51 protein-coding genes, 1 tRNA gene and 1 pseudogene (2 of these 53 running past the window's edge) are annotated in these 57,477 nt (G+C 54.7%); 27 read left to right on the top strand and 26 right to left on the bottom strand.

All coding sequences use genetic code 11. From position 1 onward, the window contains the following. The 8 genes in view from ACR0EV_RS20725 to ACR0EV_RS20690 are tightly spaced (at most 49 nt apart) and all read left to right on the top strand, a layout consistent with a single transcriptional unit that may run on beyond the window. A protein-coding gene (locus ACR0EV_RS20725; protein ID WP_480801830.1) for an ABC transporter substrate-binding protein crosses the window boundary here: on the top strand, positions 1-1,227 show its 3' portion. 48 nt of this gene lie to the left of the window's left edge; the window shows 1,227 of its 1,275 coding nt (coding positions 49-1,275); its start codon lies beyond the left edge, outside the window; it ends in the stop codon at positions 1,225-1,227. 49 nt (positions 1,228-1,276) lie between these two features. Continuing rightward, positions 1,277-1,996 (top strand): ABC transporter ATP-binding protein, encoded by a 720-nt coding sequence (locus ACR0EV_RS20720; RefSeq protein WP_480801829.1) that lies wholly within the window; start codon positions 1,277-1,279, stop codon positions 1,994-1,996. Continuing rightward, a complete protein-coding gene (locus ACR0EV_RS20715) occupies positions 1,996-2,706 on the top strand; it encodes an ABC transporter ATP-binding protein (protein ID WP_480801828.1) in 711 nt (236 codons plus the stop codon). The genes ACR0EV_RS20720 and ACR0EV_RS20715 overlap by 1 nt, the downstream gene beginning before the upstream one ends. Beyond that, positions 2,703-3,566, top strand: a complete 864-nt coding sequence (locus tag ACR0EV_RS20710) for a branched-chain amino acid ABC transporter permease (protein WP_480801827.1) — start codon at positions 2,703-2,705, stop codon at positions 3,564-3,566. Before ACR0EV_RS20715 ends, ACR0EV_RS20710 begins: the two co-directional genes overlap by 4 nt. Continuing rightward, complete coding sequence (locus tag ACR0EV_RS20705; protein WP_480801826.1) at positions 3,566-4,663, top strand: branched-chain amino acid ABC transporter permease; 1,098 nt, start codon at positions 3,566-3,568, stop codon at positions 4,661-4,663. The genes ACR0EV_RS20710 and ACR0EV_RS20705 overlap by 1 nt, the downstream gene beginning before the upstream one ends. A 1-nt stretch (position 4,664) precedes the next feature. After that, on the top strand, positions 4,665-6,422 hold the full coding sequence (locus ACR0EV_RS20700) for an FAD-dependent oxidoreductase (protein ID WP_480801825.1): 1,758 nt from the start codon (positions 4,665-4,667) through the stop codon (positions 6,420-6,422). Between the two features lie 39 nt (positions 6,423-6,461). Continuing rightward, complete coding sequence (locus tag ACR0EV_RS20695) at positions 6,462-7,346, top strand: intradiol ring-cleavage dioxygenase (protein ID WP_480801824.1); 885 nt, start codon at positions 6,462-6,464, stop codon at positions 7,344-7,346. 1 nt (position 7,347) lies between these two features. Further along, entirely contained in the window at positions 7,348-8,169 is an 822-nt protein-coding gene (locus ACR0EV_RS20690) for a 3-oxoadipate:acetyl-CoA acetyltransferase (RefSeq protein ID WP_480801823.1), read from the top strand. A gap of 57 nt (positions 8,170-8,226) precedes the next feature. Here ACR0EV_RS20690 and ACR0EV_RS20685 read toward each other — a convergent pair whose 3' ends face one another. The 9 genes from ACR0EV_RS20685 to ACR0EV_RS20645 all read right to left on the bottom strand — a co-directional run bounded on the left by ACR0EV_RS20685 (position 8,227) and on the right by ACR0EV_RS20645 (position 17,652). After that, a complete protein-coding gene (locus ACR0EV_RS20685) occupies positions 8,227-9,192 on the bottom strand; it encodes a pirin family protein (protein ID WP_480801822.1) in 966 nt (321 codons plus the stop codon). An 81-nt stretch (positions 9,193-9,273) separates the two neighbouring features. Further along, positions 9,274-11,454: a xanthine dehydrogenase family protein molybdopterin-binding subunit gene (locus ACR0EV_RS20680; RefSeq protein ID WP_480801821.1), complete on the bottom strand. Its 2,181-nt coding sequence runs from the start codon at positions 11,452-11,454 to the stop codon at positions 9,274-9,276. A 1-nt stretch (position 11,455) separates the two neighbouring features. Continuing rightward, a complete protein-coding gene (locus ACR0EV_RS20675) occupies positions 11,456-11,908 on the bottom strand; it encodes a (2Fe-2S)-binding protein (RefSeq protein ID WP_480801820.1) in 453 nt (150 codons plus the stop codon). A gap of 55 nt (positions 11,909-11,963) precedes the next feature. Beyond that, positions 11,964-12,866, bottom strand: a complete 903-nt coding sequence (locus ACR0EV_RS20670) for an efflux RND transporter periplasmic adaptor subunit (protein ID WP_480801819.1) — start codon at positions 12,864-12,866, stop codon at positions 11,964-11,966. Further along, a complete protein-coding gene (locus ACR0EV_RS20665; RefSeq protein ID WP_480801818.1) occupies positions 12,863-14,473 on the bottom strand; it encodes an MFS transporter in 1,611 nt (536 codons plus the stop codon). The genes ACR0EV_RS20670 and ACR0EV_RS20665 overlap by 4 nt, the downstream gene beginning before the upstream one ends. Next, a complete protein-coding gene (locus ACR0EV_RS20660; protein WP_480801817.1) occupies positions 14,457-14,765 on the bottom strand; it encodes a GNAT family N-acetyltransferase in 309 nt (102 codons plus the stop codon). The genes ACR0EV_RS20665 and ACR0EV_RS20660 overlap by 17 nt, the downstream gene beginning before the upstream one ends. 32 nt (positions 14,766-14,797) lie before the next feature. Further along, positions 14,798-16,531 (bottom strand): amidohydrolase, encoded by a 1,734-nt coding sequence (locus tag ACR0EV_RS20655; RefSeq protein WP_480801816.1) that lies wholly within the window; start codon positions 16,529-16,531, stop codon positions 14,798-14,800. Between the two features lie 131 nt (positions 16,532-16,662). Then, the gene (locus ACR0EV_RS20650) at positions 16,663-17,367 is read right to left on the bottom strand and encodes a hydrolase (RefSeq protein WP_480801815.1); all 705 of its coding nucleotides are present in this window, start codon (positions 17,365-17,367) and stop codon (positions 16,663-16,665) included. A gap of 30 nt (positions 17,368-17,397) precedes the next feature. Beyond that, positions 17,398-17,652, bottom strand: a complete 255-nt coding sequence (locus tag ACR0EV_RS20645; protein WP_480801814.1) for a DUF1427 family protein — start codon at positions 17,650-17,652, stop codon at positions 17,398-17,400. Positions 17,653-17,935: 283 nt separating this feature from the next. Here ACR0EV_RS20645 and ACR0EV_RS20640 point away from each other — a divergent pair, with 283 nt between their 5' ends. Then, positions 17,936-18,910, top strand: coding sequence for a LysR family transcriptional regulator (locus tag ACR0EV_RS20640; protein ID WP_480801813.1), 975 nt, complete (start codon positions 17,936-17,938; stop codon positions 18,908-18,910). Here the strand turns inward: ACR0EV_RS20640 and ACR0EV_RS20635 are convergent. Beyond that, positions 18,872-19,492: an alpha/beta hydrolase gene (locus ACR0EV_RS20635; RefSeq protein ID WP_480801812.1), complete on the bottom strand. Its 621-nt coding sequence runs from the start codon at positions 19,490-19,492 to the stop codon at positions 18,872-18,874. The genes ACR0EV_RS20640 and ACR0EV_RS20635 overlap by 39 nt on opposite strands. A 14-nt stretch (positions 19,493-19,506) precedes the next feature. After that, positions 19,507-20,442, bottom strand: coding sequence for a VOC family protein (locus ACR0EV_RS20630; protein WP_480801811.1), 936 nt, complete (start codon positions 20,440-20,442; stop codon positions 19,507-19,509). 113 nt (positions 20,443-20,555) lie between these two features. On the opposite strand from ACR0EV_RS20630, the gene ACR0EV_RS20625 reads away from it, so the two are divergent. The 4 genes from ACR0EV_RS20625 to ACR0EV_RS20610 all read left to right on the top strand — a co-directional run bounded on the left by ACR0EV_RS20625 (position 20,556) and on the right by ACR0EV_RS20610 (position 23,504). Continuing rightward, positions 20,556-21,467 (top strand): LysR family transcriptional regulator, encoded by a 912-nt coding sequence (locus ACR0EV_RS20625; protein ID WP_480801810.1) that lies wholly within the window; start codon positions 20,556-20,558, stop codon positions 21,465-21,467. Positions 21,468-21,791: 324 nt separating this feature from the next. After that, a complete protein-coding gene (locus ACR0EV_RS20620) occupies positions 21,792-22,112 on the top strand; it encodes a hypothetical protein (protein WP_480801809.1) in 321 nt (106 codons plus the stop codon). 50 nt (positions 22,113-22,162) lie between these two features. After that, positions 22,163-22,879 (top strand): HupE/UreJ family protein, encoded by a 717-nt coding sequence (locus ACR0EV_RS20615; RefSeq protein ID WP_480801808.1) that lies wholly within the window; start codon positions 22,163-22,165, stop codon positions 22,877-22,879. Between the two features lie 13 nt (positions 22,880-22,892). Further along, a complete protein-coding gene (locus ACR0EV_RS20610; RefSeq protein ID WP_480801807.1) occupies positions 22,893-23,504 on the top strand; it encodes a transmembrane anchor protein in 612 nt (203 codons plus the stop codon). Positions 23,505-23,597: 93 nt separating this feature from the next. On the opposite strand, the pseudogene ACR0EV_RS20605 reads toward ACR0EV_RS20610, so the two are convergent. The 10 genes and pseudogenes from ACR0EV_RS20605 to ACR0EV_RS20560 all read right to left on the bottom strand — a co-directional run. Continuing rightward, positions 23,598-23,780, bottom strand: a pseudogene (locus ACR0EV_RS20605) (FCD domain-containing protein); the annotation flags it as partial. Positions 23,781-23,794: 14 nt separating this feature from the next. Then, positions 23,795-24,247 carry an SRPBCC family protein gene (locus tag ACR0EV_RS20600; protein WP_480801806.1) on the bottom strand — a complete coding sequence of 151 codons (453 nt, stop codon included), beginning with the start codon at positions 24,245-24,247 and terminating at the stop codon, positions 23,795-23,797. 103 nt (positions 24,248-24,350) lie between these two features. Next, positions 24,351-25,136 (bottom strand): XdhC family protein, encoded by a 786-nt coding sequence (locus ACR0EV_RS20595; protein WP_480801805.1) that lies wholly within the window; start codon positions 25,134-25,136, stop codon positions 24,351-24,353. Then, positions 25,133-26,320 carry a vWA domain-containing protein gene (locus ACR0EV_RS20590; protein ID WP_480801804.1) on the bottom strand — a complete coding sequence of 396 codons (1,188 nt, stop codon included), beginning with the start codon at positions 26,318-26,320 and terminating at the stop codon, positions 25,133-25,135. The genes ACR0EV_RS20595 and ACR0EV_RS20590 overlap by 4 nt, the downstream gene beginning before the upstream one ends. Beyond that, positions 26,317-27,192 (bottom strand): AAA family ATPase, encoded by an 876-nt coding sequence (locus ACR0EV_RS20585; protein WP_480801803.1) that lies wholly within the window; start codon positions 27,190-27,192, stop codon positions 26,317-26,319. Before ACR0EV_RS20585 ends, ACR0EV_RS20590 begins: the two co-directional genes overlap by 4 nt. Before the next feature lie 59 nt (positions 27,193-27,251). Next, a complete protein-coding gene (locus ACR0EV_RS20580; protein ID WP_480801802.1) occupies positions 27,252-29,678 on the bottom strand; it encodes an aerobic carbon-monoxide dehydrogenase large subunit in 2,427 nt (808 codons plus the stop codon). After that, positions 29,675-30,169 (bottom strand): (2Fe-2S)-binding protein, encoded by a 495-nt coding sequence (locus ACR0EV_RS20575; RefSeq protein ID WP_152457016.1) that lies wholly within the window; start codon positions 30,167-30,169, stop codon positions 29,675-29,677. The genes ACR0EV_RS20580 and ACR0EV_RS20575 overlap by 4 nt, the downstream gene beginning before the upstream one ends. A gap of 11 nt (positions 30,170-30,180) precedes the next feature. Beyond that, positions 30,181-31,035: an FAD binding domain-containing protein gene (locus ACR0EV_RS20570; protein WP_480801801.1), complete on the bottom strand. Its 855-nt coding sequence runs from the start codon at positions 31,033-31,035 to the stop codon at positions 30,181-30,183. 148 nt (positions 31,036-31,183) lie between these two features. Further along, positions 31,184-32,287 (bottom strand): MHYT domain-containing protein, encoded by a 1,104-nt coding sequence (locus ACR0EV_RS20565; protein WP_480801800.1) that lies wholly within the window; start codon positions 32,285-32,287, stop codon positions 31,184-31,186. 638 nt (positions 32,288-32,925) lie between these two features. Further along, on the bottom strand, positions 32,926-35,103 hold the full coding sequence (locus tag ACR0EV_RS20560) for a hypothetical protein (RefSeq protein ID WP_480801799.1): 2,178 nt from the start codon (positions 35,101-35,103) through the stop codon (positions 32,926-32,928). 152 nt (positions 35,104-35,255) lie between these two features. On the opposite strand from ACR0EV_RS20560, the gene ACR0EV_RS20555 reads away from it, so the two are divergent. The 8 genes from ACR0EV_RS20555 (at position 35,256) to ACR0EV_RS20520 (ending at position 47,521) form a co-directional block, all read left to right on the top strand. Then, positions 35,256-41,741, top strand: a complete 6,486-nt coding sequence (locus ACR0EV_RS20555) for an SIR2 family protein (protein WP_480801798.1) — start codon at positions 35,256-35,258, stop codon at positions 41,739-41,741. Positions 41,742-42,413: 672 nt separating this feature from the next. After that, positions 42,414-43,733: a tyrosine-type recombinase/integrase gene (locus ACR0EV_RS20550; RefSeq protein WP_480801797.1), complete on the top strand. Its 1,320-nt coding sequence runs from the start codon at positions 42,414-42,416 to the stop codon at positions 43,731-43,733. Further along, the gene (locus ACR0EV_RS20545) at positions 43,730-44,377 is read left to right on the top strand and encodes a hypothetical protein (RefSeq protein WP_480801796.1); all 648 of its coding nucleotides are present in this window, start codon (positions 43,730-43,732) and stop codon (positions 44,375-44,377) included. Before ACR0EV_RS20550 ends, ACR0EV_RS20545 begins: the two co-directional genes overlap by 4 nt. A 61-nt stretch (positions 44,378-44,438) precedes the next feature. Further along, positions 44,439-44,639 (top strand): helix-turn-helix transcriptional regulator, encoded by a 201-nt coding sequence (locus tag ACR0EV_RS20540; RefSeq protein ID WP_170397617.1) that lies wholly within the window; start codon positions 44,439-44,441, stop codon positions 44,637-44,639. Positions 44,640-44,918: 279 nt separating this feature from the next. Next, a complete protein-coding gene (locus ACR0EV_RS20535; protein WP_480801795.1) occupies positions 44,919-45,164 on the top strand; it encodes a hypothetical protein in 246 nt (81 codons plus the stop codon). A 477-nt stretch (positions 45,165-45,641) separates the two neighbouring features. After that, positions 45,642-46,172 carry a hypothetical protein gene (locus ACR0EV_RS20530; RefSeq protein ID WP_480801794.1) on the top strand — a complete coding sequence of 177 codons (531 nt, stop codon included), beginning with the start codon at positions 45,642-45,644 and terminating at the stop codon, positions 46,170-46,172. Between the two features lie 288 nt (positions 46,173-46,460). Beyond that, positions 46,461-46,706 (top strand): hypothetical protein, encoded by a 246-nt coding sequence (locus ACR0EV_RS20525; RefSeq protein ID WP_480801793.1) that lies wholly within the window; start codon positions 46,461-46,463, stop codon positions 46,704-46,706. A gap of 74 nt (positions 46,707-46,780) precedes the next feature. Continuing rightward, the gene (locus ACR0EV_RS20520) at positions 46,781-47,521 is read left to right on the top strand and encodes a hypothetical protein (protein ID WP_480801792.1); all 741 of its coding nucleotides are present in this window, start codon (positions 46,781-46,783) and stop codon (positions 47,519-47,521) included. Here ACR0EV_RS20520 and ACR0EV_RS20515 read toward each other — a convergent pair. Then, positions 47,496-48,233, bottom strand: coding sequence for a hypothetical protein (locus tag ACR0EV_RS20515; RefSeq protein ID WP_480801791.1), 738 nt, complete (start codon positions 48,231-48,233; stop codon positions 47,496-47,498). The two genes, ACR0EV_RS20520 and ACR0EV_RS20515, sit on opposite strands and share 26 nt — an antisense overlap. Positions 48,234-48,582: 349 nt before the next feature. Then, on the bottom strand, positions 48,583-49,398 hold the full coding sequence (locus tag ACR0EV_RS20510) for an HNH endonuclease (protein WP_480801790.1): 816 nt from the start codon (positions 49,396-49,398) through the stop codon (positions 48,583-48,585). A gap of 173 nt (positions 49,399-49,571) precedes the next feature. On the opposite strand from ACR0EV_RS20510, the gene radC reads away from it, so the two are divergent. The 3 genes from radC (at position 49,572) to ACR0EV_RS20495 (ending at position 52,081) form a co-directional block, all read left to right on the top strand. Then, positions 49,572-50,501, top strand: coding sequence for a RadC family protein (gene radC, locus ACR0EV_RS20505; protein ID WP_480801789.1), 930 nt, complete (start codon positions 49,572-49,574; stop codon positions 50,499-50,501). Between the two features lie 53 nt (positions 50,502-50,554). Then, a complete protein-coding gene (locus ACR0EV_RS20500; RefSeq protein ID WP_480801788.1) occupies positions 50,555-50,956 on the top strand; it encodes a thermonuclease family protein in 402 nt (133 codons plus the stop codon). A gap of 78 nt (positions 50,957-51,034) precedes the next feature. Next, a complete protein-coding gene (locus ACR0EV_RS20495) occupies positions 51,035-52,081 on the top strand; it encodes a hypothetical protein (RefSeq protein ID WP_480801787.1) in 1,047 nt (348 codons plus the stop codon). Positions 52,082-52,281: 200 nt separating this feature from the next. Here ACR0EV_RS20495 and ACR0EV_RS20490 read toward each other — a convergent pair whose 3' ends face one another. Then, positions 52,282-53,340, bottom strand: a complete 1,059-nt coding sequence (locus tag ACR0EV_RS20490; RefSeq protein WP_480801786.1) for a hypothetical protein — start codon at positions 53,338-53,340, stop codon at positions 52,282-52,284. A 281-nt stretch (positions 53,341-53,621) separates the two neighbouring features. Between ACR0EV_RS20490 and ACR0EV_RS20485 the strand changes: the two genes are divergently transcribed. From ACR0EV_RS20485 to ACR0EV_RS20475, 3 genes are read left to right on the top strand one after another with little or no spacing between them, the layout of a single operon-like run. Beyond that, on the top strand, positions 53,622-54,413 hold the full coding sequence (locus ACR0EV_RS20485; protein WP_480801785.1) for a helix-turn-helix domain-containing protein: 792 nt from the start codon (positions 53,622-53,624) through the stop codon (positions 54,411-54,413). After that, complete coding sequence (locus tag ACR0EV_RS20480; RefSeq protein ID WP_480801784.1) at positions 54,388-55,926, top strand: GNAT family N-acetyltransferase; 1,539 nt, start codon at positions 54,388-54,390, stop codon at positions 55,924-55,926. Before ACR0EV_RS20485 ends, ACR0EV_RS20480 begins: the two co-directional genes overlap by 26 nt. Next, positions 55,923-56,468, top strand: a complete 546-nt coding sequence (locus ACR0EV_RS20475; protein WP_480801783.1) for an ATP-binding protein — start codon at positions 55,923-55,925, stop codon at positions 56,466-56,468. Before ACR0EV_RS20480 ends, ACR0EV_RS20475 begins: the two co-directional genes overlap by 4 nt. 451 nt (positions 56,469-56,919) lie before the next feature. Here ACR0EV_RS20475 and ACR0EV_RS20470 read toward each other — a convergent pair. Continuing rightward, a tRNA-Arg gene (locus tag ACR0EV_RS20470) sits at positions 56,920-56,996 on the bottom strand. Positions 56,997-57,060: 64 nt separating this feature from the next. Further along, on the bottom strand, positions 57,061-57,477 hold the 3' end of the coding sequence (locus tag ACR0EV_RS20465; protein ID WP_480801893.1) for a sensor histidine kinase. 969 nt of this gene lie beyond the right edge of the window; the window shows 417 of its 1,386 coding nt (coding positions 970-1,386); the start codon falls outside the window, past its right edge; its stop codon occupies positions 57,061-57,063.

Here is a 57,477-nt window from a genome sequence, read left to right as displayed (position 1 = left end):
GGGCTGGCCGCCGGTGCGCTCGCTGCACCTGCTATCGCGCAGGGCGCAAAAATCAAACTGGGCTATGTCAGCCCGCAATCAGGGCCTTTGGCTGCGTTTTCCGAGGCGGACAAGTACATTTTGGACAATTTCGCCGCGTCCGAGGCGGGAGCGAATTTTGAGGTCATCGTCAAAGACAGCCAATCGAACCCGAACCGTGCAGCAGATGTGGCAGGCGAATTGATTGTGGATGATGAGATCGACCTGATGTTGGTTGCCTCGACACCCGAAACCACCAACCCGGTTGCCTCGACCTGTGAGGCCGAGGAAGTGCCGTGTATTTCCACTGTTGCCCCGTGGCAGCCATGGTTCATCGGCCAGCAGGGCAATCCCGGTGATCCAGCCAGTTGGGAGCCGTTCTATTACGCTTATCACTTCTTCTGGGGCCTTGAGGACGTGATCTCGGTCTTCACGGCTATGTGGAGCCAGTTGGAGACCAACAAACAGGTCGGTGCTCTGTTCCCAAATGACGGTGATGGCAATGCCTGGGGCGACCCGAATGTAGGTTTCCCACCTGTTCTCTCAGAGTTGGGCTACTCACTGACGGATCCCGGGCGATACCAGAACCTGACTGATGATTTCTCAGCCCAGATCAACGCGTTCCGGCAGGCCAATGTTGAAATCGTGACCGGAGTTCCGATCCCGCCTGACTTCACGACGTTCTGGAGCCAGGCCAAGCAACAAGGCTTCACCCCGAAAGCCGCGAGTATTGGTAAAGCCATTCTATTCCCGCAAGCGGTCGAGGCATTGGGCGACGCGGGCAACAACCTGAGTTCCGAAGTCTGGTGGTCCCCCACCCATCCGTTCTCGTCATCGCTCACCGGCGCAAGCTCGGCTGAACTGGCGCAAGGGTACATGGCCGCCACCAGCCGTCAGTGGACCCAGCCCATCGGCTTTGTGCACGCATTGTTCGAAATGGCAGCCAACGTCATGGGCCGCGTTGATGACGCGGGTGATGGCGATGCGGTCGCCGAGGCTATCGCTGCCACGCAGTTGGATTCAATTGTTGGCCGGATCGCCTTTGATGGCGCGGGCCTGCCCCCCTTCGCCGCTCAGAACGTTGCGAAAACGCCGTTGGTAGGTGGGCAATGGAGGCTGCTCGACAATGGCAGCTATGACCTCGTGATCGTTGACAATTCCTCGGCACCCGAAATCCCGACCGCAGGTGTGATGGAAGAAATCTCTTGATTGCAACGCAACAAACACCCCGGATCATCTCCGGGGCAGGAACACTGGTATGACCATTCTTTCGCTCAAAAACGTCTCCAAAAGCTTTGGTGCGCTCACCGTTACTGACGATGTCAGTTTTGATGTCTCGCAGGGGCAGGCCCTCGGGATCATTGGCCCGAATGGGGCGGGCAAGTCGACGCTGTTCAACCTGATAACGGGCAATCTGACCTCTGATACGGGATCAATCCATTTTGACGGGACGGACGTGACCCGCGTGCCGCCCATGCAACGCTGCCTGTCAGGTATAGGGCGCTCGTTCCAGATCCCTCAGCCGTTTGATCATCTGACAGTGTTCGAAAACCTGTTGGTGGCCGCGACCCATGGGCAGAGCAAGTCAGAACATGAGGTCGAACAGGCCTGCGCCCGTATTCTTGAGCAAACGGAATTGCTGGATGTGGCCAATGACCCCGCCGGTGGTTTGCGTCTGCTGCAACGCAAGCGACTGGAATTGGCCCGCGCAATGGCAACAAACCCCAAGCTTTTGTTGCTGGATGAAATCGCCGGGGGGCTGACCGACGCGGAATGCACCGCGCTGATCAACACCATCAAGGGACTGCACAACAGCGGAGTGACGATCATCTGGATCGAACATGTCCTGCATGCGCTCACCTCGGTCGTCGAACGGCTGCTGGTTCTGGATTTCGGCAAGGTGATCGGTCTGGGCGACCCAGACGAGATCATGAACAGCCGGGAAGTCAAAGAAATCTATCTGGGGATCGAAGTCTGATGAGCCTGTTGGAGACCCACGCGTTGACCGCCCATTACGGCGACTTCCAAGCCCTGTTCGGTGTGGACGTCCACCTGAACGAAGGTGAAACCGTTGCCATCATCGGCGCAAACGGGGCCGGGAAATCGACCCTCATGCGCTCGATTTCGGGGGTTCTGACCAACGGGTCTGATCAGGTGCGTTTTGATGGCCAACCCATCGGCGATCTGACCTCAGATGAGATCATGGCACGCGGGGTGGCAATGGTGCCCGAGGGGCGCCGGCTGTTTCCTTCCCTAAGTGTCGAGGAAAACCTGCTGATAGGCACCTATGGCCGAAAGGTATCGGGCCATTGGTCCCTGCAAACAATCTACGACCTGTTCCCGATCCTGAAAGAGCGCCGGAACCATCCCGGTACTGCCCTGTCTGGCGGACAACAGCAGATGGTGGCCATAGGCCGCGCCCTGATGAGCAACCCACGCGTTCTGCTGTGTGACGAGATCAGTCTCGGCCTGGCACCCGTGGTCATCAAAGACATCTATGACGCCGTGCCTCGCATTCAGGAGGCCGGAGCCAGCCTGATCGTGGTGGAGCAGGACATAGGACAAGCGATGAAAGTTGCCGACCGCGTCTATTGCATGATGGAGGGTCGCGTCACGTTGGAAGGCACCGCAGACACGCTCAGCCGCGAGGCCATACACGACGCCTATTTCGGAGGAGCTGCCGCATGATCTGGATCGATACCATCATTCAGGGCGTTCTGTTGGGCGGGCTCTACGCGCTGTTCGCCGCAGGGCTGAGCCTCGTGTTCGGGATCATGCGTCTGGTCAATCTGGCCCATGGCGATCTGATCGTCTTTGCCGCCTATCTGATACTTCTGCTGGTCTCGTTGCTTGGGCTGCCTCCGTTTCTGGCAGCAATCATTGCCGCGCCGATCATGTTTGGCGTGGGTTGGGCTTTGCAGAAACATGTGCTGAACCGCGTGCTGGGGCCTGATATCCTGCCGCCTTTGCTCGTAACGTTCGGTCTGTCGGTCGTTTTGCAGAACGCTCTGCTCGAAGGCTTCTCGGCGGATAGCCAGCGTCTGCCTGCGGGCGAAATCGCAACGGCATCCGTTCAGATGGGCGGGCTGAACCTCGGCGTTCTACCGCTGCTGACCTTTGCCTCTGCGATCCTTGTGATTGTCGGTCTGAACCAGCTTTTCTATCGGACGGAACTGGGCCGTGCTTTCCGCGCGACCTCGGATGATGCGGTGACAGCGGGTCTGATGGGTATCCGGCCAGAACGTATCTTCGCCACAGCAACTGCCATCGCAATGCTCGTTGTGACCTTGGCCGCGCTGTATCTGGGAATGCGGGCGAACTTTGACCCCAATATCGGCCCCGCGCGCCTAATCTATGCCTTCGAGGCCGTGATCATTGGTGGCCTCGGCAGCCTTTGGGGCACGCTGATCGGAGGCATCATTATCGGTGTCGCGCAGACCGTTGGCGCGGCGATCAATCCCGAATGGCAAATCCTGGCCGGTCATCTGGCCTTTCTCATCGTGCTTCTGATCAAACCCAGAGGCCTGTTTCCAAGGGCGGTGGACTGATGACTGATACTGCAATGTACCGCGTCCAGACACAGACCCGCGCGTCTTACAGCGCCGGAGCCGTCTGTATCGCCCTGATCATCCTGTTCATCCTGCTGCCAACTTTTGCCAGCCGGGGATTGATCCAGGACCTATTCTTTATCTTCACCATGTTGGTTCTGGCGCAATTCTGGAACCTGCTCGCAGGATATGGCGGGCTGGTGTCCGTCGGGCAGCAAGCGTTCGTAGGCATGGGAGCCTATGCCATGTTCGGCGGTGTCATCCTGTGGGGCATGGACCCGGTTCCGGCCATCCTTTTGGGAGGTATAGCAGCCCTGATTGTCGCCATCCCCACGGCCTTTTTCGCCTTCCGGCTGCAAGGGGCTTACTTCGCCATCGGCACATGGGTCATCGCCGAGGTCATGCGCCTGCTGGTGGCCCAGTGGAAGGTTCTGGGCGGCGGCACCGGAACCTCTCTGCCCCGCACAGCAACGCGTGAGATGTGGGCGACCGAGTGGATCCAGACCACATTTGACGTTCGAGGCGCGGCAGCGCGGGACATCCTGACCTATTGGCTGGCCTTGGCACTGGTGATCGCAACGATCGCAGGCATCTACTGGCTGCTCAGAACCAAACGCGGGCTGGCGCTGGCCGCGGTACGGGACAATGTCGAAGCGGCTAAGTCTGTTGGCGTTGATGCGGTGCGGATGAAATGGCTGGTCTATCTGGTCTCAGCCGCTGGAACCGGGCTGACCGGCGCGTTGATCTATGTGCAAAAGCTGCGGATTTCACCGGATGCTGCGTTCTCGGTCACCGACTGGACGGCTTACGTGATCTTTATTGTCGTGATCGGAGGCATCGGCACCATCGAAGGCCCGATCCTGGGTGTGCTGATCTTCTTCATCCTACAAAGCCTGCTGGCTGACTACGGCTCCTGGTACCTCATGGTGCTTGGGTTGATCGGGATCGCCGTCATGCTCTTCGCTCCGCGCGGTCTGTGGGGGCTGATCTCAGAAAAGACTGGGCTGCAGATTTTCCCTGTGCGCCGTCGCCTTGTGCTGACGAACCCAAAGGACGGCCTCAACTCAATTCAATCTGACAAACAGAGGGAGGCGTAACATGGCCACCATAACAACGGATGTCCTCATCATCGGGACCGGACCTGCGGGGTCTGCAACGGCGGCTTTGCTGTCGAGCTATGGCGTCGAGAACATGGTCATCAACCGCTATCGCTGGCTGGCCAATACGCCACGCGCGCATATCACCAACCAACGCACGATGGAGGTGCTGCGCGACCTTGGTCACGAGGTCGAGGCCGAAGCCTATATGCACGCTGCGCATCAGGACTTGATGGGTGAAAATGTGTTCTGCGAAAGCCTCGCAGGCGAGGAAATCGGGCGCATGAAAAGCTGGGGCAATCACCCGCTTTCCAAGGCAGAACACCTGCTGTCCAGCCCGACCGTGATGAACGATCTGCCACAGACGTTCATGGAACCCATTCTGTTCGGCACGGCCTGCCGCCGTGGGACTCAAGCGCGCATGAGCACTGAATATTTGCACCATGAACAGGATGCAGACGGTGTAACGACAACTTGCCTGGATCGTCTGTCGGGCGAAGAAATCACGATCCGGTCAAAATATCTGGTCGGCGCAGACGGGGGCAATTCACTGGTCGCCGAACATGCAGGTCTACCGTTCGAAGGTCAGATGGGTGTCGGCGGGTCCATGAACATCCTGTTCCGCGCAGATCTCAGCAAATACGTCGCGCATCGGCCGTCGGTCCTCTATTGGGTGATGCAGCCGGGTGCGAATGTCGGTGGCATAGGCATGGGTCTGGTCCGCATGGTTCGCCCATGGAACGAATGGCTCATTGTCTGGGGCTATGACATCAACCAACCAGCGCCCGAAGTTGACGAGGCCATGGCCACGCAGGTAGCGCGCCAGCTTGTTGGCGACCCCGAGCTTGAGATCGAACTGATCAGCGCCAACACCTGGACCGTCAACAACATGTACGCGACCCATATGCAGAAGGACCGCGTGTTCATCATGGGTGACGCGGCGCACCGTCATCCGCCGTCAAATGGTTTGGGATCGAATACCTCGATACAGGACAGCTTCAACCTCGCCTGGAAACTGGCGGCTGTCCTGAAAGGCCATGCCGGAGAGAGTTTGCTCGACAGCTACAGCGAAGAACGCGCACCGGTTGCAAAGCAGATTGTTACGCGAGCCAATCAATCCATTGGCGAATTCGGACCGATCTTTGAGTCACTCGGAATGGCCGAAGGTGTCGACCCTGAGGTCATGCAAAGCAACCTTGAGGCACGCTCGGGATCAACGCCTGAAGCTGCGGCACAAAGACAGGCCATTCGCGAGTCGATTGCTTTCAAGAAATATGAGTTTGATGCGCATGGTGTGGAAATGAACCAGCGCTACGACTCCTGTGCGATTGAAACGGATGGTCAACCCAATCCCGGTTTTGATCAGGATGCTGAGCTGCACTACCAGCCGACGACATGGCCCGGTGCGCGCATTCCGCATGTCTGGGTGTTCGATCATGATACAGGAAACAAGCATTCAACGCTGGATCTGTGCGGTCGTGGAGAATTCACCGTGTTGACCGGAATTGGTGGCGAGGCTTGGGTAACTGCGGCCGAGGCCGTTTCGAAAGAGCTGGGCATGCCCATTCGATGTCACATCATCGGCCCGCGCCAGACCTATGTTGACCACACCGGGGATTGGGCGCGCGCATCCGAGATTTCAGATACGGGCTGTTTGTTGGTCCGTCCTGATCAACATGTGGCATGGCGCTCAGCCAATATGGCTTCGGATGCCGAAGCCGAACTGCACCGCGCTTTGACCACGGTGCTTTCGCGATGAGCCAATCTGGAGCAAACTTACACAAGTCAGGAGGCCAAAATGGACTCGCATGAGATGGGATACTTCACCGAGGAAAACTCGGCCGAGGTCGTCACGGCACGGAACAAAAACGCAGAAAGCGAACGGCTGAAGCAGGTGATGGAGGTCATCACCCGTAAGCTTCATGAAGCGGTAAAGGAAATCGAACCAACGCAGCAGGAATGGTTCGAGGCGATCATGTTCCTGACCAAGGTTGGGCACATGTGCGACGACTGGCGGCAGGAGTATATTCTGTTGTCCGACGTTCTAGGCGTTTCGATGCTGGTCGACGCCGTGAATTCTCGTCGCCCAACCGGGGCCTCTGAGAACACCGTGCTGGGTCCGTTCCATGTAGGGGGCGCCCCGGAATACGAGATGGGACACAACATTTGTCTCGACCAAAAGGGTGAGGACATGGTGGTGCGGGGCCGTGTCACTGATGTGGACGGCAACCCGCTGGACAGTGTCAAAATTGACGTCTGGCAAGCCAATGATGACGGCTTTTACGACGTACAGCAGAAAGGCATTCAACCGGATTTCAACCTGCGCGGCGTCTTCACAACCGGTGCCGATGGGACCTATTGGTTCCGTGCTGTACGACCAAAGAATTATCCAATCCCGGATGACGGGCCGGTCGGCGATCTGTTGAAGCGTCTTGGTCGGCACCCGTACCGCCCGGCGCACCTACACTACATCGTTTCCAAAGACGGCTACGACGATCTGACCACTCATATCTTCGATCCCGATGACCAATATATCAATTCGGATGCGGTATTTGGGGTCAAAGAAAGCCTAATCGCCGAATTCAACCGCGTCGATGATCCGGCACGATCTGCGGAAGTTGGCTTTGAGGGTCCTTACTGGGACGTTGAATTCGATTTCGTTCTTGCCCCCAAAGAGGCGTGACATGGCAGAGCCTTGCATCATTTGCGTTGCGATCACCGGATCATTGCCGACCAAGGCCAACAACCCGGCGGTGCCGATAACGGTCGAGGAGCAAATCGAAAGCACACACGCGGCATTCGAGGCAGGAGCGACGATCTGCCATGCACATGTTCGCAACGATGATCAAACCCCGTCGAGCGATCCTGAAAAATTCGCGAGATTGAAAGAAGGGTTAGAGAAACACTGCCCCGGCATGATCATACAGTTTTCGACGGGCGGGCGGTCCGGCGCGGGCAAGACGCGCGGCGGCATGTTGCCGCTGCGGCCTGATATGGCCTCATTGTCCGTAGGTTCGAACAACTTCCCGACCCGCGTTTACGAGAACCCACCTGATCTGGTCGACTGGTTGGCGGCTGAGATGGTTACCTATGATGTCAAACCAGAGATCGAAGCCTTCGACTTAAGCCACATCTTGAAGGCGGCCGAGATGCACAAGAAAGGGCAAATCAAGGATACGCCCTATGTGCAATTTGTGATGGGTGTGAAAAATGCAATGCCTGCTGATCGCGAAGTCTTTGACTTTTATGTGAAAACAGTCAATCGGATATTTCCAGGTGCGCCGTGGTGCGCAGCTGGCATTGGTGCCCAGCAGGAAGTTCTGAACCACTGGGCAATTTCGTCTGGCGGCCATGCACGAACCGGCCTCGAAGATAACGTACGCCTAGATCGCAATACGCTGGCACCATCAAATGCAGCGCTTGTAACGCGCACTGCAGAGATCTGTGACCAATACAATCGCCCGGTTGCGACAGCCGACCAGGCACGAAATATTCTGGGCCTCTAGACCGAGTTTCGCGCACTTTGGAAATCCTACAACCCGGTCTAACAGTCAGGTCGACGGCTAGTCTTTTCCATTGGGCAAGGTTTGCTCAAGTTCTGGTGTGATCGGGATATGCTCGGCATCATCACCCGGCGGCAGCTTAAAGGGGCCATTGGCCCAATCCGCCGCCTTCCAGGACTCTTTGGCCTCTTCAATCCTGTCTCGAGACGATGAAACAAAATTCCACCAAATGTAACGCTCCTCGCTCAGGGTTGCCCCGCCCAGCGCCATAAGACGCGCACCCTTTTCACCAGCCCGAGCGCTGATCTTGTCACCGGGTCGAAAGACCATCATTTGCCCGGCTTCGAAGACGTCACCAGCAACCTCAACCGACCCTTCGGTGATATACACACCGCGATCTTCCTGATCGTCGGGCAAGGGGAAATGCGCACCCGGCGAAAGAATGACGTCGACGTAAAACGTCTCGGACTGCATCGTAACGGGGCTGGTTTTTCCATAGGCAGATCCGAGTATGAGTTTTGCTTGGATGCCCGTATCCTGAAGCTCTGGAAGAGCCGCGTTCTTGTGGTGTTCAAAATCTGGCGCCATCTCTTCGCGGTCTTTTGGCAACGCGATCCAGGTTTGAATACCAAATAATCTGTTGCGCTTGGCCCGCGTTTCCGCGCTGGTGCGTTCGGAATGCGTGACGCCCTTGCCTGCAACCATCCAGTTCACTTCTCCCGGATAGATCATCTGATGAGTGCCGAGGCTGTCGCGATGCTCAAATTCGCCATCATACAAATAGGTGACGGTCCCAAGGCCGATATGCGGATGTGGGCGAACGTCTATGCCGCCTTCCGTGATGAACTCTGCTGGACCCATCTGATCGAAAAAGATGAATGGCCCGACCATCTGGCGTTCAGGCGCAGGCAACGCGCGCCTGACTTCAAAGCCACCGAGATCACGGGCGCGCGGAATGATCAGAGTTTCAACACTGTCTGCCGAGGCATTTGGGCACTCAGGGTTATGCGTGGGGTTCCAGCTCATACAGTGGGTCCTTCGTCTGTAGTCGGGTCTTGGCAAAAGCGCCGCCGGTCAAGGGAAATGACCGGCAGCATCCTTAGGCCCCTACGTTTCCAGCGTGGCGGTGACGCGATCCGGCGTAAATGGCATGTGGCGCAGACGCTTGCCTTGCGCGGCATAGAACGCGTTGGCAATGGCCGCAGGCACCATCGGAGTGCCAACCTCGCCGACACCAACAGGCGGCGCGTCGACCTCTGCGACGTAGATCTCGATTTCCGGCATCTGCCTCGCGCGTGTGATCTCGTAGTCCCAGAAGTTGCTCTGCACCACCTCGCCATTTTCGATGTCGATCTTTTCGGAAAGAGCCATCGAGATACCAAATACAATGCCACCTTCGATCTGATTGAGCGCGTTGTCCGGCGTGACGATCAGGCCCGCATCGATGGCCGCCCAGAAGTTGGTGATCTGTATCTCTCCGCTGTCCGCGTCGACTTCAACTTCCGCCACACCTGCCGCCATTGATGAACTGTAGCCAGCGAAGGAAAGACCTAAGTTTCGATCACCCCGATTGTACCAATCGGACATTTCGGCCACCTTCTCAAGCAGGTGCTGCCCGCGCGGGTTTTCTGAAACTAGATCCAGCCGGAACTCCAACGGATCCCGCCCGGCCTGTTCCGCCAGTTCGTCCATAAAGCACTCTGCCGCAAAGGCCGTGTAGGACGCGCCAATACCGCGATAAGGGGCAAGGCGCGCGTGCCGGTCCATGATCAGGTGATCGGCGCGGAAATCCTTGATCCCATAAAACTTGCTCTCTGCACCTCGCATTGAAATCACATCGTTGGGGTTCACCGCATCCCAACGCAGCGGGTTGAAAAACCCAATAACCGTTGGCGTAGCAACCTTGTGATACCACCCGTCCAATTTACCATCCGCAGTCAGACCTGCCTCAAGCTTTTGGGCCGCAGCGGGGCGGAAGGTTCCCTGCTTGACGTCGTCTTCACGCGGCCAGATCACTTTGACAGGTCGCCCGACAGCCTGAGAGCACAGTACCGCATCGCGCACATAGTTCTGCATCAGGGCCGTGCGTCGACCAAAACCTCCACCCATGGTCATCATGTTCAGACGAACGTTTTCGACGGGGATGCCCAGCACCTCGGACACAGTGCGCGCAGTCCAGGACTGCGTCTGCGTACCAGCCCAAACCTCGGCCCCCTGCCCGTCCGCGTCCACGTCGGCAACGGCCCCCATCGGCTCAATCTGAGCGTGGTAGGCATAGTCCGACAGATAAAGCTGCGAGAACTGCCGGTCAGCGTTGCCAATAGCAGAAGGGGCGTCGCCTTTCTCGGCCCAGGTTGCCCCCGACGCTTCAGGATCACTGACAGCGGCGGCGTATTCTGCCAGCGTGTCTTCGCTGTTTGAGGCCCGGAACGGTGAGGTGGTGGACCATTCAACCTCAAGCAAGCCCCGCGCACCCAAGGCAGACCACAGGCTTTCCGCGACCACGGCGACTCCGTCCGGCACCGTCACGATGTCTATGACGCCCGGTACTGCGCGTGCGGCAGAGTCGTTGGTGGAAAGCGGTACCTCGTCCTCAACAGGCGCGCGCAGAACAGCTGCATAGGCCATGTTGGGCACATCCACATCAATCGCGTATTCAGCCCGACCAGTACTTTTGGCCGGGACGTCGCGACGCGGCAGGTCTTGCCCGATGATCCGAAACGCGGATGGGTCTTTCAATGTCACGGTTTCAGCATCTGGAACGACCACACCTGTCGAACCGAGAACCGCCAGCTCGCCATAGCTAGCCTGTTGATCGTCAGGGCCCAGAACGACGCTCGGTTCAGTTCTGAGGCTGGCTTTGTCCACACCCCATTCACGCGCTGCGATTTGCAGCAACACGTCGCGGGCCTGCGCGCCTGCCTTGCGCATCGGGTCAAAGTAGAACTGCGTTCCGGTGCTGCCCGCAGTATACAAAACGCCGCCAAAAAGCTGATTTCCAAAGCGCCGATCATCAGCGTTCAACTGTTCGATCTCAACGTCTTCCCATGCTGCATCCAGTTCCTCAGCAAGGATTTGTGGCAGTGTGGAATAGCTGCTTTGTCCCATTTCAGTCGAAGGGAAAATGATACGGATGCTTCCGTCGGCCCGGATCGTTAACCAGTGATTGACATCCAATGATCCAACTGCCGCCTCAGAGCGAACAGAAGACAGCCCGCCCGCTCCTATTAAGAACGTCAGGCCAGCAGCACCTTGCAGAAATCCTCGGCGGTTCATGTTCATAGTCATCTCAAACCTCCTTGGATGCGCGTTCGATGGCTTTGAAGATGCGGTTGTAGGTTCCGCAGCGGCACAGGTTCGCGCTCATCTCATCGACAATCTCTTCGCGTGTCGGGGACGGGTTATCCGCCAAAAGCGCCGCCGCGCGCATGATCTGACCGGACTGGCAATATCCGCATTGTGCGACTTGTTCTTCGATCCAGGCCTTCTGAACAGGATGCGAACCGTCTTCGGACAACCCTTCGATCGTCGTGACCTGCGCATCTTCCACATCGCTGACCGACATCTGACACGCGAATGACGCCACACCATCCACATGCACCGTGCAGGCCCCACACATGGCAGCACCGCATCCGTATTTCGTGCCCTTCAGTTTGAGTGTGTCCCGAAGGACCAGCAGCAGCATTTCGTCGGGGGGGTTATCAACCTCTACGGGTCGGCCGTTCAATTCGAATTTGATCATTTGGAACCGTCCTTGTGATGCCTGATGTTGAAGGAGTCTTGGGGAGAGGGTTTCGTCATGGCCTGACCATGGAGTGGTCCTGCTGGACGCCGGTGCTCAAAGGGGTCACGGGCATGACACGAACTTTCAATCCCGGAAGCAAAGCCGGATCTGGGTTCTCCAAATCCGCCCACACCCGGATTTTGCCGTTTTTGTCGTCCACCCAGACCGCCGAACCCAGTAACGTGAATGGCTTTTGCAATACCGCGCCAGTTTCCGACACGATGCGAAACTGGGCTAAATCCGAAAATGTTTCTGGACGCGCTTCATTCCCGCTCATCTCCGCGACCCAGTGGGCGTATGGGATCTCGAAAACAACGCGCATGCGGTCAAGGTTCACGATCTGAAACAAGGGCGGGTCACCAGAACTGAACTCGACCAGTGACCCCGGCCCGACCTGTGGATCTTCAACATGGCCCGAGATCGGCGCGCGGATGAGCGTGTCGTCATAGTTCGTTTGCGCGATCTTCAACTCTGTTTCGGCCAACGCGCTTTCCGCCTTAGCCAACTTCAGGTTGGTTTCCGCTTCGAGCAAGGCGACCTCTGTTGCGGTCCCTCGCGTGGACAGCTGAGTGGCACGTTCCATTCTATCGCGTGCTTGATCCAGCAAAGCCTCGGCCTTGGCCAGCTCTGCAATCGCGGCATCAACCGCCAGTTTTTCTAGATCATTTCGCAGCCGCAGCAGTGGAGTGCCCGCGTCTACATAGTCGCCCTGTGCGACAAGTACTTCTTCGACAATGCCTTCTGCACGGCTGTAGACGTCCGACCGATCAACTGCCTCGATACGGCCTTCAAACCCTAGGTCTCCAGCAGACGCGCAGTCAGGCCCGTGAAATCCGAACAACGCTGCAATGAGCATAACCGGCAGACCGTGCCCTCTTGGGGCAGGTGTGGGCAGCATTTCAAACACTCTCATCATGGCGCAATCAGATGGCGGACGACGGGTCCGCTTTCTCTGGTATCGAAAGCAGCGACGGTCTTTTGAACATCCTGATCCTGCCGCGACACCCGAGCGTGCTGAGCCAGATGTTCTTCCCAGGACGAGACCATGAAAGCTTCGACCCATAGCTCGGGGTCTTCCGCACTCTGGAAGACGCGCCAATCATAAGCGCCATCGCGCCAGCGCTCGCCCGACCATTCCTGGATCGCGGAAAGAAACGCAGCTTCGTCCTCGGGTCGGATGCGATACTCGACTTCGACCATGACCGGTCCGCGGGATGCCAAACCGTCTTCGTCCAAAGCAACTTGTGGCGCGGGCCAATGCATCGAGGGTGTCAGGTCCAGATCTTCCCCTTGTCCCAGCTGGCATTTGCGCGTTGCTATTAAGCCAGCGATCAGACCGCCTGCCGCGATCAGCAGCGTTGCTGACACAGAGGTCGCGGTGGCAACCTGCCCCCACAATGCCGATCCGAACGCCATAGACCCGAAGAATACCATCAGGTTTACGGCCAACCCGCGCGCCCTGACCCAATTGGGCAGCGCGGTTTGTGCCGACACATTGAATGTGGTGAGAACGGCGATCCAGCTAAAGCCACCCAAAAGCGCGGCGACATAGGCCATCGGCGGCGTTGATGCCGTTGCCAAAACTGCCATTGCGACCGCCGTACCGACAGTGCCCGATGCTGCAGTGGTGCTTGCGTCAAGCTGCGCCCGAAACTTTGGTAGGGTCAAAGCACCCGCAACCGCCCCGGTGCCGATCAAGGTCAGCAACAGGCCATAAAGCGTGGCTCCACCACCTTCGATAGTCCGCACGACCAGTGGCAGCAACGCCCAATAGGCCGAAGCAAAGATGAAGAAGGCGAAGGACCGGATCAGCGTCGCTTTCAGCGCTGCATTGTGCGCGACATGCCTCATGCCGGTCATCATCGCGTTGAAAACGGGCTGAGATGTCTTTGTAACACCCCCGTCATTCTTCCACATCAACAAGGCACCAATGATGACGATGTAGCTAACAGCGTTGACGGCAAACGGGGCCGCCAAACTGACCGACGCAATCAAAACGCCTGCAAATGCAGGGCCAATAGCGCGGCTGATGTTGATGCCCATTGAATTCAGCGCAATGGCTGGCTGCAGCGCGTCGCGCGGCACCAGAGTCGGCACGATTGCTTGCCAGGCCGGAGCCATGAAGGCGGTGCCAGTTCCGATTGCCAATGTGAACAGGATCAGTAGCGTAGGTGTGACCAGTTCAAGCTGAACCAGTACGGTCAGAATCGAAACCAGCACCAGCAACACCACATTCACCGTGATCAGCAATTTGCGTTTATCAAGCCGATCCGCCAGCGTTCCGGCGTATAAGGCAAAAACAAAGACCGGCAGGGTTGTTGCGGCCTGCACCAGTGAAACCACCGCAGGGGATGAGTTGAGCGTTGTCATCAGCCAACCCGCACCGACATCGTGCATCCAGGTGCCAACGTTAGAGATGAGTGTCGCAACCCAAAGAAGCGCAAACGCGCGGTATCCGAATGGTGCCCAAGCCGAGCCTGACACGGCGGGTGCAGACTTTGCTACACTACCACTGGATGACATCAGCCAAATCCTCGCGATTTCTTTCTGCGTAGGACCGCAGGAATGGGCACAGCGGGACGATGCGCTGACCCTTTTCGCGGGCATCCGCCACAAGCTGCGCTGCCAGTAAACGGGCCAAGCCACGGCCACGCAGCTCATCCGGGACAAACGTATGATCCGCGATGACAAGGCTGGGCGTGACTTTGGATAGTGTCAGTTCCGCCTCACTCACGATCCCGGACACAGACGCGCCATAACGTCCTTTCGTGTCGCTTTCGCTGTAGGTGATCTTTAGTTTTTGGTCGTCCAACATGGGAAGTCTCCTTTGGTCCGGGATACCTGTCGCTATTCGGCCGCCAGGCTGCCCGGACCGCGTGCTGATGCACCGGGCGCACCAAAGATCGGCACGGGCGACCAATCTGGCAGTTCGGGCAAGGGGGCTGGCGCATGAGCAGCGAAACGAGCCTTGGCGTGCACGATCTTGCCGCCAGTTAGCGTCAGATCGGCCTCGATCTCGGTGATTTCATCCTCGGCGATTGCGAAATAATCCCGGTCGAGCACGGCGATATCTGCCCATTGACCTGCTTTGATCTGACCCTTCTTGCCGTTTTCCCGGCTGAACCAAGCCCCTGCAGCTGTCCAATGACGCAGCGCGTCGTGCCGATCCAAGCGGTTCGCGGCGCTCCAGATGATGTCTCCACCGCGGCCCTTGCCCGATACGGCCCAATGAATGGCCAGCCACGGGTTATAAGAAGACACGCGCGTCGCATCCGTACCAGCAGCCAGCGGTACACCGGACGCCATCATCTTCTTGACCGGCATAACCTCGCGTAGGGCGTCTTCGCCATAGCGGTCACGATACGCCGTGGTCTGAAAAGCGATGCGGTTTTGGTAGCTGATGCCGCCGCCCAGACGGGCAACCCATTCCATGGTGGATTCCGAGATCGTCTCACCGTGGTCGAATATCCAATTCAGCTCTTCCAACCCTTTGTCACGACCGACCTCTTCAATAAGCCTCAACAACCGGTGAGCGCTTTCCTCGTAGGTGCAGTGGAAACGGATCGGCCAGCGGTTTTCGAACAAGAATTCAAGAACGGGCCGCAAATCGCCTTCCATCCGCTTGGGCAGATCGGGGCGCGGGTAGCTGAAGTCTTCGAAATCATAGGCCGAGGCCACCAGCATCTCGCCCGCACCAACACATTTCAAGAACGCGTTGCCTTCATCGGGTTTGACGATGTCATTCCACCGTTTGAAATCGTCCAGTTCGAACATCGGACGCTGAGCAAAAAGCTGATAGCCGATGCGCACGGTCTGCTCGCCGCGTATGTTCAACTCGGTGATAACACCATAATCGTCGGGATAGTTCAGGAACCCACCCGCGCAATCCAAAGCCGAGGTCAACCCAAGGCCATTCAACGCTTTGAAGTAGTGTTTGGTCGAGGTGACCTGCTGCTCGAAATCCAGCTTGGGGGCCATGTCCAACAGCGCATACAGCGGCTGCGCATTCGGGCGCGCAATCGCAAGACCTGTCGGGTTACCTTGGTTGTCCCGCTCAAGACGGCCCGAGACAAAGGGTTCGTAGAAATGCTTGTCGATGCCAATCGCGCGAAGGGCGGCTTTGTTCAGCCAAGCGCGATCATACAGATGCAAAACGTAAACAGGCACATCCGGTGCCACCGCATTGATCTCATCAATGGTTGGTAGCCGCTTTTCGGCGAATTGATCGATGGACCAGCCGCCTACGACACGGATCCACTGCCCTGCCGGAGTACGCTCCGCCTGAGCCTTCAGCATACGCAGACCGTCGGCAAGCGACGGAACGTGGTCCCAGCGCAGCTCCATCGCGAAGTTATTGCCTTGCCGAATGATATGCGTGTGGCTGTCGATCAGCCCGGGGATCACGCGTTGGCCGCCCAGATCGATTGTCTCGGTCTTAGGACCCGCAAGCCCGAGTGTCTCCTTGTCTGTACCAACAGCCGTGATCTGATCCCCCGATATGGCCACAGCTGTAGCTTCGGGCATGTCGGGATCCATTGTCGTGATCTTGCCGTTGAAGAGTATCTTGTCTGGAGCGGCCATGATTTGCATCCTTTGGCAAAGCGGAACTGGTCTGTGCCCATCGGACGGGCACAGAAGAGAAAGGTCTGAAAAATCGCCCGCTCGGTTTCACGGGGAGGGATGAAGCGACCGAGCGGACGTGGCGCGGCAGATTATTCTGCGGCGACCTTGCCGGCGGGCACTGCTTCTAACGTCGGGCCGGCGTGGCGGGTGCGCGATGGGGCCTTGTGGACCATCGTATAGGCGTAATCCACGCCCATGCCGTAAGCACCGGAGTGTTCGCGCACCAGGTCCATGACAGCATCATAGGTGTCTCGGCGCGCCCAATCTCGCTGCCATTCCAGCAGAACCTGCTGCCAGGTCACAGGGACGACTCCGGCCTGAACCATCCGGTCCATTGCGTATTTGTGGGCATCAACCGACGTACCCCCCGACGCGTCCGCAACCATGTAGATTTCATAATCCGTATCGGCCATGCAGCTCAGCGCGAAGGTGATATTGCAAACCTCGGTCCAAAGGCCTGAGACCACGATTTTCTTGCGGCCTTCCGCAGCCCCTCGTGCCAGAGCATCGCGGACTTTCTGGTCGTCCCAAGAGTTCATGGACGTGCGCTCAAGCAAAGGTGCCTGCGGATCAACGTCCAGAAGTTCAGGATAAGTATGTCCTGAAAAGCTGTCTGTTTCGACCGTGGTGATGGTTGTGGGTACGTCGAAAATCTTGGCTGCTTTGGCCAATGCAACGGTGTTGTTCTTCAGCGTCTGACGATCGATCGATTGCACACCAAACGCCATCTGCGGCTGATGGTCGATGAAGATGATTTGGCTGTTCTCTGGGGTCAGGACATCAAGTTTGGACATTGTTCATTCCTTGGTTAAGGTTGGATGGGGTCAAAGGGTTTCGGTTTTGCTGGGTTCTGTGACTTGCTCCGTCTTTGTCACCTCAAAGGATTTCAGATGCAGGGCCTGTGACACGGCGTCGGAATGGCCCCTGATCCATTGCACGGCGGCTTCTCCGGCAAGCATTCCAAGAAGACCTAAAAGGGCGATGATTGGCGGGGCCGGGCTGCGGACTGCGATTAGGCCATAGATGACCCCAATCCCGAGGCCCGCTGCGAGCGATATGAGGTAGGGTTGCCAAGTCACTTCGGGCTTCCTTGAATTTTAGGTGTGATTGCTTGGATGGTGTAGTTTTCTGGACGTGCGGGCCGCGTGAAGACTCTGAGGTGAAACCAACGGCACAAAGCCGTTTGAGGGATGTTCAGCCATCCGTCGAGCGCACGCCCCTGCAAGGCCATTTGGTAAATCTTGATCATTTCACTCAGTTCCAGGTGCTGTTGTTCATCGATGTGGGGCGTAAATTGAACTCGACAAAGCAGAAGTTCTGCGGGTATGCATTAGCTGGGCTAAACTATAAGCTTGAGCTGCCATGCCACTGACCCGATTGCCATCCTTGCTGAGTTTGCGCGCCTTTGAGGCGGCGGCCCGGCGCGGATCGATCAAGGAAGCAGCCTATGAACTTTCGGTCACGCCGGGCGCGGTCAGCCAGCAGATAAAGGCGCTGGAAGCTGACCTTGGAGTGCCTTTGTTTGTGCGAAAGACCCGCGCGATCCATCTGACACCCGAAGGACAGCGCTTGCAGCCAACGATCAGCGAGGCGTTTCTGCAAATCCGCCAAGTGGTAGATGAGGTCCGACCCAAGAAAGCGCCCAAACTTCGTATAAGCTCCAGCAATGCGCTGATCAGTAAGTGGCTTTTGCCAAGGCTGCACAAGTTTACCAAGGACCACCCTGACGTTCAGGTTCACATCGAGTCCGAAAACCCCTCGGACCACAAAACCCACGCCACGGCCGATATCGAGATCCGATATGCAAGCGAGCCGCCGTCGGACCGGTATGCGCAGTTGCTTCATCGTGAGCTGATGCTGGTGGTCGCCAGCCCGGCCGTGCTGAACACATTTAGTATACGGTCTCCGGCCGACATTAACGCCGCACAGGTTTTGTACGACACAACGCCGATGCTGGCCGGTTCGGTTCCCAGCTGGGTTCTTTGGAGCCAACACGCTGGCCTCCCGAATGCGGTAGACCCTTCCAAAGCCATGCGGTTCGAAAGACCGCCGGGCGGTCAGATTGTCGACGCCGCTATCGCAGGCGCGGGTGTCGCGCTGTGTGGATCTCTGTTGGTCTACTCGGCGCTTTCGGACGGTCGGCTGATCTGCCCATTCGGTCCTGTGGTCGAGACCGGGTTCAACTATTTCATTTGTTGCCACCCGGGGCGCGAGCGTGAAGAGCATATCCATGAGTTCATGTCCTGGGCGCGCAAAGAAGCCGCCGTGTTGTCTACGTTGAATGCGCTGCTAGATCATTCAGCCGAGGCTGACGTCCCCGTTGAAGTGGGCCGCTAGGGCCGTCAGCTCGGAGTTGCGCAACTCGTGCCCGCCTTCGTGAATGTCTGATGTGACCTCAGCGCCATTCTCGGACAACCATTTGATCAGGCGTTCCGACATCGGCAGCGGCGTGATCGGATCGCGCCGGCCCGCCGTCACCAGAACTTTCCGCCCTTTTAGCTGCGGATTTACTTCGGGTTCCCACGTCACCATCGGATGCAAGAGCCCGACCGCTTCGAAAAGGTCCGGACGTTTTAGAAAGACGGACACCAGTATATTCGCCCCGTTGGAATAGCCAAAACCATAGACGGGGTGGCCGGGATACTCTGAGCGATGGGCTTCGATGAACGCAATCATCTTTTCAGTCGCGCGCGCAAGGTCCTCCATGTCATAAACCCCTTCTGCGGCGCGACGGAAGAACCGCGCCGCGCCCATCTCAGAGACATCACCGCGCGGCGAGACCACTCCGCCTTCAGCAACAAGCTCACCAGCCAGTTCGAAAAGCTGATGCTCATCCCCTCCGGTGCCGTGAAAGGCAAAAACCAGTGGACGGGCAGCTTGCGGTGCCCGCACCAGCGCTTGATAGAGATCTTTAGACATCTCAACCTCCGTCATCATGGTTCAAGTGAGGGCAGAAGACTTTCTATCTTGCTGCGATGTGGCTCGTAACGGGTGGGCAGCTTGAGCGCCTCGCCCAGATGGGCCGTGTCTTCGTCACGGTCAAAACCGGGCTCGTTCGTGGCAATCTCAAACAGCACACCACCGGGCGTGCGGAAGTAGATCGCCCAGAAATAGTCGCGGTCGATGACCGGCGTGACCTGATAGCCTGTGTCTACCAAGGCTTGCCGAACGCGTAGTTGAGCGGCACGGTCCTCGACGGCAAAAGCGATATGATGAACGGACCCAGCGCCCTGACCAGCAGTTGGGGTACTTGACGGTAGCTGCTGCAGATCAATCGTGTCTGCAGCGTTGCCCCCTTCGATCACATAGCGAGTGACGTCACCTTCGGTTTCCGCCCGCTGGTATCCCATAAAGTTGAGCAGTTCACCCGTCGCATCGACATCCTTCAGCGCGAACCGAGCACCTCGAAACCCAAGGATTCCGGCCTCATCGGGAACACTGCCCTGGGACCAGGGTGTTCTGCCTCGCGCATCAGACTCGACCAATGCAAAGCTGTCGCCGTCAGGCCCGTCAAAGGACAGACGCTTTTCCCCGAACGCAGTGTCTTTGGTCAGCCCGGTCACACCTTTGGACGCAAGATGTTCGTGCCAGAACGCAAGAGCACCCTTGGGCGTCGCAAATTCGGTGACGCCGACCTCTCCGGCACCTCTACTTCCTTTGGGCATCTGGCCAAAAGGAAAGTAGGTCATGACGGAACCCGGCGTACCAACCTCATCCCCGTAGTACAGGTGGTAAACTTCGGGCGCATCGAAATTGACCGTTTTCTTTACCCGACGCAGGCCGAGAGTGTTGGTGAAGAAAGCGTTATTGGTGATGGCGTTAGCAGCCATCGACGTGACGTGGTGCAACCCTTTTATATCTTTGATCATGTTGCTCTCCTTGGCGAGTGTTCAACTTGCTTCAAAGATGGCGCGGATATTGTTTAAGTTAATAGACTTGTTTGTGGGTTTATTATTGACGAAAACAAAATTATTAATTGGGGATGATCGAGCTCAAACCCATCCGCGTTTTGCGCGCTGTATCCGACTTGAAAAGCTTTTCGCTGGCGGCCCGGGAACTGAACATCGCACCGGCGTCAGTGACGCGGATCATCGCACAGCTTGAGAAAGACTTGGGCACACAGCTTCTGGTACGCACGACGAGACAAGTCTCACTCACCAGCGCCGGAGCAACGGTGCTTGCTCGCTATCGACCGCTGTTGGAAGGGTTCGAAGACGTTACCCGCAGTCTTCTGCGGGCCAATCAACCCGACAAGGGCCACCTAAGACTGACCGCACCTGTTTCACTCGGAGTCACCTTGCTTCCGCAAGTGATCTCGGGGTTTCGGCTAGCCTATCCGAACATTTCAGTCGAGATCAATTTTACCGATACCCTGCTCGATGTGATCGAGGAAAATTGCGACCTTGCGGTGCGCGTCTCGGGCCCACCGACGGACAAATCAACAATCTGGCGCAAACTGTGCGAGGTCCCGCGGCACATTATTGCCGCTCCATCGCTGTTTGAAGGCATTCCAGAGCCCGATCATCCGCGTGATCTGAACCCGGAGTTTCTGATGTCATACAGCGCCCAAGGCAGCGCTGAAACCTGGGAGCTCTCGCATGCTGGCGGCAACAGGGTGGTGCAGGCAGGTGGGAAAATTATCTCCAACAATGGTGATTTCCTTTATGCTCTTGCAGTCGCCGGGGACGGTATTTGTGTGCTTCCGGACTTCATCACCGGCAATGGGTTAAAAACCGGGGAAGTTAAACGGATCATGCCAGACTGGACCGTTACGTCCCTATGGCTCACACTCTATTACCCCCCCTACGAACAACTTCCGCCAATCGTCAGCACCTTTGCCGATTACTTTGAAACGTTTGTGCAAGAGCATCCGAACCTGGATACGAAACCCTAAGCCATTCAGGACGCGGGGAAGTTTAAAGCAGCTGAAGCCATCGGTGCCACGCGCACGTAAGCGATAATCTTGATCTTAAATCGATCCAAGCAAAACAGAGGCGTAATCGCCAGCTAAAACAAAGGCAAGCAGGCCGAAAGCCACGGTGGCCGGCCCCTTCCCGGTTGCCCCTCGGCGTGTTTTAGCCGGGCTACGGGCGCGGGATGGCTTGCGTGAATTTGTGGTTTTGTCCTATAAGCCGAGATAACCCCCCGGAGGGGATATAACAAAGCCGCAGAGGCACCTGTTAGCGTGAGAGCAGTTCAGAGATATACGCAAAATGCAATGGCAGCATTGGTTTGCCTGTCTTTGATCGTGTGGTCGCTACAGCCAAACTCTGGCCATGCTCCAAAAGTGATCGAAACTGTGCAGGAGCATTTGCAGATTATTGCAGAGCACGGGCATACCCACGGGTTTGAAGAAGATTTGTTGTGGGCGATGCACGGGCACAGTCACGATAGTGCCGATCATGACCACAGCCAAATGGTTCTACCAGAAGCGGGAAATGCGCTTTCACTGGCCTCGTTGCCGGATGACTGGGCGTTCGACAGGGTGCCGGACGGCCCGTTTAGGAACATGGGTATAGAACGACCTCCGCGCGTGTGACGTCGCCCCAATCGGGGTTTTTCGACATCACATAACAACGGAGATCATCCATGAATCTAATCTCTCGGGGTCTGGACAGGCGCGCGACGCTCCTGCTGGCCCTTATCATAACCAATCTGGCGCTAAGCACGTCTCAGGTGCTGGCCCACAACGTTACCGAGGGCGACGCGGGCTATATCCAGGAAATCTGGGGCGTGAACATCATCCCCTTCATGTATCTTGGGGCCAAGCACATGGTCACAGGCTACGATCACATCCTGTTCCTGCTTGGCGTCGTGTTTTTTCTCTACCGAGCCAAAGATGTTGGCATCTATGTCAGCCTTTTTGCGATCGGTCACTCGACGACAATGCTGTTGGGAGTGTGGTTCGGCTGGGGCGTAAACGCCTATATCGTCGACGCCATTATCGGACTTTCAGTCGTCTACAAGGCGCTCGACAATCTCGGCGCGTTCCAGCGCTGGCTGGGATTCCAGCCAAATACCAAAGCTGCGACGCTGATTTTTGGCCTGTTCCACGGTATGGGGCTCGCAACCAAGATCCTCGACTACGATATCGCACCGGAAGGGCTTCTTGCCAATCTGTTGGCGTTCAACGTGGGTGTGGAACTTGGCCAGCTTACGGCCCTTGCAATCATCCTTATCGTCATGGGGTTCTGGCGCAAAAGCCCGTACTTCTTCCAACAAGCTTACAGCGTAAACGTCGTCATGATGACCCTCGGGTTCATCCTGATGGGCTATCAAATCACCGGCTATTTTGTCGCCGCGTAACGGAGTTCAGAAAATGTTCAATACAGAAAGACCAAGTCTTGAGGAACTGCCAAGCTCGGCTCAGCTTATCCGCTCGACCATCATTGCAGGTGCGTCTGCCGCTGTGATCCTTGTTACGGTAGTATTGCCGGCCGAATACGGGATTGATCCGACTGGCGTGGGCCGTGTGCTCGGACTGCAAGAGATGGGTGAAATCAAATCGCAGCTTGCAGACGAGGCCGAAGCAGACCGCCAGCTTGAAAGCCAGGATCAGTCGAGCTTGATGAACGATGTCCTTGGTCTGTTTGTCGGCTCGGCCCATGCGCAAGAGGCCGAGGTCTGGCAGGATGAAACCAGCTTTATCCTCACTCCGGGAGAGTCGGCTGAGTGGAAGCTGGTCATGGAAGAAGGCGCGACAGCCGAGTATCGTATGGTTGTGACGGGCGGTCGGGTGAACTTTGACCTGCACGGTCACGGTGGCGGGCAGTCGATCACCTATGAGAAGGGGCGAGGCTCGACCGGTGCCGAAGGCAGCATTGATGCGGCCTTTGCAGGTGAGCATGGTTGGTTCTGGCGCAACCGCGACTCGGGCGACGTTTCAGTGATGGTGCAAGTCCGCGGCGACTACAGCGAGGTCGTCCAATAGGCAAAGCCAGCCGCCGCGCAGATATCTTGTGCGGCGGCTTTTTTGCGCTGATCGAAGCTATTGGGGATTTCTGATAATCCGCAGTCCGAAGTGTTACTCGGGTGCGTTCTTTAGTGACGCCATCAGGTTGCGGAACTTTTCCCCCTGCACAGCGATATGTGAGCGCAACGTATTTGCTGTTTCCTAGGGATCGCCATTGTCGAGAGCACGCACAATGTCTTCATGCTCGGACATCGACTGTGCCATGCGGCACCGAAAACGAAGCTGTTGCCGCCGGATAAACGTGCGGATCAAGCAACGGATTCCTCCGACATGACGTCTGCAAAGGATTTGAAGAACTTGGCCGCAAGTTTCTTTGCTGTACTCTGAATAAGACGGCTCCCAAGTTGCGCCAGCTTGCCGCCGATTACGGCCTTGGCTTCGTAGCGCAGAATGGTCTGAGAGCCATTTTCGGTCAGAGTTACGTCGGCGCCGCCTTTTGCATGGCCAGCTGCGCCACCATTGCCTTGACCATCCAGCGAAAACGTCTCTGGCGCGCCGTCGGTTTTGAGCACGACATCTCCGCTAAATTTCGCTTTCACGGGCCCAACTTTGAGAACTACTTTGGCTTCAAGTTGGGTGTCAGATTTCTTGATCAGCTCTTCGCAACCGGGAATACAGCGTTTAAGTATTTCGGGGTCGTTCAACGCAGCGTAAACCACGTCCCGCGGGGCATCGATTATAATTTCGTCGGCCAGTTCCATGGCGGTTCCTTTCTTTTTTCAGCAACAGGGGTATTTGATCTTGGCAAGCACCTCAGCCTGCTCTCTAGAGGGCTTGAAGATACGAGTTAAGGTTTTGAAAAGTTTACGCATTTGGATCTCTTTCTGCGGAATTCCTGCGCACAGCGACCAGCTCCGCCAGGATAGACAGCGCGATTTCTTCAGGTGTGACAGCACCAATGTCCAAACCAGCTGGGGCTGAGACGGTCGCGAGTGTGAGCTCGGGCACACCAGCTTCAGAGAGCTTTTTAGACAGGGCAGCGAACTTCTTCTTACTGCCTACAAAAGCGACATAGTTTGCATCGTAATCAAGCGCGTCGCGCAAGGCGTCCAGATCGCCCTGCCCTTGCGTCGCAACGACGACCGCTCTCATCTTTTCTAGTGCATTCTCCCCATCCAAGGCACGCGTGATCGACCAGTGAAAATGTGGTGCGATTTGTGCCAAAGCCTCTGCGACCGGTGAGTTCCCGAGTACTGTCAACTCTGGCATGGGAAGACAGGGCTCAATAAAGATGTCGATGGTACCACGAGAGGGACAACCGTTGCGCGCATAGAGTACGCCCTCCATCATTGCTCCGGCACTGACGCCGATATCGTTTAAAAAGTCTTCCGGCGCGACAGACACGAGCTTGGGTGCGCCGGTTTCAATGGCTTCCAACGTGGCCCGCCTCACAGCGCCACGGGTGCAGCCGCCGCCAAGAAACCCATGCAAGATCGTGCCATCCGCACCAATGATTGCCTTTGCGCCAGGTTTGGCCGCAGTGGTTCCCGCAGTGCGCACGATTGTGGCAAAGGCAAATGGTTGTTCCTTGGCGCGCAGAGACAGGGCTGTTTCTGCCAGGTCTGATGAAAACAACTCAGCGGGGGTCATAGCGAAACCAGCTCCTTCTCCAACGCGGCGAGTTCCGCCAGCGTGTTGGCTGCGTAAAAGCGATCCAAATGAGGCAATGCTGCCGTCATACCCGCTGCTACGGGCGCATAGTCGCGCCAGCCTTTGAGAGGGTTCAGCCAAAGAATGCGACAGCCGCGTTTGCGCAACTTGGTCAACGCAGCGTCGATGTGGTCAGGGGAACAGGTGTCATAGCCGTCCGAGAGGATCATCACGACCGAACGCCCATCGACAAAACGGCGCGCGTATGTAGCCGCGAAACGGTCCAGGCTTTCGCCGATTTTGGAGCCCCCGCCGAACCCATCCGCCATCAAGGACATCCGTCCGATGGCGCGCATCGCGTCCTTATCGCGCAAAGCCTCGGTTATCCGCACGAGGCGTGTGTGAAACAGATATGCGTCGGCAGTTGGATCACCGCGCATCAGGCCGGCCAAAAAGGCCAGGAACACTTGCGCATATACAGTCATGGAGCCAGAAACGTCGCATAGGGCTACGATTTTACGACTACGATCAGGGCGTTTGCGCTTGATGAGGCGGATGGGTTCGCCCCCTGTTGCCAGGCTGCGTCGGATTGTTTTGCGGAAATGCAGGCGGTCCCCTTTACGGGCAGCGATGCGGCGGCGGGAGCGACGGTCACGCAGCGCTTGTCCGAGGCGGCGGGCAACCTCTTCGGCCTCGGCAATCTCTTCTGCCCGTACCAGATCACGTAGGTCGCGCCGGGACAGGTTGCGCATTTCGGTGGCGATCAGCTTACCGTCGCCATCACTTTCGGCATCACCGTCACCTCCGTCCGGCGCTGTCGCATCGCCAGCGCCTCCAACGTCTTCTCCTTTGGCATCTCGTGACGAATGTACGCTGTCATCGCCCTTTGTAGGGGCGGACATTTTCGGCATAACCTTTGTTCGCACGCGACCAGCATCCATCCAGAAACTGTCGAACAAAAAATCAAACCTCTGCGCGTCGTCCTTGCATCCCGTGCAGACAGCCTTAAGGGCGCAACGCGCCTCTGCAGGCTTAGCTGCCTCAACATAGGTCAAGGCCGTCAGAGCCGCTTCGGTTTCCTGCACGCCAAGGCGCAGACCATTCTCGCGCAAATGGGCCAGGAACCCCGCCATGCGCGCCGTGGCGCCGGGATCGCGGCCGGCAAAGCGGGTTACGCGGGTCATGCGGCCTTCCCCGCAATGCGCTGTGCCACTTCGGTGGTGATATGTGCGCGATCGCCCTGAGTTTTTAAAAGTGTCGTGAGTGTGGCTTGGAGGGCTGCCGGGTTTTCCGTTAGATCGGCAATCCCTAACCCCATGAGCGCGGCGGCAAAATCCAGTGTCTCCGCGATTCCGGGCACTTTCTCCAGCTCTTCCTTGCGCAACGCCTGGACGAACCCGATCACTTGATCCGCCAGCAGCGCTTCAATCCCAGCACAACGGGCCTTCAGGATCGCGAGTTCCGTTGTCCTGTCGGGATAATCGACATAAGCGAAAAGGCAGCGGCGCCTTAGCGCGTCCGACAAGTCGCGTGTGCCATTCGAAGTCAGAATAACCGTTGGCACGGTGGTGGCTTTGATGGTGCCAAGTTCAGGCACGGTGATTTGGTAATCGGCGAGGATCTCAAGCAGGAAAGCTTCGAACTCTTCGTCCGCGCGGTCAATTTCATCGATCAGCAAAACCGGAGAAACGTCTTGCGTGATCGCCGACAGCAAGGGGCGCTCCAACAAATACTCGCGCGAGAATATCCGATCCTCGACCGCCTTGCCGGTTTCGCCTGCTTCAGAGGACGCACGGATCGCCAGCAGTTGCCGTTGGTAATTCCACTCGTAGATTGCCTGAGAAGCGTCCAAACCTTCATAGCATTGCAGGCGGATCAATTGCGTGTTCTGAGCCGCGGCCAGTACTCGGGCAACCTCGGTTTTTCCCACGCCCGCTGCACCTTCCAGCAGTAGAGGACGGCGCAATGACAAAGCCAAATGCAGCGACACTGCCAGATCGTCTGAGGCGACATAGTTCTGTTCTACAAGTGCAGATTGAAGATCGGTCCAGGTCATCAGAGCCTCAAGTGGTTTATAAGGCGCGCGCCGCCATCCCTGCCGCGCGCGCCCGGAACTTAGCCGTGAAGGCCCAGGTCGTTCGCTGTCTTCCAGATTCGCCAGTGATCGTGCGGCATATGGGTGTGACGAAGGCCAAAGGCACGGAAAGCGTCATTCACCGCGTTGGAGAAACAGGGCACGCCGCCCACATGGGGGCTTTCACCGACACCCTTTGCACCTATTGGGTGGTGCGGGCTGGGGGTGACGGTGTGATCGGTCTCGTAATTCGGCACTTCCCACGCGGTCGGCAAGAAGAAGTCCATCAGCGTACCGGTCTTAACGTTGCCCATCTCGTCATAGGCAATCTCTTGCCCCAGAGCGACGGCCAGCGCCTCGGTCAGACCACCATGCACCTGGCCCTCGATGATCATCGGATTAATACGGGTGCCACAGTCATCCAGCGCATAGAAGCGGCGAATGTCGGTCACTCCGGTGTCCACATCGATGTCCATCACACAGACATAGGCGCCAAAGGGATAGGTCATGTTCGGCGGGTCATAGTAGCTGACCGCTTCCAGACCCGGCTCGATGCCCGGAATCGCCTGATTGTAAGCGGCAAAGGCGATTTCCTTCATCGTCTTGAACTTTTCAGGCGCGCCTTTGACCACGAAACGATCCACGTCGAATTCGACGTCATCGTCGTGAACTTCCAACAGGTAGGCCGCGATCATCTGTGCCTTGGCGCGGATCTTGCGGCCTGCCATCGCGGTCGCAGCACCGGCTACCGGCGTCGAGCGCGAGCCGTATGTTCCAAGACCGTAGGGCGCAGTGTCCGTATCACCCTCTTCGATGGTAATACTGTCTGCCGGCAGACCAATCTCGGTTGCGAGGATCTGCGCAAAGGTCGTGGCATGGCCCTGGCCTTGTGAGATAGTGCCAAGGCGCGCGATTGCTGAGCCAGTTGGGTGGATGCGGATTTCACAACTGTCGAACATGCCAAGACCAAGGATATCGCAATTCTTGACGGGTCCAGCGCCGACGATTTCGGTGAAATGCGTCAGGCCGATGCCCATCAGTTTTCGGGTTTTGCCCGCCTTGAAATCCTCGACCCGTTGAGCTTGTTCTGCACGCAGCCCTTCGTAATCGACGGCCTTTAGCGCCTTGTCCCAAGCAGTGTGATAGTCGCCCGAGTCATATTCCCACCCAAGCGCGGACTGATAGGGGAACTGCTCTTTCTTGATGAAGTTGATCCGGCGTAATTCGGCCGCGTCCATGTCCAGCTCTATCGCCAGAACCTCGATCATGCGTTCGATGAAATAGGCGGCTTCGGTTACACGGAAGGAGCAGCGATAGCTGACCCCGCCCGGCGCCTTGTTGGTGTAGACGCCGTCCACTGCCAAATACGCGGTCGGGATGTCGTAAGACCCGGTGCAGATGTTCATAAACCCAGCTGGGAACTTCGTCGGGTCGGCACAGGCGTCAAAACCGCCGTGGTCTGCTGTCGTGTGGCACCAGAGACCGGTGATCCTCCCCTCTTTGGTGGCGCTGATCTTACCTTTCATCCAGTAGTCACGGGCAAAAGCGGTGGTCATCAGGTTTTCCATACGGTCCTCGACCCATTTCACCGGAACGCCGGTGACAATCGAGGCCACAACCGAGCACACATAGCCGGGGTAGGCCCCAACCTTATTGCCAAAGCCGCCGCCAATGTCGGGCGAGATCACGCGGATGTTGTGCTCTTCAATGCCGGAAATCAGGCTGACCACGGTGCGGATAGCGTGGGGCGCCTGAAATGTGCCATGCAGCGTGAGCTTGCCGTTGACCTTGTCCATTGAAGCCACGCAGCCACAGGTTTCGAGCGGGCATGGGTGCGTGCGATGGTAATACACCATCTCTTCAGCGACCACGTCAGCCTCCCCCATTACCTGCTCGGTCGCGTCCTTCTCGCCGACTTCCCAGGTAAAGATGTGGTTAGGGTGTTTGCGGGGGCCGTGGGCCCCATCTGGAATCGCTCCACCTTCGCCCATCAGGTCTTCGCGAAGAACCACGTCGGATTCCAAGGCTGCGTAGGGATCGGTCAAAACGGGGAGTTCTTCATACTCAACTTCGACCAGCTCCACTGCATCAGCAGCAATATAACGGTCTTTTGCCACCACAAATGCCACTTCCTGACCTTGGAAGAGCACTTTGCCGTCAGCCAAAACCATCTGTTTGTCGCCCGCCAGCGTCGGCATCCAGTGCAGACCAAGGGGGGCCAGGTCTTCGGCCGTCAGTACGGCAATCACGCCGTCCAGCGCCAATGCGGCCTCGGCATTGATCGACACGATCTTGGCGTGGGCATAGGGCGAACGCACGAAATCACCGTGCAGCATGCCGGGCAGTTTGATGTCGTCGACATAATTGCCTTTGCCTTGGGTAAACCTAGCATCTTCAACGCGCTTGCGTTTGCAACCCATTCCTCCCAGCGCGTCGGCGCGTTCTTCGCGGGTCAGTTCCTTGTTCATTGTGCCGCCTCCTTCGCAGAGTTCATCTCGGCCGCGGCGGCGAGGATAGATTTGACGATGTTCTGATACCCGGTACAGCGGCAGAGGTTACCTGCCATGCCAAAGCGCACCTCTTCCTCGGTTGGGTTCGGGTTTTCTTCCAAAAGCTTTGATGCGCGGGTGATCATACCCGGTGTGCAGAAGCCGCATTGAAGCCCGTGGTGTTCTTTGAACGCTTCCTGCAACACGTGCAGGCTGTCTGGGTTACCAAGCCCTTCGATAGTGGTGATTTCGGCACCGTCAGCCTGCGCTACGAACACGGTACAGGATTTTACCGATTTGCCGTTCATGGTCACGGTGCAAGCGCCGCAATGCGAGGTCTCGCAGCCAATGTGCGGACCGGTCTTGCGCAGCCGTTCGCGCAAGGTGTGGATCAGCAGTTCGCGCGGTTCTGCCAGGAACTCTTGCTCCTCGCCATTCACGGTTAGAGTGAAATGTTTCTTCTTTGACATGATCTCTCTCCTCAGGCTCTGGCCCAGGCGTTTTCGATCGCACGGCGCAGGATAATCGCCGCTGCGTGACGTTTGAATTCGATGGGACCGCGGTTGTCCTGGGTGGGGTCTATGTCGCCCAACATGGCATCCACGGCCGCTTTGATTGCCGCATCATCCACAGACGTGCCGACAAGCGCAGCACCAGCATCTTCAGAATGAACAGGCGTATCGCTCAGATTGGTCATCGCGATGGAAGCCGAGGTGCAAGCCCCACCTTCTTTAGTCAAAAGGACCGCAGCAGCAGCGGTGGCGTAGTCGCCGATTTTGCGCTTTTGCTTTTCATAGGCGTATCCGCCCTTTGGCGCATCGAACTCCACCGCTGTCAGGATCTCTTCATCCTCACGGTCAGTCATATAAGCCGCTTCGTAGAAATCGCGGGCTGCGACTTTGCGTTCACCATCCGGCCCGACCAAGGTGAAGGTCGCGTCCAGACACTGCATCAAACCCGGCATGTCATTGCCCGGGTCGCCATTGGCGACGTTGCCGCCAACCGTGCCCATGTAGCGCACTTGCGGGTCAGCGATCTGCAACGAAGCCTCGCGCATGATCGGAGCTAATGCCGCCAGTTGAGCGTTGTCGATGATATCATGTTGTGTCGTCATCGCGCCGATGCGGATGCTTTCCCCCTCAATGGATATGCCGCTCAAACCCTCCACATCCTGCAAATCGATCAGATGTGGCACTTCGGCCATGCGGAGCTTCATCATGGGTATCAGACTGTGCCCGCCTGCGAGCACGCGTGCGTCATCCCCATGCTCCACTAAAACGGACAGAGCATCCGCCAAATCCTTTGGTCTATAGTATTCAAAGGCAGCTGGAATCATTGCCTCTCCTCCCTGCAGCAACTGTTCTGGCTGCTAGAGAAGCTCGCGCGAGGTGGGGTGGTTGGCCCGAGAAAACACTTTGTTTTCGATAATTTTGCACGAAATGCGCCTCAGGACGCACGAATTGCGCCGCCGGGGATACCGCGCGTTACCCGAAGGCGGTCAATGCTGCTTTCAGGTTTGATCGACTGACCGGAACCGGGGGAAGATCGGCCTCACCAAAGGTGCATTGTCCCTTATCTTTGGTCCGTTCAAATCGTGAAACCTTGTTAGGATTCACGATATAACTGCGGTGCACGCGCAAGAAACCAATTGGCTCCAGCCGTTTGACCGCTTCAGTGATCGGCCAGACGCAGAAGTACTTCTCCGTGCGGGTGTAGACCTGCGTGTAGTGACCATCCGCCCTGACAAATACAACGTCCGACGCGGCGATAAAGACCTTGCCTCCGTCTCTTTCACAAGGGATGCGAATGGGCGGGGTCTGGTCCGGTGAAGGCTCATTTTTTTCCACGTCTGTGATCGAGAACTCTGAGGCTTGCGTAGGCACAAGATAAGTTGTGCCAACCCACAAAAACGCGCCGAAGATAACAAAGCTCGACAGGATCACCCCAACGGCCATGACTTCGTTGCTGATGACGGGCCCAAATTCTCGGATATTTTGCAAGGCCACAAAATTGGTTCCCGCCATGGCCAGGAAATGCACTGAAAAGACAGCCACGCCGAAACACAGTGTGCCGATCGCGATGTTCCTGTTGGAACGCTCGTTGTACGCAATGCCAATAGCGAGAATGCAGAGGACAATGGCCAATACCGACGACCCAAGCACACCTTGCAGGGTATAAACGGGTTTGCAAAGCTGCATACCAGCCATTCCGACATAGTGCATCGCCAAGATGCCGGCACCTACGATTGCTCCGGCAGCTATGATGATCCCCCTGGAACGCTCGGTGAAATGCAACAGCACAAGCGCCAGGGCGACCATTAGGATCGCAATAAGCGCGGACGCTAGCGTAATTGCCGCGTCATAGTAAAAAAGGATGGGCAGCCTCAGGCCAAGCATAGCTACGAAGTGCATCGACCAAATACCACCGCCCAAAGCAACGGCACCCAACGCGATGGCCAACCTGCGTTGTGACAGCGACTTTTCGGACAAATCCCTCGTCAAAGACAATCCCGTAGCGCCAGCAACAAGCGCCACAACGAACGATGTAACCACCAACCAAGGGTTATGTCCGAAGTCCAGAAATTCCATAGGCCGGACAATGCCGCAGCGGATTTCTTATTTCAATCTTTGCCTGTTCCTGGCGACAGCTCATCCGGCAGGAACAAAGCCTCAGCGGACGTGGCAATCCAGGACGTGCGTCTAACTTATTTTTTCGTTGGGCAAAGCTTCTACGGTATGAGCCATCGACAACATTGGGCTCGAGGCGGCCATCGAAACAGTGCGATCAAACGACTGCTTTGCCTTGACATTGGTTGGTGCTGGGTAAGCGGATCTTTTTCAGCAATTCGCTATTGGCTCGGATAAGTTCACTGATCGTCTTGCGCAATTCCTCGGATTCTCTCGATCTTTCTCCATGCTTCCATGACAGATGACTTGGCCCAGCAGCGTGCCCACTTCCAGCCCCACGTATGCAATAAACACTCGGGCCTTGAACGGCGGGGCGAGGCACCGCTTGCCAGTGGACTTCGCCGACCCCCTGCAGGTCGGGCGGGAAGCCGACATTGGAATTGTTAATCGAGGTCCAAAGGTACAGCTAATCCGTGTGCGCAATGATCTTTGGGGGAAATCAGTGACTCTTCTAGCTGATCTACGATAGCTTCATCGAAACCACCTACATTCAAACCCAGACGCGAGCAAATGATCGACGATTAAGGTGACGACACCGGTCATCGTGCGGTGTGTATTGTCATCTGTACCGGTCCGGGAAGATCAGAGTGACCAAGCATACCGGTTGACGTATTGGATACAATACCTCTGAGGATTGTTTCGAGCGAACGAGCGCCATGCTGCGGAGACCATTCTTCCAGAAGCCAGTTCACCAGATCGTATGTCAGCGCCGCCTGACGTTTCTTTGGGGCGTAGGACGTAAACTTGTTTTCCAGCAGTGATCGCAAAAGAAGCGCCCGGTGCAGAAATGCGACAGTTGCTTTTTCGGCACCGTTCGAACTGGCGACGCCTGCGATGTCAAGATAGCCGCTAAGCCGTGATACGAAATCAGGCAGCTTTTGCTTGCTCTCCAATTCTTCGGCATCGGCCAATTCTTTCGCAGACATCTTAAGGTCACGATCGATGCCGGCAAAGCGGGCAAAGCTGGGGGCCGTGCCTCCGGCGAAGACAAAAATCCCGCGCCCAACAGGGCGGATCGCGTCCCCGTCGCGATACTCACCGTCTTGCATCGGAGCGAGAAAATTCTTGATCAGCTGCCTGTCACCTGAATCGAACTCGTCAAAAAAGCACAAAGGCACTTTTCCTTTCAGGTTTACGTCCCGGATTTCCTGAAAGAACAATGGCAACGTGTCTTCGGTTGCCTGGCTTAGATTGAATTCCAACGTCGGGTTTTCGTTCTTGTCGACGAGTTGTTTGACCCCGAACGACTTGCCCGCGCCTGGTGCACCGAAAACGGCGAATGAGATCGGCGTGGCGCGAGACTTGTCCGCATTGTAGTCACGAATGAGTAAGCCGATTGAACGCAACGACTCGATCTCGTTGCGGTCCAGGGTTCGCAATCCACCAATTCTGGCATGGGGCAGGTTTGCAAGGGGGCCATCGGGCCCAAAAAGCACAATAGTTTCGGCAAGGTATCGGACCTTTGCGTCAAAGCTGTCGTCACCTGCGCGGGGTGAATCGAGCGGCACGCTGACAAGTTGGTCAATAGCGTCGCGCAACAGATTTGCCGTGTCGCCGATGTCCGGCGTAATCAAAACATAGTGTACGCGTTCGCCATCATCGGCTTGTTGCTCGGCTTCCACTCTTGCCTTGATGTCACGAGGACGCAATTGCCCCTTCTCGTCAACGAGGTAGCTGTCGGTGGCAAAGGCCCGCGTTGTCTGCATCGCAAAGCAGACGGCTTCGCCCAAATCACCGTTTGCCTCAAGGTCCAGTACCCGGTCGACGAAAGCCGCAAGAAAGGCATTCATCTTGCCGATCATGCTGCCCGGAAGATCCACATCAGTGTCTCCTTCGCGGGACTTGGGATCGCATACTAGACGAAGCGAGGCTTCTTGATCATCTGTACCGGTGTCGATCAGCGCTGCGGCTTCGACGCCGAACAGAACGATGAGCGACGTGTCGGTAAGCATCAACTTGCGGAAAGCGTCGTCCGCCATCGCATCCCGCAGATCATCGACCACGGCATCCCAAGAGGGTGATCGTGCGATACGGATACCGTGTTGCCGCAGATCTTCGGCTTGAACGAACACGACCCGACGAGAAGCATTTTTTGCCTCAGAAAAGGACGTCCAGACCTCACCCTCGGCCAGCGGAAGATGCATTTTCAGAATCACAGTTTTTGTGGTCGAGCTCAGGACCGTCTTCAGGAACTTGCCCTGACTGCAGTTTTCTTTCCGCAGATCGTTTCCCGCATCATTTATAACGACGATTTCGTGATCAGGCACGGGGAGGCCTTCAGTTGATTCCGAGCCGCGTTTTTCCTCGACTTCCCGATACCCAAGATTTTTTTCGACACGCAAATTGAGCTTGGAATACTTTTCCTTTTGCTCTTCAGGCGTCAATTCAGAGCCGTCACTGGCCTCAACCGATCGGGTTTTCTTCGGCAGCCCGGTTTTGTCATCGGTTTCAACGTCCTGCAAAATTGCCAAAGACTCAAGTTTCTTTGGGGCTTCCGCAACGAATGGCCGGGTTTTTCCTTCCCGGAAGAAATTCAGCATAAGTTGCGTCATGTGCACGCCGCCATCTTCTTGAAAGGAAAAAAACTGGTCGTAGTTTTTCCAGTCGCTGCCTTGTCCGGTCGCACCGGTGCGTTTCAAAGGCAGGATGTAACGATCGTCGATTGCGTCCCCAAAAAGAAGGATTGGCAGGTCTTCGGTCGTTTCGATTTCGCTCATCAGATTCCCACGGGTAATCACGCTCGCCGTCTTTAGCGTTTCGCACGTAAGTACGCATTGCAACAAAAAAAGCTTCTCAGCTTGGCAGAATTGCCCATAAGCTGCGTTAACTTTCTAGGCAGGCTGGTGTGGATAGTGCGTGGGGGTAAACGGTGACAGAGGGTTACAGCCACAGTAAGTCAACGAAAGAGCAATTGGCCGAGGTCAGGGATCAGCTTAGGCATTGGCCCTACACGATCCACCAAATCGACGACACCCTGGATATCGGGTTGATCGAAGGGCGCGGGAAACAATTGTTGTTCCGTGCGATACATGCGCGAAATCTCACAGCTTTTGCCGGAACGGGTCTGTCCATGGGATATGGCAGGCTGGGCTGGAAAGAATGGGAGGCCGAGCAGAAACGCATTGCCGACGCAAATTCCGAGTCGTTCCTCAAATTGTCGGCAGCAGCGATTGAATTGATCGAAAAGCTGATCTTGTACGTTTTACCGATGGCCGAATGGGACGGCAGCGTTCCAAAATTCGGCAATCAACAAGAGTTGGACCTATGGCACCACCTTGATCCGGAAAAAAAGTCCACCGAGGCCAAGCATGAAACCGGCTGGGGTCAAAAAGAGGCCCACAACGTCTGGCGATGGTTGCGCACCCGCAGCAGTGCCTTGTTGTATGCCAAGTTTCAGATCGAACGGCTGAAGCAGACGTTTGATTTGGCTGGCAGCGATGACGGAACCTTTCCGGGCGGTGAGGAACTGCCTGTGAAGTTCGAGGTGGCCCAGCAATTGCACCACGAATTGTACCGGCATATCTCGTTATTCCTGCCAGATTTGCCGCAGGGCGGAGCCGTAACGGAGTCTTGGGAAGAGTGGTTAAAAGACGCGAGACTTGGCGCGCGCGCTGACCAGAAGTCATCGGCACCAGTAGATTCTCTAGGTGAATTCGAGAAGATACTTGATAACTACAATGATATCGAGCCGCTAAAAACGCTTCGTAAAGAATACTATAATTGTTTCAATGACTTCGCTGAACGCATGGCCAGACCAGAGGCCGCACTGAAGTTCGAGACACTTGCCAAAGCTTTGCTGGTCGATGAATGCCCTCACGCTTTGCTGCTGCTCAGAAACGGCGTGTTTCGCGGCAAGGATCCCGAAAGTAAAAAAAGCAAAAAAATAAGACGCGAGTGGACCAAGTTCACCAAAAATCTCGACATCTTCAAGCTTGATAATCTCAAGCGCGATCTGGACGGGATTCGCGAAAACCAAGAACGTTATCGTGTCCTGACGCCGTTCAAGATCAGCGTCGCCAAACGGCTGATCAAAATGCACAGGATTAATGGCGACTTGCCCGAGTGGCAGGATATGGACAGTGTCGTGTACGAAAAGCTGAATGCGTTCGTCACGTCCGAAAGAACTGTCGATCCGGGTGGCGAACGCATCTTTCTTTCACCGTCCTCGCGGTTTCTGGTTTCGGTTTATATCTGCCGTCTCACGTCTTTGAAAGAATGGAAGAAAAACGAGATCGAAAGTAGTATTGAAGCAGGCGATCAACCCAGTTACGACAGGCTGTTTGATAGAGATGGCGTTCTTTCTCCTCCCGAGATCACGGATTTCAAGAACCGAAAGTCAATCATCGCCCCGATGCTTGATCCCTTGCGCCGAGCGGTGGGCGATCTGGGAATTCGCCGGTACGTCACCACGAATTACGATTTCGAGATCGAGCGTTTTTTTCAGGATTCAGGCTATCGCACCTTCGCCGATGAACCGGAACCGGACGGTCTGTCCGAGACCACTGGTTCGGTGAAACACGATCCCGACGCCTTTCGCACCGATAGCATCGGAGGGGTTCTACGCGATCAGACGTTTTCGGAAAAAACTGCGGCCGACATGATTGGCTTTGCCATCGAAGCAGGCGAGCACGACGCCGCAGTTTATCATCTGCATGGCCGGGCGACGCACGAAGACAACCTTGTCATCACCGAACGCGACTACATGGAACTATACATGACTGAGGGGCCGGGTCGCGAAACGGCAGATGAGGGCATTTCGCTGGTCTTTTCGGGGGCGCCGCTGGTCTTTCTGGGGCTCGGGATGAGCGAAACAGACCTTTTGCGCCCGCTCCGCCAGTTTATCTCGAACCGGGACCGGACAATTGGCTACACATCAATCGCACTTTTGCCTGCTGACAGCAGTATAGAAGCACGAACCAAGTTTTCTTCCGCGCTTTTCCTGCGCTATGGTGTTTACACGATTTTCTACGGCAGCGGCGCGGTTCAGTTAAGGTCCCTGACCGAGGAAGCGGAGCAAGTTGAAAGCCCCGCAGAAGTGACCGGGACAGAAGAAAACAGACAAGATCCAAAGGAATACGGTCTTGACTGGATGAACCGCGTTCTTTCCCTGATCAATGCCATGCGGAAGGTTACGCAGGCCTTTATTGACTACGACGATGAGGAAATTGAAGAATGCCCCGAATTGGTCGAGCGGGTCGAAAAAGAACGAAGCGCAATTCAGGACGATCCAGAAACGCCCGCTGACGAAACTTCTGCAAATCTCGCGGGTGCGGTTGAGATTTTCAAAGCGCTTGAAAAGGCTGTCAAACCGATAGGTCCTGATCTGGCGGATACAGGATATTCTAAAGATACTCCCGCGCTGCGCGTACTACTGGGTCTCAAAACGCCGCTCATGGAAGCTGGGCAAAATGAAAAAACAGGCAATAGCGACAAGGAAAAAGAGAAGCAAAAAAAGGCATCTGAGGCGCAAGTTAGGGACATTTGTAAGCGTATTCTGTCTGAATCCTCAAAGTCTCGCTCGCTGAAACTAGTGAACTGCACCTTTGTCCCGGTTCGCCCGCGCAATGCCCCCAGCCGACATCGCGATGTTGATCCCCCGGTCAACAGCGCCGATTTCCTGAGCTTCGAACTTGACCTTCTGACCGAGATGCTTGCGATGACGCTCAGGCTCAGAAGCAATCTGAGCGACGACGAATTCAAGCGCGGCCTTCCCGCAAGAATTCTGATGCTTGATGGTTTGGCCGGTGGAGTGCGGACAAGCTGCATGAACGCGGCGCTTGAAAGCATCGTTCAAGAGCAACGTCAGTGGTGGAAGCGGTTTCAGCAAAGCCCCCCGCATCGGGTCGCCCGGTTCCAGGATGTGCCACCCGTCGAACCCGGTGAACCACGCCGCTATGTGCGCCACAGCGTCGACAGCGTCATCACCGACATGTCGCGTCTTGAAAAAGACAAGTTGCCGCCGGGGGCGTTGCGGACCAAGCAGGATCCCGGAGCGCTGAAACCGCAGGTCCGCACCGAAATCCGTGCGTTCGATACTTTTATCGCCGCCCTTGACGGGCGGTCGGAACCGGATGGGTTTGCCCCGGATCAACGTGCACTTCTCACTGTTGCCGCCCACCGGGGTATCGGCAAAGGCACATTCATGGCGGCCATGGCCAGCCGGAGAGGCCTTGACCTGTATACACGCGCTGTCTGGGGTCGGCATCAGGGCGTGTCGCTCAGCGGCGCAATCTTTGTGAATCTTAGTTTTTCGCCTGAAATCGGCTCGGTCCTTGATATGCTGGTCGAGGCGGTGCGCAGCGAGGCAATTCAACTGTCTCAGCGCGGAGGTGTCGAGCCGGAAACACTTGAAAAGAACCTAAAGGCGGTCCGAAAGGCAGAGCGGCAGGTTTCACGGATGACGCGTCTTAGGGCGGCGCTTGCTGCTTATGGCGAAGCATCCGACAAAGTGGCGCAAAGCAACTGGTTTGCCCGCATCAGGCCGCGCCTTATGATTTCGATCAGTTCCGCGGAACTTTTGTTCGATGTGCAGCGCAGAACCAAGAGCACCGAAATCGAAATGCTCTTGGACATCCTAACAGGTCCCGATCATCAGAACCTGCCGATCGACGTGGTGTTCGTTGGGGCGGAAAAAGGTCTTGGCCCGCCGTGGTCGGTTCGCAAAGATAAATCTGAAAAGAATAATGCGCCTCATCGGCGGCTTCTGAACCGACCGTCTCTTCCGCAGCGTGCAGAAGAGACGGTAAAGCGCCGTCTCCGCAACAGCATGATCATCGAAGATGACGCTCTGAGCCCGAATGGCACCGAGCGTGCCAGACATTTCATTCACTTCGCGCGCCCAGTGAACCCGACGACCTTTCTGATCGACAATTTTCCGACACTGGCCACCGCGTTGTTTCTCGCCAACCCACCAACGGCTCAAGAGGATAAGGATAGCGAACATACCAAACTGTTAGAAGACGCAAGACAAGCGTTCGAAGCCTGCACCAACAATGCGTTGACGGTCTCGGATGAAACACTGGGCGTGCTTTGGAAGCGCAGGGAACTTCCCCACAAAGGTGAGCTGGCGGTTGCCCGTGACATCGTGCGCAGATGTGTTCTGGACGAAGACAAAGAGCTGCTCGACAAATCAAGAGATCGGAAAAAACGGAGTGCAACGGACGAAATTCAAACCGCCATAAACAGAATCAGCTCGCTACCGTCAGAATTGGATAGGACGAAATCTGATCGAGAGGTTTTGACCGACAGAATTTGTAGAGCAGCCGATATAAGTGTGTTTGATGAAGACAGCGAAGCAGCGCCAGAAAACACAGACAGGGAGAAAACGCGCCTTCTCGCGGCGTTGCGCAAACGGCTGCGGCATGATCCCCATAGACAGGAATGGCGTGTTGTGCGGCAGCGGCTGGGTGACAGCCGGTTTTCCCTGACCATCTTGATTGCCGCCGCCGAGCATATGGTGATCCACGCCGAAAAACCCATTGATGCGGGTAAGCGGGCCTCAAATTTCATTCTGACAACGGTTGAGCAAAGCCGGAATTTCGGGATCAGAAAACGAGATGAGCACGTTCTGGAAGCAGTCCTGGGCTGCTATCGTGGATATCATCAGATCGGCGACCCGGATCTGGATTGTGACCTGCACCTTTTGCTCATTCGCCATCTCGGGGTTATCGCTTCACCAGTCGGCTCTGCGGTTCTTGTCCGCTTGCCGGACATCCGCGAGTATTTCAATCGCATCGGCGTCGAGCTTGAAAACTCACGCCGCCGCTTCATCGTCCGGGCGCTGACGACCCTAGCGTACCGTGGTCTGGTGTTTCGGCTTGACCCGCATCCAAGGCTGGTCGCCTTGGAGAAAGAACAGCCGAGTACTGAGCAAAAGTCCTGGCCCGCAGACCTCGAATTCCGCTATGCACTTCACCGGATCGTGCAGCGCTTTGCAATTTCGAAGCTGAATGTTGGGGCTGACGACCCGGTTAAAGTGAACTCATTTGCGCCCACGCTTTATGCCGCGATGCCCTCAACCGGCCCGCGTCTGTCGTCCGAGAGCTACAAGTTCCTACGGTCTCTTCTACTTGGTCTAAGCCAATACCCCGACATATCGAACCGTGAGTCCGGAATAACCCCTTGGCTGTTTACGACCAAAGACCGTTCCGTTCGAGTACAGGCGTTGCGCGCTTCGCTCAGCCTTGTTCGGTCCAACCTGTCCGTTGCCATTGTTTCGCGGCTGAGTGACACACTTTCGAAACCCGTTGGACTACAAAAACGTGGGTATCTTGAGACCTATAAAGTGCGGCTGCGCTGGATCGTTCGGCTGGCGTGGGAATTGCTGGATGAAGAGTATCAGAGCGTCGAGACGCAACCCGATCAGGAATTTCGCCACATCAATGCGCTCTACCGGGATGAAATCGTCTGGCTCTACAACGAATTGGGCGTCGTGTCTCTTGCCCAAGGTGCCCTTTCGGATGGGCTTGGCTTTCTGCGACAGGCTGCCGAGTTCAATCAACACATCGAAGGGCGAACACCGGGTGGTCCGAACTACAACCACATCAGCCTCAACCATGGCATCGTACAGCTTGAGCGAGGACGGCTTTCTTCGGCGCGACAACGGCTTGAGAAGGTAAAAGAGGCCGCGCGACCCCGCAAATGTGCGATGTTTCGTCTAGCCGAAGGCTACCTTTGCGTTCTGGATCATATTACCGGCTTGCACGAAGGTCTCGACAACCGTTTCGCAGAGGTGACCCAATCACTGCAACAACTGCCTGCAACCCGCGCTTCGGCCATAATGCTGCAACATCGCGCGCGTTTTTTGGCGAAGACTCAACCCGAACTGGCCCGCGAGAACATCGACCGAGCCACGGTGCTTGCGGAAACCGGTGGCCACGAGGATGTGCGCCATCACTGCAACCTGGTTTCAATACGAATTAACTCGATCGCCACAAAGGAAGGCGGTCTTATCCCGCAAGACCGAACGTTTGGAATGCTGCACGACATCGAAAGCTACGCCTCGCGTATGTCAATCTGGAGTCTGCAATGTGAATGCCTAATGTACCGCGCCAGTTTGTTGGTAGCCGAGAGCGAGACGACGACCGCCGGAAGACTATTGATGCGGGCTATTGCGATCGCCAAGCGTCACTCGATGGGTCTGAGGCTAAACCGGGCAACAACGCTTTATGCGTTGATGCTCTTTGTGCGGGGAGATCGGAGAGGAGCCGCGCGGATCGCCAACGTCTCGCTCGAAATGGCAAAGTCATTCGGCTACAACCTTGAAACGACGCGGGCACAGATAATCCTGTCGGATTGCCGAGGTGATAGGGCCTTTTCAAGCGCTACCGGAGAATACAGCCTTGTTCAATTCTGAGCGGAATGCGGTCTTATTAGGCGTAACGTCTTATTAGGCGTAACAATGTCTGCCCTAGAGTGCATATCTCAACTGAACTTCGCCCTGTTTCCGGACATCGGGGTAATTTATCGCTGTCCACGAAAGGAGCATGGAATGGGACAATTGAGACGGACGCTTACGGATGGGTTCAAAGCCGCAGCCGTCGATCGGCTTTATTAGCTTGACGCTACATTAACCGGTGCTGCCAAAGAGCTGGGTGGTACGAGCTCGCAGTTGAAGACGTGGCGTTTGATGATCGAAGCGGCAGGATCGATGGTGGCACTGCGCAGGCAACATCCGCGTTCGCCACGTGGCAGATCAGCAGGAACATGCGCCTTCGGCGTCTGATCTGCAAATCAGCCCTGATTTTCCCAAAAGGGAAGTCAGGATCATTGAAATCGGTCTAGGTGCTGGATGAAGGAAGTGAGGCGAAAATGGCAGGGTTCTGTCGCTGGTGGCAGAACTATGTGTCGCCTGACACAAAGGAAAGTGGCGGACCGAGGAACCGCCATGATAGCGTCGCGATCCGTGGTACTAAATCGCAATTTTTCAGCAGGTTATGCAGATATTTTGCAACATTGATGTCGCACGACGTCTCAAGTTGTAGTACAAGATAGTATAATTTTAGGCGGGTAAGTAGGAGGGTGTAGTATGCCGCGCGTATCCAAGGAACTGTCTGCGCTTGATGTCAAACGGATGCAACACGATGGAAGAACCTCCCGCAACGGCAAATCGCTCAATATGAACGTCGCAGTTGGTGGCGTAAGTGGGCTGCTCCTGCAAATTACCCCAAACAACGGCAAAACATGGTTGCTGCGCACTACTGTCGGCGACCGACGCCGTGAAATCGGCCTTGGCGGCTATCCTGACGTTCCTCTCGCCAAGGCACGAGAAATCGCTCGCGAACAAAAAGACAAAATTCAAAACGGCATTGATCCAGTGGAAGAACGAAAAGCCCAAAAGGCTGCCCTTGCCGCCGCCCAGCGCAGAGGTCTGTCATTCTCAGACGCAGTTGATCGGTATTTGGACGCTAAATTGGATGCCCACAAAAACCCGAAACACCGGCAACAATGGAGAAACACTCTGACCACACACGCCGTACCTGAACTTGGGTCCATGCTTGTGGATGACATCACCGTTCAGGATGTATTGCGCGTACTCGAACCGATATGGCGAACGAAAACTGAGACTGCATCCCGCCTACGAGGTCGCATCGAAGCGGTCCTGTCATGGGCCACCGTTGCAGGGCATCGGTCTGGCGATAATCCGGCGCGGTGGGCAAACAATCTGAAGGAGCTTCTCCCCGCCCCTTCCAAAATCGCGAAAACCCACAATCAGCCTGCACTGAAGGTCGAGGATACGCAGCGTTGGCTGTCCGATCTTCAAGATAGAGACGGCCTTGGCAGCCGCGCACTTGAATTCCTCACGCTGACGGCGACACGTTCTCAAGAAGTGCGAGGTGCACGATGGAGTGAATTGGACTTAGATGTCGGAATGTGGATCATCCCGGCGGATCGAACAAAGATGAAGCGTGAGCATCGTGTTCCACTGTCCAAAGCTGCAATTAAATTGCTGCACGCCATCCCGCGTTTCTCGGATAGTGATTTGGTGTTCCCTGCGCCAAAGGGCGGCCAAATGTCAGATATGACGTTAAGCGCTACCATGAAACGTTTACACGAAACAGACGTGAAACAAGACGGCCCGGGGTTTCTTGACCGCGTGAGCAAACGGCCAGCGGTCCCTCATGGTTTGCGCAGCACATTTCGAGATTGGGTTTCTGAGTGCACAAGTTTCCCCGGCGACATGGCTGAAGTCGCTTTGGCACACAAGATCAATAATAGCGTAGAAGCTGCCTACCGGCGGGGAGATATGTTGGAAAAACGGCGGACTATGATGGATGCTTGGGCTGACTTCTTGGCCGGGGAACAATTCGAAAACAATGTGGTGCAAATTCACGGAGTACACCGATGAACCCGGGTTCAAAAAGGAAGCTGATTGAAAAGAATCTGATTGCTAGCGATGAAATGTCCGAGGTGTCGGAGTATCTAATCCTATTCCCTGCAACCGGCCCCCTACCGGACCCGGTGGAAGTTGAACAAGCCTTGAGCAACGGGAAAGCTGCAAGTCTGGCCGAAATCAAGAAGATAATCGGATACGAGAAGTTAAAAGCCTCTGCTGGAGATGCGGAACATACACCCCCTTACTTCTCGGATGAATGGTTCGATGCGAAAATGACCCGAAGGCTGATTGCACTCGAAGAAAACGCTGCTGAGGCTGAGATCGATTTATCCTCACCTGATCTGCAAGGCATCATTTCTGGCTTCATAGCACTCGGACGATTGATGGAAGAAAAAGAAGCAAGAAAGCTTCATTTTCGAACGGTTAAGACCGGCAAGAAAGTACTTAAAGGTCTCGACGAAAATCGCGATAAACGATCTTCGGAAATCGACCCGGAAACTTTGGCGCGACTTGACTTCATGCACGGGCTAATTGCGCAAGGACATTCAAAGTCTAATTCGGCGCGCCTAGCGACCCAAAAGGGGTTAGGCTGTTCACAAGGTGCCAATCTCCAACTTCTCAAACGCTACCCTCAAATAGCCGGTACATCCGGCTAGAGCGTCCCAAGGTATTATTGCCAGTGTGACGATACACGACGTATCAGCACACGAGGCGACAATGAGACAAAAAACTGAATTTTTACTGAGCGATAAGAATGTCGCTCAGCGATTGAATGTTCATCGGGGCACGATTTGGCATTGGCTCAAACACGACCCGACATTTCCAAGACCTTTTAAGCTTTCTGAGCGCTGCACACGTTGGCGCTTGTCGGAAATTGAGGCGTGGGAAAATGCTAAACAGCGGGGTGCGGCAGCATGAAACGTATCCCGCACACCAACGAAATCACAGCACTCGCATTGACCGACCCGGAACCAAGTTTCCTATCCCTCGTAAAGGGTGGAGCAAACCAGCGGCCATTCAGGTCTGTCAAAAACGAACCGGCTAAGGACGAAACACGATCCGTTACTCTGTCCGAACGCTGGGGTCTTCCTAGGAGCGAAACCAATTCGTCGCCTGAAGCAACCCGCGCCCAGCGCTGCACTCAACTAGCTTCCGCACTCAGCGGGCGCATCACTTCCTTCAACGATGAGTAAGACAATGACCGAGAACGCAACCCTCCGCTACGGTGGAACCTATACTCTAATGCCAATTGGTCCCGAAATGGCGAACCCCATTCTGTTCAAAAACGGTGAACCAGTTCCCGTGACACAAGAAATTCGGAAGCACTTGGAACAATATGCTACCTTCGATCAGGAAGCGCGGTATTCTGATGGACGAATTGAGCGAACCAAGCTTTGTTCTTTTGAATTCTCTCCGACGGGCGATCAACCCGACGATCAGTAAAACGACTTCAACCGGTTGTCCGGGAAGAGGCCGTTCCGTTGTAGCTGACAGAACATATTTTCTTCCCGGCCAATGGACAAAGCCCAAAGGCCCCACAAATGAAAACAGAGATTGCACCCGGGTTCACAGGAAGAATTCCTGCGCCCTCACGTTATGGATTTGCCGAAAGTAGTGAACACTATGCATTCGAGATAACGCGATTTGGTAAGTTTCGGATCATTGAATGCTCCGACAGAGTTCAGTGGATCATCCAAAGACGCGTATCACCCCAAAACGAGCGTGCTGGAACACGATGGAAGGCAATAGGGTACTTCATGACCCGCGAGGCGCTTGCACGCCTGTGGCATGCTAAAACAGGCACTGTGTTGGTCGCTTTTGACCACTCCACTTTAAATTCCAAGAACGCAAACCTACGATTTGGAAATCCTACGCAACCGTCTATCGCGCCTTCAACATATCTCGGTCAGGAGCATCCAGATGGGGCGTGACAAAAGGAATGAGAACCGGAATCATCAATTTGCGAAGTGGCACCCGCATGAAGCCAAGCTACCCGCGTGGAAAGCCCTGAGTTCCTCGGCACAAGCAGCGTACATGCATCTCAAAGTTCGATGTCGCTATGAAGGCAAGAAGCTGAAATTCAACAACAACGGGATTGTTGCGCTATCCACGCGGACACTAGCGGCAGAAATGGGCGTTACTCCAAAAACAGCAGCTACGGCATTAGCAGATTTGCAGGCAAAGGGGTGGATCGTGTGCACAAGACGGCACAGGAAGGGTATTGAAGGTAGCGCGTTGTCCCCGGAATGGCGATTGACGATGCTACCGACTGAACATCTCGGCAAACCAAAAGCACCAACTTACGACCCACGATTTTGGGAGAAGGACAATGACTACGAAGTCATTGAATACAAAAACAGCAAAAGACCGGGTCATGCTCGCGGGGACGCTACACGGTTCCGGAGCGCGAATACTGAAGCGTCCAATGTGCTTAGGTTTCGAGGCGAGTAATTCAGAAACCTGCTGCTAAGTCTGCTGCACCCTTGCCGCAAAGTTTGCAGCAGAATTTCCAAGGTTCGCGCCAATCTGCTGCAATGTCTGCATCAAGAACCGCTCAATTTCTCGCGCTCCCTGCTGCAGAGTTTGCCGCACATCTAATCGCCATCTCCCACGTGCCGTTTACGCCTGCACTGCCGACAATGAGTTTCCATCCAACTAGGAAAACCTGTCAGAGAAAGCGCCCGATTTGCACCCGGGTTCAAAATTCCATCAAAGCAACCAACAAATTCGGAGAAAACCATGAATACCTTGATAGCGATTGCCACAGTTTCGTATTTGCTGGTCGGCCATGCCGCATACAGCAAGATCATCATTCCGCGCACATACTGCGAAGCGCTCGACGGCGATGAAGACGCGATGTTGTCGCTTATCCACCGGAATGAAAAATCGCTCGTCTATTACCTGACTTATGGGGGTTGGTTGTTGTTCTATCCGGCGTTCTTCGCATTGGGCTGGATCATCGCCCGTTTGGACTTAGACATTTGAACCCGGGTGCAATTCTGAGCGCGGCTCAAAGGCGAAATCCTATCTGACATACACTGGCTAAAGAGAGAAACGACATGGGCAACACAAGCCAAGAACAAGACCAAACCTCAGGTCAAATCCCTCACAGGAAAACACCAAAGGGCGGTTTCACAGAAGGTCGGCGGATGCAGCATGTACGCAAGCAAATACAACGTTCCGTCAGGCAGTATCCGCAACGGTCACCGGAAGCGTTAGACCGCATAGACAGAGAAATCGAAGCAGCCGTTCGGGAAGATCGCCAAATTCGCTTGGACCATGCATTTCCCCACGCTGCCGGTCACCCCAGACGGATGGCCGCAAGTTTTTCACGTTCCGTTTTGAACCCGGGTGCAAACGGCATTGAACACGTATCCGAAGAAGAAACTTCGAAAGTCGAATGCCGTGACGTCGAATACGTTACCGAGTTTAGATTGGTTGTTGTCCACCGCATGTCGCTACGGGGTGCACCTCTTGGGCAAATCGGAGCGTTACTGGGAATATCCTCCAAGCACGCCCAGCGCCTCTTTGACAAGCTGACAGATCGCCTTGTAACGGAAGCAAAGCAAGTGGACGTCGCAGCTTTGGTGGGCGAGACACTCGCCTTTTATCACGCGGTCAGAGCGGAATGCATGAGGATTGCTGCAACCAGCACCGACACATCTGCACAGCTTAGCGCGTTGAATACCGCGCTAGCGGCAGAAGCGGACAAACACCGGTTTCTTCAGGCCTACGGTCTTTACGACAATGCAAAATATGTCCCACAAAATGCCTCTACTGGGCACGATAAGACTTCTTGATTTCACTCACCAGATAATTGTCGCCGACAAGCTTTTCGACAGCATCATTTGTCTGGTGTACCACATCCTGCAAGTGTTCTCTATGCGCTTGAAAAACAATATTCCGGTTCTTTCGCCCCCTACTATCCACCTTGTTGCTGACAAAATTCCTCAGATCATTCTGAGAAATCGCAAAATCCCTGAGCTCTGGTTTTTCCTGCAGCACAACACGGAATGCGAACGGGCGTAGCTTAATGTCATATTTCACGCCTTCACGGTGGAAGACTAGGAAGCTGTCCTGATGTATCCCGAATTCTCTCAGGCCCTGAGTATCTGACATGGAAGCAGGAACAGTACGATTTGGGTGCTCTGAAGTGTCCCATACTGCTGTAATGTCTGTAACAGGCTTGCCCCCGGCAACTATTTGAAACACATCTAACAGTGTTCTGGTCAGCTTGATTGCTTCCACATTAGGATCATCAACTTTTTTCATTTTCCCATACAAACTGTATGGAACCGAAAATGACTTTACATAATAGTCTCGCATCCGGACGCTTCTACCTTCAAGAAAAGATGCGCTCTCTCCGTCAAGATACCTTGAGTTAGGCCAAGAGAAGAGGTTCTTTGATTCGCAGGTCGAAGGTAGTGGGTAGCTTTCTACACACCTAATTTTGGTCAGTTGAGCCAGCGTTCCCGAAGCGCTCTTAATCAGCTTTGGAAGCAAGTCTGTCATCGGTGAATCCTATGAAAATTCGAGTTGATCATTGGGTGCTTTTTGAAACGAGTTTTCCTTGAATGGGCTGCTATTTCGGCGCGGCCGTCACTCGGCGGCACAAGCAAATCAAGTGCATTTCTGGGTCATGTTTTTTTCCAGCGCCATGAAAACTATAAGCTTTTTCGCGATAAATAACTTTTCCCTCAAAGTACAGGCCCGCAGCGACCCAAGAATGACTCGCAATGCCACTCCCCTATCAAAGGCCTTGGAGCCACCTGGTGAGTACGCATCCAAAAACACCGCGATGAGGCCAAACTTTCAATTGACCGAGTGCGCGAGATCTTCGTCAAAATCTGAGGGTGTTCTCTTAAACAAACACCTGTTCGAGAGTTTTGACGAAGTGCAGCATTTCTTGGTTACGCATTTTTGCATCGGAACCGTAGTGAGCTCTGCGATGGCAGTTTGGGCACAACCCAATCATGTAACGCGGATCATCGGGACCACCGTCGCTAAGTCTACGAATATGGTGCACTTCCAAAAATGGAGCGCCACTAGATGTTTGGAATGGCGCGGGATCACCACAGTCTTCACACTTGCCTGTAGCACGCGCCAAAACGTAGTCCCGGACGGCTTTGCTCCGTTCGAAAACGGTGCCCGAGGATGATCGCCCCTTGCTCGGTTGGTTTACAGCTGCGGCCATTGCCCGCTCTCGCAACGTGAAAAGGTCAACGGAGCTTGTATCGATTGGCGCTTCGGCTATCTGTGCTTGAACGGCTCCGAGTGGGCGGAGTTCAAACACATACGCCTTTCTCATGTCACCTAGGCTGTCTGGAGCTTGTCGCTCCAACACACCTTCTACTAAGTATTGGCCTTCGAACCGGAGACCGCTTTTCTGTTTCTGGAACAGTAGAAGGTCTTTTCCATTCGCAGCGTGATCGCGGATGGCTTTGTTGCCTTTGGCCATAATCATATCGCCAATTTGCCCTTCCCCGAAGTACTCGAAAACCCCATCTGATCGCAGGCCATCCTCGTAACCGTGATGACCTCCTTCTTTCGCCGTTACGATTACGATCAGGTTGTGTTCCTTAGGGGTGATGATGCCACCCTGTTGTTGGCCAGAGTATTTAGCGTGGATGTCCTGGCGCCGGTTGTATGTCCGGCCAACTTCAAATCCCCAAGTCACTAACATTCCTTCCTTTTCGATGTGCGATGAGTTTTGACAGCTCAAAAATTGAGTGTCGAGATTGGATGTGCAACTAAGTTGCGCCAGGATGATTGTATTCGCCGACGGTTTACCAGCCGTTAACCATCAATTCACCAATCTGGCGGCTGTGTAAGCATGAGATAGGTTCGGAGATGACAAGCCAATTGCTGGGCCAACTAAAGAGCGCACTGGGCAGTAAGAAAAAGAATAAACGCGCATCCTACAAACGAGACGATTTGACTGGGTTTTCGGAGGACGCACTTCGCGGGCTGGAGGATCTTGATGCACGGACACCGCCGCCTGACGCAATAATTGAGCCTGCGTATTCGCCCGCGTATGTCAATCGCGACCGTTTGTCCCCTAAGTACGCGGCAGGAGGCGGTTTGGTGAAGGGTGACGACGGCGCGAAGAGACCCCACTATTGGGGTCATAGAGAGCGTTTACGGCAGCGATTTCTCAAGGGCGGTCATGAACCTATGCCCGAGTACGAACTTCTGGAACTCTTATTGTTCAACGCAATCCCTAGGATCGATGTCAAGCCGCTGGCAAAACGTTTACTAGCGGAATTTGGAGACTTGAACGGTGTTATTGCAGCGTCAAAGCATCGTGTGCTTCAGGTGGATGGGACTAACGAATGGGTTTATTACCACCTCCGAGTTGTCGAGGCCTTTGGGCACAGAATGGCTCAGGCCAAGCTCGTCGCCCGCGATGTTCTTTCTTCCTGGGATGAATTGGTGAACTACTGCCGTACAGCAATGGCACATCGAGAAACGGAGCAATTCCGCATCCTATATTTGGATAGAAAGAACGTTCTGATCGCTGATGAAGAACAAGCACGTGGGACAGTTGATCATGTGCCGGTTTACCCGAGAGAGATCGTCAAGCGCGGTTTAGAGCTCAATGCAAGCTCGCTCATCATGGTTCACAACCATCCTTCTGGCGATCCTACTCCAAGCCAGGCTGACATTAGCACGACTGAACGTGTGAGAGAGGCCTGCGATACCTTAGGTATTCTCATCCATGACCACGTCATCATTGGAAAAAAAGAAGAATATTCGTTCAGAGCAAATGGACAGTTGTAGAGGCGTCAGCTACCCAGGTCTTTGTTGGAGCGAAGCTCAAGGGCCTGTTGTTCATGAAATACATCCTATCCCTTGTAATCACAGCCTGTGCCACCGTCGCCCACGCTGACGGCGTTTATGTGAGAGACGCTGACACGATTGTTGTCAACGGCACTCCGGTCCGTTTGAACGGTGTCGATGCACCCGAGCTAAGCACCAGATCAGGGCAGGACGCAAAGCGCTGGATGGTCAACTACCTCCGAGGGAAAACCGTTTCATGTGATCTCAATGGGGATCGCACTCATGATCGATGGGTGGGTATCTGCTACGTGAATGGTCAAGACATCGGAGCGGCCGTAATCGCCGCTGGACACGCACTGGACTGCGCGCGCTATTCAGGCGGGCGTTACAAGGAACTGGAGACTCCAGCAGCTAAATCAAGGCTCAAAAGAGCGAGATATTGTAAGCGTAGATGAGCCCCAGGCCGTCGCTGGCCCGGCTATGGTGTTTGCTCGTGCGATTTCCATCGGACCGCACCAACTGAAAGTCACAGAATGACATTAATCCGCACAAAAATCACACCAGAAGGCGCGGTCATGGTCTCTGATATCATGCTGAGTAAGGATCAACCTTCTCTAGAAAAAGAATCAATGTGGCTTATCGCAGAAGGTCGAATTGACGAAACCAACTATTCGACTTCCGGCCATACGCAAAAAACAATCCTGTTTAATCGAAGATGCCTTTTTCAATGGGCAGGACAAATGGTTGTTGCCCGTTCCATCTACAAATTTTTGAAGCCACATATCAAAGCTCCCTTTGAGGAGATCGAAAGATTGCTAGCCCTTGAGTTTTCAACCAAAGACCTCGACGCGGTGGCTTTCAGTATTGTCAGGATAAATTCCGGGCGAATGGAGTTCTTCGGCCATCATGGGGAGCATGTTTCGCAAGGCAACACAATGAATTGGATTGCTGGAAGTGGCGCTTACATTGCCGATCCACGAAATCATCCTGCTGACAGAACCTTCACTGAGACAATCGAAGGCGAGGGAATAATCGATGACGAAACATCTGACCTACTCATCCGCCTATACAACGGCGAAGTGGGTGCGTATGTGTATGACCCTTACCGTTCAGGTGGCTGGTATGAAGTTACTATAGTCAAGGACCAACTGTTTCATCGAGTACCTTATGTCGTCTGCTACTACGATTTGGATGAACTGGAAAGAACCGGCTCCAAGGACCCGACACTGGCAATCTTCTCTAGATACATGAATGACCGACTACTCATTCATCGCGTTTGGGGAAACAGTTCATCCTCTATTGTCAATGTTGTTGGAAGTTTCAAAGACCGCCTCAAGGGCGAAGTGACTGAGCCTGGCCGCTATTTCTTAGGGGGCTTGAATAGCTGGGCACTGGTGGTTCAGGTAACGCTTCGGTCCGGGGATCAGCAGATTGTTAGTCGGGTCATTCAAAACTCAGCTCCAGTCGATGATGTTGAGATTCTTGACATCAACGAACCCAAGTTTTTGGCGAACAAAGAGACTAATGAATTTCTAAAACAGCAACTTGAACGGCCGCAGTCGAAACTTACGGACATATGAGCTTCCAACATTGGAAAGGAGCACAGTGTAAGGGAAATTGGACTCTTTTGTTAACCGGGGTAAGAGCCCAATGTCGCCGTTGTCAGTTGTCAGGGATTCTGCGGCGCAGGTCTCAGAACTGAACATTCGATACAACAGGACGGCACCTGACCGTAAAAACTAGCGTGGGGCAGAAAGCTCCCTGTTGTTCGGATACGAAGTCAATCAATGATTAGACCGGCATCCACCTCCGCCAAATCAAGAAGCGAAACTATTTGTTCTTCCGTTAGTTCTCTTAGGTCCCACCTGGGTTGCTCTGAGATCCCGACGTCCTCTAGGAGACTTTTTCGGATTAACCGTTTACGAAACGCGGCATTGTAAAGGAGACGTACCGTAGAGATTCTTGCACTGCTCCGATAGTGCGTTTGGAGTTCGGCATCATCGAACACGCTATGCTTGCTACAGTATTTGATAAAGTCTGCCTCTGACGAGAAGTCTTTTCTTTTCTTGCTTTCCAGTGCAACGCATAGGGACGTAGCTACGGACCGGTAATACGCGGGTCCTTTCTTGTCGCTAGTTCTATAAATCACCACCAAGTCTCCAGGTGAAATTCGGCTTAGAGCAAGTTTACCAACATAAATCTTTTCAATGGTGTTGGAATGAGACACGTCTTTCACGATGTCCACTGGGTCTGTAGCGAGCTTAGAATCTGGAAGGAGCTTTGTGTGATACTCGGGATAGACGGCTAGCAGCCAGTATCGACAACCTTCCATGGAGAAACGCGGATAGTTTTTTCGAAAATCTTCCGATTCAGCAGTCAGGTCCTTGGAGTACACACTCTCGACACCGCTTTGGGTTGTCTTCGTTCCATGAAAAGCAAAACCATATCTCTCAAGTAATTCGATTAAGTTCTCGTGAACAGGGAAAACTGTTACATAGATCCCAACGCACTTCTCTGAGATAGCGCGATCGAAAGCTTTTTTGATCACGCGTTCTCCGGCTTTGGTTCCAGCAGCATTAATTTTTAACGTTCCAACCTTTAACCATTTACCTGCGCCGAGTTGCGGATCAACGTCGGTAATGGGACCATCCTCTGTTTTTACATAAAGCATGCCTTCGATAGACCCCGAGGCTTCGTCCTCCAAAATGTAGGCGGTCTCGTCTGCCTTAGACGCAAACCATTTTTCAAATCCGCCGTACGCGGCCTTGAGGCTTTCGAAGAATGGGGCGTTAATATCGACTTGCCCAAGTTCTTTCTCTTTCAATACTCTTTTGACCATTTTTTTCCCAATGCTCGATATGGTAGTGGAGCGCGCGCCAGCACAACCAAATGGCGTAGAGGTACTTCTAAAGTCAACGGAATTCAGTACTTTTTTGCTTGGCGGTCCATCACTCTTGGTAGCTATACGCTATGACCAAAACTCAAATCGGTTGTAAGTCTGACGAAAGCATGCGTGAAGATTGCTACATAAAGCAACCAGGCCCTGAATTCGGTTGGGCCTCGATATTCCTTGCGAGGAATATGCTTGGCTTGTAAGTGTACTAAAAAAGTGAGGCGAGCATGGGCAAGTTAACTGGAAAGATTGTTGAGGCAACGGCAGTCACTTCTGGTGAAGAAGAACCAATGGTGGGGCCAGAATTACGGCGGCTACGGCTGCTAGCAGGACTTACACAATGCGAAATTGCAGAACGTATGAACGTTCAGCAAGCAGCAGTCTCGAAAATCGAGCAAGGTGGTGAGATCTACCTGAGAACCGTTAAAAGATATATCGAAGCGCTTGGAGCGTCTTTGCGTTTGACTGCGCACTTTCCGTCTGACGCTCCGTTGTCCATGATGCTCCGTGAAGCGTTCGATGTCGAACAAGGACATGATGATCAACTAGTCCTGCCTCTTCTTGGTGATGAGCCTTTCAAGCCTCAACGGGATGTCGTTCTTTCAATTAAGCCCGTCTATACTGAAAAGATTCTTGAAGGCAGGAAGACGGTTGAGCTACGTCGCCGGTTTCCAGTGTCAGCCCCTAACGGTACGTTAGCTTACATCTATTCTACCTCACCGGTTAAAGCGATGGTTGGTACGGCGGCAATCCGAGATGTTTTGAAGCTTCCCGTCGAACAAATTTGGACCGAGTTTGAGAGTACCGCGTACATTCAACGCGACCAGTTCGACAAGTATTTTGATGGTTTGGATCATGGTTTCGCGCTGGTAATTGGCGACGTGAAAACCTTCTCAAGACCCTTGCCGCTTAGCGAACTTCGCTCGAAGTTTGGTTTCGAACCCCCCCAATCCTTCCTTTACGCTAAGCGTGATCTGCGAAAGGCCCTTCAAAATGAGCCAGCAATCGTATCTCATTGATACGAATATTCTGATCGGGCTGGAGGATTATCGTAAGGTCGAGACAGCATACGCTAGATTTCTCAATCTGGCCTCAGCGCATAAGGTCGACATTTATGTTCACGAAGCCGCAAAAGACGATATTGCAAGAGACAAGGATGCTGAACGTCAACGAATTTCTTTAAGCAAAGTCGCTAAATACCGTGTTTTGAAGAGGCGTCGGGGGCTCACAGTCGGGGAACTCGACACATCGTTTGGCCCGCTGAAGAAAGCGAATGACGTAGTGGATGCGACATTACTCCACGCTTTAGAAAGTGGAGCGGTCGACTTTCTGGTCACACAAGACAAAGGTTTACACCAGCGCGCTCAAAAACGTTCAGCGGAGCTCGGTCGTCGAGTCCTTTTCGTCGGCGACGCAATCGAGCTCCTCGTACAGACATATGAACCTAAAGCGGTTCCAATCAGACATGTCGCCGAAGTGAACGCGCATGAAATCGATCACCGAGATCGGTTTTTCGACAGCCTTCGGGATGGATACCCAAAGTTTGATGCTTGGTGGCGCGAGAAGTGTGTCAAACAACATCGAGCCTGTTGGGTAGTGTACGACAACGGAATTCTTGCAGGTTTGGTCGTCCGAAAAGATGAAACCGCTGGTGACACTGATGCCGTTACTCCGGCGCAGAAAATTCTAAAGGTTTGTACCTTCAAAGTCGCCCCAGAGAGCCGAGGTGTAAAACTTGGTGAACTTTTGCTGAAACAGGTACTTTGGTATGCTCAGACGAATGGATATGATCTAGCATATCTCACAACATACGATGACCAAGCCTCACTGATGGAGTTGCTCGAATACTACGGATTTGAGAATGCAGGCACAAATGGCGACGGTGAGCATATCTATGAGCGAGCATTCGCCCCCCATTCTCTCTCACGAGTCGAAAATGTCCCAGAATTTGATCTGGCTCGCGAGAATTACCCTCGATTTCTGTTTACCTCCGATACGCGAGGGTTTGGTATTCCGATCAAGGAGGGATATCACGACACGCTTTATCCTGATCTTTGGAACCCAAGACAGCCCGATTTGTTTGCTGACGCGTCTCGTGCAAGTGTCCCTACTCGACCAGGAAACACCATTCGCAAGGTATACTTGTGTCGTGCGTCATCGAACCTGGGCCCTCCCGGATCGCTCCTTTTCTTCTACAAGGGATTATCAAAAGAAAAACCATCGCAAGCCGTCACGGCACTTGGTGTCCTTGAGAGCGTTACGCTTGCGCGGTCGACAAAGGACCTAATGCATTTGACAGGTGGCAGGTCAGTCTACAGTGAAGAAGAACTTGACGCATGGTCCGCCTCGACTAGGCGGCCGGTCAAGGTCATTAACTTCCTGCTGGTCTCATATATTGAACCGCCCGTCTCTCTTGCTGAGCTTGTAACGATGGGAATTGTCAATGGTCATCCTCCGCAGTCGGTATATGAGTTGCGACACGATCTTCTGACTGAATTGGTCGAAAGGTCAAACTTGGAGTTTGCAGTATGACGCAAAGCATCATCGCCTTCACTGGAATTTCGGGCGTTGGCAAGACCACTTTCTTACGGAAGCTGCAGGATCACATATCGTTTCAACATTTAACCGGTGGCAGCCTTATCTCGAAGGCACGAGAGGCCTCTCGTGCGGACAGGGACAAACTGCGGATATCAGATCTGGATGAAAATCAGAGACTTTTGATTCACGGATTTACGCAAGCGCGCGATCCAGAAGCGAGATTTGTCATTATGGACGGTCACGTCATAATTGATAATTCAAATGGCACCCAAGATATCCCAACCGCCGTATTTGAGAAATTGGGTATAAATATGATGGTTCATCTTGAAGCAGAGCCAGTCACCATTCTAAGCAATCGCGAAAATGACAAGGATCGCAACCGGCCCGTTTGTCCAGCAGAAGTTCTTTACCGGCACCAAGAGCGATCCCGCAAACGCGCCATGGAAATTGCCGGTGCATTGTCCGTAAACTGCATTGAAGTCTCCCATGATGACGTAATCTCGCTCGCCGAAATTCTTCGCAAGTCTACCATGTGATTAGCTGTCCAATGAGGATAGCGTTGCCGCCTTCCGGACTGCTCGGGTAACTAGCGTATAGGCTCGTGTTCGCTTTGTGGTATCGAATCTACGTCAGTCAATTAGGTCAATAGAGACTTCTTGCGTAATCGCAGCTAACTACAGCTATGTGGCCCATCTACATACTTCGGTTCGTACGGGAACAATTCCATCTTCTTCGGTTAGGTTTAAGTGCAATGACCGTTCCCGTCGATAATTTGCCCCAGAGCTCGCAGAAACTATCTAATTCTCAATGTCAGAACTGGGTAAAAACCTATATTAGAACTGTCCCTGAGCGCTTGCAGGCCTGGAAATAGACATCACGGCCAAAGACATGAGGTGTTCTAACCGAATAGGCCAATTGAAAGTCGGCGGGTATGTTGGCGGGTAGCTGGTAAAAACCGCCATTTTTTCCAATGAATTCAAAGGAAAGTGGCGGACCGAGGAGGATTCGAACCCCCGACCCCTTGATTCGTAGTCAAGTACTCTATCCAGCTGAGCTATCGGTCCGCGTTGGTGAAGCGGTGTTTAGACCTGCCGCCTCAGACGTGCAAGTCGATTCTTCAAAAATTTTTCAAAAAGTCATGTCGCCACGTGGAAGGCTAATTTCAAACACTGTTCCTTCGGGTCCGGTGTGTTTCAAACTCAGGTCCCCACCATGTCCGCGCACAAGTTCCTGAGAAATGGCCAACCCCAAACCCGAACCGCCCTTTCGAACTCCGCCCTGGAATGGTGTGAACAGGTTCTCGCGCGCTTTTGGTGGAAGCCCCGGGCCTGTATCGCGGATTTCAATGCACCACGTATCTCCATTTTCGCAGCCAGCAATTGTTACACGCCCAGGTTTGGCAGATGCGACCAGTGCCTGACGCGCGTTGCGTACGAGGTTCATGATGACCCGGAACAATTGTTCGGGATCTGCGCGGACAATCAGGTCTTCTGGCACTTCGTTTACGATTTCAACGCAGGCATCAGCGACAGCAAGCTGCTCACT

The organism is Ruegeria sp. CF8, assembly GCF_056537285.1.
This window is presented reverse-complemented; position numbering and strand designations above follow the sequence as displayed.

What these genes read in the sequence shown, in the direction of transcription:
- ACR0EV_RS20580 (WP_480801802.1), bottom strand. Translation starts at nt 29,678, where the DNA reads ATGAACAAGGAACTGACCCGCGAAGAACGCGCCGACGCGCTGGGAGGA.
- ACR0EV_RS20710 (WP_480801827.1), top strand. Translation starts at nt 2,703, where the DNA reads ATGATCTGGATCGATACCATCATTCAGGGCGTTCTGTTGGGCGGGCTC.
- ACR0EV_RS20660 (WP_480801817.1), bottom strand. Translation starts at nt 14,765, where the DNA reads ATGTTGGACGACCAAAAACTAAAGATCACCTACAGCGAAAGCGACACG.
- ACR0EV_RS20575 (WP_152457016.1), bottom strand. Translation starts at nt 30,169, where the DNA reads ATGTCAAAGAAGAAACATTTCACTCTAACCGTGAATGGCGAGGAGCAA.
- ACR0EV_RS20630 (WP_480801811.1), bottom strand. Translation starts at nt 20,442, where the DNA reads ATGATCAAAGATATAAAAGGGTTGCACCACGTCACGTCGATGGCTGCT.
- ACR0EV_RS20475 (WP_480801783.1), top strand. Translation starts at nt 55,923, where the DNA reads ATGACGCAAAGCATCATCGCCTTCACTGGAATTTCGGGCGTTGGCAAG.
- ACR0EV_RS20550 (WP_480801797.1), top strand. Translation starts at nt 42,414, where the DNA reads ATGCCGCGCGTATCCAAGGAACTGTCTGCGCTTGATGTCAAACGGATG.
- ACR0EV_RS20670 (WP_480801819.1), bottom strand. Translation starts at nt 12,866, where the DNA reads ATGATGAGAGTGTTTGAAATGCTGCCCACACCTGCCCCAAGAGGGCAC.
- ACR0EV_RS20485 (WP_480801785.1), top strand. Translation starts at nt 53,622, where the DNA reads ATGGGCAAGTTAACTGGAAAGATTGTTGAGGCAACGGCAGTCACTTCT.
- ACR0EV_RS20515 (WP_480801791.1), bottom strand. Translation starts at nt 48,233, where the DNA reads ATGACAGACTTGCTTCCAAAGCTGATTAAGAGCGCTTCGGGAACGCTG.
- ACR0EV_RS20545 (WP_480801796.1), top strand. Translation starts at nt 43,730, where the DNA reads ATGAACCCGGGTTCAAAAAGGAAGCTGATTGAAAAGAATCTGATTGCT.
- ACR0EV_RS20705 (WP_480801826.1), top strand. Translation starts at nt 3,566, where the DNA reads ATGACTGATACTGCAATGTACCGCGTCCAGACACAGACCCGCGCGTCT.
- ACR0EV_RS20595 (WP_480801805.1), bottom strand. Translation starts at nt 25,136, where the DNA reads ATGACCCCCGCTGAGTTGTTTTCATCAGACCTGGCAGAAACAGCCCTG.
- ACR0EV_RS20675 (WP_480801820.1), bottom strand. Translation starts at nt 11,908, where the DNA reads ATGATCAAATTCGAATTGAACGGCCGACCCGTAGAGGTTGATAACCCC.
- radC (WP_480801789.1), top strand. Translation starts at nt 49,572, where the DNA reads ATGACAAGCCAATTGCTGGGCCAACTAAAGAGCGCACTGGGCAGTAAG.
- ACR0EV_RS20600 (WP_480801806.1), bottom strand. Translation starts at nt 24,247, where the DNA reads ATGGAACTGGCCGACGAAATTATAATCGATGCCCCGCGGGACGTGGTT.
- ACR0EV_RS20715 (WP_480801828.1), top strand. Translation starts at nt 1,996, where the DNA reads ATGAGCCTGTTGGAGACCCACGCGTTGACCGCCCATTACGGCGACTTC.
- ACR0EV_RS20700 (WP_480801825.1), top strand. Translation starts at nt 4,665, where the DNA reads ATGGCCACCATAACAACGGATGTCCTCATCATCGGGACCGGACCTGCG.
- ACR0EV_RS20590 (WP_480801804.1), bottom strand. Translation starts at nt 26,320, where the DNA reads ATGACCCGCGTAACCCGCTTTGCCGGCCGCGATCCCGGCGCCACGGCG.
- ACR0EV_RS20610 (WP_480801807.1), top strand. Translation starts at nt 22,893, where the DNA reads ATGTTCAATACAGAAAGACCAAGTCTTGAGGAACTGCCAAGCTCGGCT.
- ACR0EV_RS20650 (WP_480801815.1), bottom strand. Translation starts at nt 17,367, where the DNA reads ATGTCCAAACTTGATGTCCTGACCCCAGAGAACAGCCAAATCATCTTC.
- ACR0EV_RS20665 (WP_480801818.1), bottom strand. Translation starts at nt 14,473, where the DNA reads ATGTCATCCAGTGGTAGTGTAGCAAAGTCTGCACCCGCCGTGTCAGGC.
- ACR0EV_RS20570 (WP_480801801.1), bottom strand. Translation starts at nt 31,035, where the DNA reads ATGATTCCAGCTGCCTTTGAATACTATAGACCAAAGGATTTGGCGGAT.
- ACR0EV_RS20720 (WP_480801829.1), top strand. Translation starts at nt 1,277, where the DNA reads ATGACCATTCTTTCGCTCAAAAACGTCTCCAAAAGCTTTGGTGCGCTC.
- ACR0EV_RS20685 (WP_480801822.1), bottom strand. Translation starts at nt 9,192, where the DNA reads ATGAGCTGGAACCCCACGCATAACCCTGAGTGCCCAAATGCCTCGGCA.
- ACR0EV_RS20540 (WP_170397617.1), top strand. Translation starts at nt 44,439, where the DNA reads ATGAGACAAAAAACTGAATTTTTACTGAGCGATAAGAATGTCGCTCAG.
- ACR0EV_RS20585 (WP_480801803.1), bottom strand. Translation starts at nt 27,192, where the DNA reads ATGACCTGGACCGATCTTCAATCTGCACTTGTAGAACAGAACTATGTC.
- ACR0EV_RS20615 (WP_480801808.1), top strand. Translation starts at nt 22,163, where the DNA reads ATGAATCTAATCTCTCGGGGTCTGGACAGGCGCGCGACGCTCCTGCTG.
- ACR0EV_RS20635 (WP_480801812.1), bottom strand. Translation starts at nt 19,492, where the DNA reads ATGTCTAAAGATCTCTATCAAGCGCTGGTGCGGGCACCGCAAGCTGCC.
- ACR0EV_RS20565 (WP_480801800.1), bottom strand. Translation starts at nt 32,287, where the DNA reads ATGGAATTTCTGGACTTCGGACATAACCCTTGGTTGGTGGTTACATCG.
- ACR0EV_RS20640 (WP_480801813.1), top strand. Translation starts at nt 17,936, where the DNA reads ATGCCACTGACCCGATTGCCATCCTTGCTGAGTTTGCGCGCCTTTGAG.
- ACR0EV_RS20525 (WP_480801793.1), top strand. Translation starts at nt 46,461, where the DNA reads ATGAATACCTTGATAGCGATTGCCACAGTTTCGTATTTGCTGGTCGGC.
- ACR0EV_RS20530 (WP_480801794.1), top strand. Translation starts at nt 45,642, where the DNA reads ATGGGGCGTGACAAAAGGAATGAGAACCGGAATCATCAATTTGCGAAG.
- ACR0EV_RS20500 (WP_480801788.1), top strand. Translation starts at nt 50,555, where the DNA reads ATGAAATACATCCTATCCCTTGTAATCACAGCCTGTGCCACCGTCGCC.
- ACR0EV_RS20680 (WP_480801821.1), bottom strand. Translation starts at nt 11,454, where the DNA reads ATGACTATGAACATGAACCGCCGAGGATTTCTGCAAGGTGCTGCTGGC.
- ACR0EV_RS20535 (WP_480801795.1), top strand. Translation starts at nt 44,919, where the DNA reads ATGACCGAGAACGCAACCCTCCGCTACGGTGGAACCTATACTCTAATG.
- ACR0EV_RS20560 (WP_480801799.1), bottom strand. Translation starts at nt 35,103, where the DNA reads ATGAGCGAAATCGAAACGACCGAAGACCTGCCAATCCTTCTTTTTGGG.
- ACR0EV_RS20520 (WP_480801792.1), top strand. Translation starts at nt 46,781, where the DNA reads ATGGGCAACACAAGCCAAGAACAAGACCAAACCTCAGGTCAAATCCCT.
- ACR0EV_RS20480 (WP_480801784.1), top strand. Translation starts at nt 54,388, where the DNA reads ATGAGCCAGCAATCGTATCTCATTGATACGAATATTCTGATCGGGCTG.
- ACR0EV_RS20495 (WP_480801787.1), top strand. Translation starts at nt 51,035, where the DNA reads ATGACATTAATCCGCACAAAAATCACACCAGAAGGCGCGGTCATGGTC.
- ACR0EV_RS20695 (WP_480801824.1), top strand. Translation starts at nt 6,462, where the DNA reads ATGGACTCGCATGAGATGGGATACTTCACCGAGGAAAACTCGGCCGAG.
- ACR0EV_RS20690 (WP_480801823.1), top strand. Translation starts at nt 7,348, where the DNA reads ATGGCAGAGCCTTGCATCATTTGCGTTGCGATCACCGGATCATTGCCG.
- ACR0EV_RS20490 (WP_480801786.1), bottom strand. Translation starts at nt 53,340, where the DNA reads ATGGTCAAAAGAGTATTGAAAGAGAAAGAACTTGGGCAAGTCGATATT.
- ACR0EV_RS20655 (WP_480801816.1), bottom strand. Translation starts at nt 16,531, where the DNA reads ATGGCCGCTCCAGACAAGATACTCTTCAACGGCAAGATCACGACAATG.
- ACR0EV_RS20620 (WP_480801809.1), top strand. Translation starts at nt 21,792, where the DNA reads ATGGCAGCATTGGTTTGCCTGTCTTTGATCGTGTGGTCGCTACAGCCA.
- ACR0EV_RS20625 (WP_480801810.1), top strand. Translation starts at nt 20,556, where the DNA reads ATGATCGAGCTCAAACCCATCCGCGTTTTGCGCGCTGTATCCGACTTG.